Annotated in this window: 50 protein-coding genes and 4 tRNA genes (1 of these 54 only partly in view); 9 read left to right on the top strand and 45 right to left on the bottom strand. The window is 63.9% G+C overall.

Annotation, left to right across the window (positions count from 1 at the left end; genetic code table 11):
* The 7 genes from G559_RS0127775 to G559_RS0127745 form a co-directional block, all read right to left on the bottom strand.
* A protein-coding gene (locus tag G559_RS0127775; RefSeq protein ID WP_028631358.1) for a DUF1302 domain-containing protein crosses the window boundary here: on the bottom strand, window positions 1-710 show its beginning. 1,327 nt of this gene lie to the left of the window's left edge; 710 of the gene's 2,037 nt are visible here — the first part of the coding sequence; it begins with the start codon at window positions 708-710; the stop codon falls past the left edge of the window.
* Window positions 711-1,228: 518 nt separating this feature from the next.
* Window positions 1,229-3,886, bottom strand: coding sequence for an aminopeptidase N (gene pepN / locus G559_RS0127770; protein ID WP_028631357.1), 2,658 nt, complete (start codon window positions 3,884-3,886; stop codon window positions 1,229-1,231).
* 105 nt (window positions 3,887-3,991) lie between these two features.
* Window positions 3,992-4,822, bottom strand: a complete 831-nt coding sequence (locus tag G559_RS0127765; protein WP_028631356.1) for a DUF2797 domain-containing protein — start codon at window positions 4,820-4,822, stop codon at window positions 3,992-3,994.
* Entirely contained in the window at window positions 4,822-5,082 is a 261-nt protein-coding gene (locus G559_RS0127760) for a YeaC family protein (protein ID WP_028631355.1), read from the bottom strand. The genes G559_RS0127765 and G559_RS0127760 overlap by 1 nt, the downstream gene beginning before the upstream one ends.
* A gap of 36 nt (window positions 5,083-5,118) precedes the next feature.
* Window positions 5,119-5,985 (bottom strand): rhomboid family intramembrane serine protease, encoded by an 867-nt coding sequence (locus G559_RS0127755; RefSeq protein ID WP_028631354.1) that lies wholly within the window; start codon window positions 5,983-5,985, stop codon window positions 5,119-5,121.
* Entirely contained in the window at window positions 5,982-6,956 is a 975-nt protein-coding gene (locus G559_RS0127750) for a metallophosphoesterase (RefSeq protein WP_028631353.1), read from the bottom strand. Before G559_RS0127750 ends, G559_RS0127755 begins: the two co-directional genes overlap by 4 nt.
* Window positions 6,956-7,843 carry an NAD(+) kinase gene (locus G559_RS0127745; RefSeq protein ID WP_028631352.1) on the bottom strand — a complete coding sequence of 296 codons (888 nt, stop codon included), beginning with the start codon at window positions 7,841-7,843 and terminating at the stop codon, window positions 6,956-6,958. The genes G559_RS0127750 and G559_RS0127745 overlap by 1 nt, the downstream gene beginning before the upstream one ends.
* A 93-nt stretch (window positions 7,844-7,936) precedes the next feature.
* Here G559_RS0127745 and G559_RS0127740 point away from each other — a divergent pair, with 93 nt between their 5' ends.
* Entirely contained in the window at window positions 7,937-8,881 is a 945-nt protein-coding gene (locus G559_RS0127740; protein ID WP_028631351.1) for a DUF1853 family protein, read from the top strand.
* Window positions 8,882-9,169: 288 nt separating this feature from the next.
* On the opposite strand, the gene G559_RS0127735 is transcribed toward G559_RS0127740, so the two are convergent.
* From G559_RS0127735 to G559_RS0127720, 4 genes are all read right to left on the bottom strand, one after another.
* Entirely contained in the window at window positions 9,170-10,276 is a 1,107-nt protein-coding gene (locus tag G559_RS0127735; protein WP_028631350.1) for a cyclic nucleotide-binding domain-containing protein, read from the bottom strand.
* A 4-nt stretch (window positions 10,277-10,280) separates the two neighbouring features.
* On the bottom strand, window positions 10,281-11,246 hold the full coding sequence (locus tag G559_RS29465) for a 1-aminocyclopropane-1-carboxylate deaminase/D-cysteine desulfhydrase (protein ID WP_036997966.1): 966 nt from the start codon (window positions 11,244-11,246) through the stop codon (window positions 10,281-10,283).
* A 69-nt stretch (window positions 11,247-11,315) separates the two neighbouring features.
* Entirely contained in the window at window positions 11,316-12,686 is a 1,371-nt protein-coding gene (locus G559_RS0127725) for a chromosome partitioning protein ParA (protein ID WP_028631349.1), read from the bottom strand.
* A gap of 247 nt (window positions 12,687-12,933) precedes the next feature.
* On the bottom strand, window positions 12,934-14,970 hold the full coding sequence (locus G559_RS0127720) for an NADPH-dependent 2,4-dienoyl-CoA reductase (protein ID WP_028631348.1): 2,037 nt from the start codon (window positions 14,968-14,970) through the stop codon (window positions 12,934-12,936).
* Window positions 14,971-15,174: 204 nt separating this feature from the next.
* Here G559_RS0127720 and G559_RS0127715 point away from each other — a divergent pair, with 204 nt between their 5' ends.
* A complete protein-coding gene (locus G559_RS0127715; protein ID WP_028631347.1) occupies window positions 15,175-16,107 on the top strand; it encodes a carbon-nitrogen hydrolase family protein in 933 nt (310 codons plus the stop codon).
* Window positions 16,104-17,141, top strand: a complete 1,038-nt coding sequence (locus G559_RS0127710; protein ID WP_028631346.1) for an AraC family transcriptional regulator — start codon at window positions 16,104-16,106, stop codon at window positions 17,139-17,141. Before G559_RS0127715 ends, G559_RS0127710 begins: the two co-directional genes overlap by 4 nt.
* 223 nt (window positions 17,142-17,364) lie before the next feature.
* On the opposite strand, the gene G559_RS0127700 is transcribed toward G559_RS0127710, so the two are convergent.
* The 12 genes from G559_RS0127700 to gspE all read right to left on the bottom strand — a co-directional run bounded on the left by G559_RS0127700 (window position 17,365) and on the right by gspE (window position 25,332).
* A tRNA-Asp gene (locus G559_RS0127700) sits at window positions 17,365-17,441 on the bottom strand.
* A 102-nt stretch (window positions 17,442-17,543) separates the two neighbouring features.
* Window positions 17,544-17,620: transfer RNA gene (locus tag G559_RS0127695), tRNA-Asp, on the bottom strand.
* Window positions 17,621-17,657: 37 nt separating this feature from the next.
* Window positions 17,658-17,733, bottom strand: a tRNA-Val gene (locus tag G559_RS0127690).
* Between the two features lie 148 nt (window positions 17,734-17,881).
* Complete coding sequence (locus tag G559_RS0127685) at window positions 17,882-18,400, bottom strand: type II secretion system protein M (protein WP_081668177.1); 519 nt, start codon at window positions 18,398-18,400, stop codon at window positions 17,882-17,884.
* A gap of 2 nt (window positions 18,401-18,402) precedes the next feature.
* Window positions 18,403-19,545, bottom strand: coding sequence for a type II secretion system protein GspL (gene gspL / locus G559_RS0127680; protein WP_028631344.1), 1,143 nt, complete (start codon window positions 19,543-19,545; stop codon window positions 18,403-18,405).
* Window positions 19,542-20,513 carry a type II secretion system minor pseudopilin GspK gene (gene gspK, locus G559_RS0127675; protein WP_028631343.1) on the bottom strand — a complete coding sequence of 324 codons (972 nt, stop codon included), beginning with the start codon at window positions 20,511-20,513 and terminating at the stop codon, window positions 19,542-19,544. The genes gspL and gspK overlap by 4 nt, the downstream gene beginning before the upstream one ends.
* The gene (gene gspJ / locus G559_RS0127670; protein WP_028631342.1) at window positions 20,510-21,220 is read right to left on the bottom strand and encodes a type II secretion system minor pseudopilin GspJ; all 711 of its coding nucleotides are present in this window, start codon (window positions 21,218-21,220) and stop codon (window positions 20,510-20,512) included. The genes gspK and gspJ overlap by 4 nt, the downstream gene beginning before the upstream one ends.
* Complete coding sequence (gspI, locus tag G559_RS0127665) at window positions 21,217-21,606, bottom strand: type II secretion system minor pseudopilin GspI (RefSeq protein WP_028631341.1); 390 nt, start codon at window positions 21,604-21,606, stop codon at window positions 21,217-21,219. The genes gspJ and gspI overlap by 4 nt, the downstream gene beginning before the upstream one ends.
* Complete coding sequence (gene gspH / locus G559_RS0127660) at window positions 21,603-22,181, bottom strand: type II secretion system minor pseudopilin GspH (RefSeq protein WP_051246944.1); 579 nt, start codon at window positions 22,179-22,181, stop codon at window positions 21,603-21,605. Before gspH ends, gspI begins: the two co-directional genes overlap by 4 nt.
* Window positions 22,181-22,567, bottom strand: a complete 387-nt coding sequence (gene gspG, locus G559_RS0127655) for a type II secretion system major pseudopilin GspG (protein ID WP_245586558.1) — start codon at window positions 22,565-22,567, stop codon at window positions 22,181-22,183. Before gspG ends, gspH begins: the two co-directional genes overlap by 1 nt.
* A gap of 49 nt (window positions 22,568-22,616) precedes the next feature.
* The gene (gene xcpS, locus G559_RS0127650) at window positions 22,617-23,831 is read right to left on the bottom strand and encodes a GspF family T2SS innner membrane protein variant XcpS (RefSeq protein ID WP_028631338.1); all 1,215 of its coding nucleotides are present in this window, start codon (window positions 23,829-23,831) and stop codon (window positions 22,617-22,619) included.
* A 13-nt stretch (window positions 23,832-23,844) separates the two neighbouring features.
* Window positions 23,845-25,332 (bottom strand): type II secretion system ATPase GspE, encoded by a 1,488-nt coding sequence (gspE, locus tag G559_RS0127645; RefSeq protein WP_028631337.1) that lies wholly within the window; start codon window positions 25,330-25,332, stop codon window positions 23,845-23,847.
* 338 nt (window positions 25,333-25,670) lie between these two features.
* Between gspE and G559_RS0127640 the strand changes: the two genes are divergently transcribed.
* Window positions 25,671-26,240: a type II secretion system protein N gene (locus G559_RS0127640; RefSeq protein ID WP_245586556.1), complete on the top strand. Its 570-nt coding sequence runs from the start codon at window positions 25,671-25,673 to the stop codon at window positions 26,238-26,240.
* Between the two features lie 4 nt (window positions 26,241-26,244).
* Window positions 26,245-28,197 (top strand): type II secretion system secretin GspD, encoded by a 1,953-nt coding sequence (gspD, locus tag G559_RS0127635; RefSeq protein WP_028631335.1) that lies wholly within the window; start codon window positions 26,245-26,247, stop codon window positions 28,195-28,197.
* 275 nt (window positions 28,198-28,472) lie between these two features.
* On the opposite strand, the gene G559_RS0127630 is transcribed toward gspD, so the two are convergent.
* From G559_RS0127630 to leuC, 15 genes are all read right to left on the bottom strand, one after another.
* Window positions 28,473-29,684: an O-succinylhomoserine sulfhydrylase gene (locus tag G559_RS0127630; protein ID WP_028631334.1), complete on the bottom strand. Its 1,212-nt coding sequence runs from the start codon at window positions 29,682-29,684 to the stop codon at window positions 28,473-28,475.
* Window positions 29,685-29,718: 34 nt separating this feature from the next.
* The gene (purF, locus tag G559_RS0127625; protein WP_028631333.1) at window positions 29,719-31,224 is read right to left on the bottom strand and encodes an amidophosphoribosyltransferase; all 1,506 of its coding nucleotides are present in this window, start codon (window positions 31,222-31,224) and stop codon (window positions 29,719-29,721) included.
* A gap of 89 nt (window positions 31,225-31,313) precedes the next feature.
* A complete protein-coding gene (locus G559_RS0127620; protein WP_028631332.1) occupies window positions 31,314-31,826 on the bottom strand; it encodes a CvpA family protein in 513 nt (170 codons plus the stop codon).
* Between the two features lie 95 nt (window positions 31,827-31,921).
* Entirely contained in the window at window positions 31,922-32,596 is a 675-nt protein-coding gene (locus tag G559_RS29460) for an SPOR domain-containing protein (protein ID WP_036997960.1), read from the bottom strand.
* Between the two features lie 5 nt (window positions 32,597-32,601).
* Window positions 32,602-33,888 (bottom strand): bifunctional tetrahydrofolate synthase/dihydrofolate synthase, encoded by a 1,287-nt coding sequence (folC, locus tag G559_RS0127605; protein ID WP_028631330.1) that lies wholly within the window; start codon window positions 33,886-33,888, stop codon window positions 32,602-32,604.
* The gene (gene accD, locus G559_RS0127600) at window positions 33,885-34,757 is read right to left on the bottom strand and encodes an acetyl-CoA carboxylase, carboxyltransferase subunit beta (protein ID WP_028631329.1); all 873 of its coding nucleotides are present in this window, start codon (window positions 34,755-34,757) and stop codon (window positions 33,885-33,887) included. The genes folC and accD overlap by 4 nt, the downstream gene beginning before the upstream one ends.
* A 302-nt stretch (window positions 34,758-35,059) precedes the next feature.
* Window positions 35,060-35,677 carry a phosphoribosylanthranilate isomerase gene (locus tag G559_RS0127590; protein WP_028631327.1) on the bottom strand — a complete coding sequence of 206 codons (618 nt, stop codon included), beginning with the start codon at window positions 35,675-35,677 and terminating at the stop codon, window positions 35,060-35,062.
* A gap of 56 nt (window positions 35,678-35,733) precedes the next feature.
* Window positions 35,734-36,594 (bottom strand): tRNA pseudouridine(38-40) synthase TruA, encoded by an 861-nt coding sequence (gene truA, locus G559_RS0127585; RefSeq protein WP_028631326.1) that lies wholly within the window; start codon window positions 36,592-36,594, stop codon window positions 35,734-35,736.
* Between the two features lie 3 nt (window positions 36,595-36,597).
* Window positions 36,598-39,555 (bottom strand): FimV/HubP family polar landmark protein, encoded by a 2,958-nt coding sequence (locus G559_RS0127580; RefSeq protein ID WP_028631325.1) that lies wholly within the window; start codon window positions 39,553-39,555, stop codon window positions 36,598-36,600.
* A gap of 142 nt (window positions 39,556-39,697) precedes the next feature.
* Window positions 39,698-40,726, bottom strand: coding sequence for an aspartate-semialdehyde dehydrogenase (locus G559_RS0127575; protein ID WP_028631324.1), 1,029 nt, complete (start codon window positions 40,724-40,726; stop codon window positions 39,698-39,700).
* 110 nt (window positions 40,727-40,836) lie between these two features.
* Window positions 40,837-41,949, bottom strand: coding sequence for an aspartate-semialdehyde dehydrogenase (gene asd, locus G559_RS0127570; RefSeq protein WP_028631323.1), 1,113 nt, complete (start codon window positions 41,947-41,949; stop codon window positions 40,837-40,839).
* 57 nt (window positions 41,950-42,006) lie between these two features.
* Window positions 42,007-43,089 carry a 3-isopropylmalate dehydrogenase gene (leuB, locus tag G559_RS0127565; RefSeq protein ID WP_028631322.1) on the bottom strand — a complete coding sequence of 361 codons (1,083 nt, stop codon included), beginning with the start codon at window positions 43,087-43,089 and terminating at the stop codon, window positions 42,007-42,009.
* Window positions 43,090-43,131: 42 nt separating this feature from the next.
* Window positions 43,132-43,896 carry a class I SAM-dependent methyltransferase gene (locus G559_RS0127560; protein WP_028631321.1) on the bottom strand — a complete coding sequence of 255 codons (765 nt, stop codon included), beginning with the start codon at window positions 43,894-43,896 and terminating at the stop codon, window positions 43,132-43,134.
* Between the two features lie 20 nt (window positions 43,897-43,916).
* Entirely contained in the window at window positions 43,917-44,561 is a 645-nt protein-coding gene (leuD, locus tag G559_RS0127555) for a 3-isopropylmalate dehydratase small subunit (protein ID WP_028631320.1), read from the bottom strand.
* A 15-nt stretch (window positions 44,562-44,576) separates the two neighbouring features.
* Complete coding sequence (gene leuC, locus G559_RS0127550; protein WP_028631319.1) at window positions 44,577-46,001, bottom strand: 3-isopropylmalate dehydratase large subunit; 1,425 nt, start codon at window positions 45,999-46,001, stop codon at window positions 44,577-44,579.
* Between the two features lie 170 nt (window positions 46,002-46,171).
* On the opposite strand from leuC, the gene G559_RS0127545 reads away from it, so the two are divergent.
* On the top strand, window positions 46,172-47,059 hold the full coding sequence (locus G559_RS0127545) for a LysR family transcriptional regulator (RefSeq protein WP_028631318.1): 888 nt from the start codon (window positions 46,172-46,174) through the stop codon (window positions 47,057-47,059).
* A gap of 112 nt (window positions 47,060-47,171) precedes the next feature.
* On the top strand, window positions 47,172-50,852 hold the full coding sequence (locus G559_RS29455) for a sensor domain-containing protein (RefSeq protein WP_036997959.1): 3,681 nt from the start codon (window positions 47,172-47,174) through the stop codon (window positions 50,850-50,852).
* Window positions 50,853-50,907: 55 nt separating this feature from the next.
* Here the strand turns inward: G559_RS29455 and G559_RS0127535 are convergent, their stop codons facing one another.
* Window positions 50,908-51,354 carry an Hsp20 family protein gene (locus G559_RS0127535; RefSeq protein ID WP_028631317.1) on the bottom strand — a complete coding sequence of 149 codons (447 nt, stop codon included), beginning with the start codon at window positions 51,352-51,354 and terminating at the stop codon, window positions 50,908-50,910.
* Window positions 51,355-51,466: 112 nt separating this feature from the next.
* On the opposite strand from G559_RS0127535, the gene G559_RS0127530 reads away from it, so the two are divergent.
* Complete coding sequence (locus tag G559_RS0127530; RefSeq protein WP_028631316.1) at window positions 51,467-52,213, top strand: SDR family oxidoreductase; 747 nt, start codon at window positions 51,467-51,469, stop codon at window positions 52,211-52,213.
* A gap of 3 nt (window positions 52,214-52,216) precedes the next feature.
* On the opposite strand, the gene G559_RS0127525 is transcribed toward G559_RS0127530, so the two are convergent.
* The gene (locus G559_RS0127525; RefSeq protein WP_028631315.1) at window positions 52,217-53,191 is read right to left on the bottom strand and encodes a tRNA dihydrouridine synthase; all 975 of its coding nucleotides are present in this window, start codon (window positions 53,189-53,191) and stop codon (window positions 52,217-52,219) included.
* A gap of 127 nt (window positions 53,192-53,318) precedes the next feature.
* Between G559_RS0127525 and G559_RS29450 the strand changes: the two genes are divergently transcribed.
* On the top strand, window positions 53,319-53,711 hold the full coding sequence (locus tag G559_RS29450) for a hypothetical protein (RefSeq protein WP_051246943.1): 393 nt from the start codon (window positions 53,319-53,321) through the stop codon (window positions 53,709-53,711).
* A 3-nt stretch (window positions 53,712-53,714) separates the two neighbouring features.
* Here the strand turns inward: G559_RS29450 and G559_RS0127515 are convergent, their stop codons facing one another.
* The 5 genes from G559_RS0127515 to G559_RS0127495 all read right to left on the bottom strand — a co-directional run bounded on the left by G559_RS0127515 (window position 53,715) and on the right by G559_RS0127495 (window position 56,577).
* Window positions 53,715-54,164, bottom strand: coding sequence for an acyl-CoA thioesterase (locus tag G559_RS0127515; RefSeq protein WP_028631314.1), 450 nt, complete (start codon window positions 54,162-54,164; stop codon window positions 53,715-53,717).
* On the bottom strand, window positions 54,161-54,811 hold the full coding sequence (locus G559_RS0127510) for a bifunctional 4-hydroxy-2-oxoglutarate aldolase/2-dehydro-3-deoxy-phosphogluconate aldolase (protein ID WP_028631313.1): 651 nt from the start codon (window positions 54,809-54,811) through the stop codon (window positions 54,161-54,163). Before G559_RS0127510 ends, G559_RS0127515 begins: the two co-directional genes overlap by 4 nt.
* 114 nt (window positions 54,812-54,925) lie before the next feature.
* Window positions 54,926-55,768: an alpha/beta hydrolase gene (locus G559_RS0127505; protein WP_028631312.1), complete on the bottom strand. Its 843-nt coding sequence runs from the start codon at window positions 55,766-55,768 to the stop codon at window positions 54,926-54,928.
* Between the two features lie 11 nt (window positions 55,769-55,779).
* The gene (locus G559_RS0127500) at window positions 55,780-56,319 is read right to left on the bottom strand and encodes a TetR/AcrR family transcriptional regulator (RefSeq protein WP_028631311.1); all 540 of its coding nucleotides are present in this window, start codon (window positions 56,317-56,319) and stop codon (window positions 55,780-55,782) included.
* 182 nt (window positions 56,320-56,501) lie between these two features.
* Window positions 56,502-56,577: transfer RNA gene (locus tag G559_RS0127495), tRNA-Glu, on the bottom strand.

Here is a 56,577-nt window from a genome sequence, read left to right as displayed (position 1 = left end):
TAGAAGGTTTCCATCGACAGGTTCTCGGTCAGGCCGAGGTTGAAGCTCAGGGCTTCCACCGGCACCAGCACTTCCTTCAACTCGGAGCCCGGCAGGCGGAACTTGGCGGCGTCCACCGGGTTGGTGGTGTTTACGCCACCGCGGTAGAAGATGCCCTCACCCCAGTTGAACACCTGCTTGCCGATACGGCCGGTGACCGGCATGTCGGCCACGTCCCAGTTGCCGTAGAGGTAGGCGTCGAGGATCTGCGCGTCACGGCCGGCCTTGTGGCGGGTTTCGTAGGTGAAGCTGTCATCCTTCGGGAAGTTCTGGCTCGGCTGCACCGGGTTGTTGTTGTCGTAGTAGTCATTGCGCTTGTCCATGATCTGAGTGTCATAGAACGCAGTGCCACGAACGAACATGCCGTAATTCTTGTAGGTCGCTTCCAGGTCGGAAGTGATCTTGTAAACCTCGGAGACCAGGCCGGTATCGAAGTTGCGGTTACCGTCGTTGGTGTTGATGTCGTTGTTGGTCTTGTCCTGGCCCTGTACGCGCCAGAGTTGGCCGTAGGAGACCGTGGTATCCAGGGACCCGGAAATTTCGTCGTTGGCGAAGCTGAACTCCACCGCCTGGGCCTGGGCGGCTACCAGCAGCGGCAGGATACCGGCGAAGGCGAAACCTGCCTTGGCGGGTGCGAAACGCAACATGGGCTTGCGGGACTTGAGCTCCATCGAGTCTTACTCCGTGGACTGATCACTTTGTTATTGGCTGCCCGTCGGGCGGGCTTGTTTGTCCAGCCGCTTGGCGGCCTTTTTTGCTTCGGCAGGAAATCCCCAGCGCAGAGCACACCCCGTTCCCGATGCACCGAAACGGGGCCAAATCGTCAGCGGCGTTGCAACCATGGTGCCAAGTCCTAAATGAGCGTCAGAAAAGTTCCACAGGCCACGCGACAATTTTCAGTCAAACAAGTGACTGATCATCCAGTAATCAATTTCTTTTTTTCTGTCCGATCTTGTCGGACGATCTGGCTCGATTTGTCACTCAAGATCACACTTGCAGGGCATGTACGCTCATACCAAAAGCTGTCTGGTCAAGGCCTTTCTGGCCTTTTAAGACTGTTCGCGCATAACAACGGCCTGATGCATTTCTTTGGGTAACAAAAAAGTGTTACCAGCGCTAACCGGTAACACTTTTTGAAGGAGAGATTTCGGAGGGATGACAGCCCGCTTTCACGGGCTGCTGGAGGGCGTCAGGCGAGGCTCTTGCTGACCACTTCGAAGACGTCGCTGGACAGCTCGCCAGAGGCGAGGATGCGCTCCAGCTCGCCCTTCATCAGTTGCTGGCGACTGGCGTCGTACTTGCGCCAGCGCGTCAGCGGTGCCAGTTGGCGGGAGGCGATCTGGGGGTTGAACGCGTTCAGCGTGATCACGTGATCGGCGAGGAAACGGTAGCCAGCACCATCGGCCCGGTGGAAGTTCACCAGGTTCTGGTTGGCGAAGGCGCCGATCAGCGCGCGTACCTTGTTCGGGTTCTTCAAGGTGAAGGCCGGATGCTCCATCAATGCCTGGACGCGCTCGAGGCCGCCCGGCAGGCCGCAGCCGGCCTGCACGCTGAACCACTGGTCCATCACCAGCGGGTCATCCTTGAAGTAGTCGGCGAAACGCGACAGGGCGTCGGCCTTTTCTTGCTCGAAACCAGAATTGACCAGCACAGCCAGGGACGACAGGCGCTCGGTCATGTTGTCGCTATCGTTGAACTGCTCCAGACAGGCCTCAAGCACTTCGGCCTTGCCGCTCTGCATCAGGTACGACAGGGCGATGTTCTGCAGGGTGCGGCGGGCGATATGCGCCGCTTCGGCCACATAACCGGTTTCTCGGGAAAGCGCGCGGTTCGCCTGGAAACGGGCCAGCAGCGGCTGGAACAGGGCTTCGCCGATGGACTGACGAGCGAATTCGCGGGCGGCATGGATGGCATCCACATCCGCGACTTCACTGATTTCGGTGAGGTAGGCCTCGCTCGGCAACGAGAGCATCTCGGCAACCATGGCCTGATCGAGGGACTCGTCCTCCAGCAGGGTGCGGAAGGCGGTGATCAGGCGCGAGTCCAGCACCAGCTTCTCGCCACGCTGATGCTGTGCAATCAGCTCCTGCAGCACCTGTACCGACAGTTGCTGCCCCGCTTCCCAGCGGTTGAAGCCGTCGGAATCGTGCTGCATGAGGAACATCAATTGATCGCGGCTGTAAGGGAAGCTCAGCTTCACCGGTGCCGAAAAACCACGCAACAGCGAAGGGAGCGGACGTTCGGCGACATCGACGAAGGTGAAGCGCTGCTCCGCCTCGCTCAAAGCCAGTACGCGGCTGCCGCCTTGCGCGGTGTCTTCGCCTTGCAGACGCAGCGGCAACTCGCGGCCCTGGCCGTCCAGCAAACCCACTTCCACCGGAATGACGAAGGGTTGCTTGTCCTTCTGCCCCGGGGTCGCCGGGCAGCTCTGGCGGAAGGTCAGGCTGTAGGTCTTCGCTGCCGCATCATAGGCCTCTTCCACCTGCAGGCGCGGAGTTCCGGACTGGCTGTACCAGCGTTTGAACTGACCGAGGTCGACGCCGTTGGCGTCTTCCATGGCCTTGATAAAGTCATCGCAGGTCACCGCCTGGCCGTCATGGCGTTCGAAATAGAGATCGGTGCCTTTGCGGAAGCCCTCGGCGCCCAGCAGGGTGTGGATCATGCGCACCACTTCCGAGCCCTTCTCGTAGACGGTCAGGGTGTAGAAGTTGGAGATCTCGATGAAGGAGTCGGGACGCACGGGGTGGGCCATGGGGCCGGCATCCTCGGCGAACTGGTTGGTGCGCAGGAAGGCCACGTCCTCGATTCGCTTGACGGTGCGCGAGTTCATGTCAGCGGAGAACTCGGCATCCCGGAACACGGTGAAGCCTTCCTTCAAGGACAGCTGGAACCAGTCGCGGCAGGTCACGCGGTTGCCCGACCAGTTGTGGAAGTACTCGTGTGCCACCACCGCCTCGACCCGCTGGTGCGCGGCGTCGGTGGCGGTCTCGGCCTTGGCCAGCACACAGCTGGAGTTGAAGATGTTGAGCCCCTTGTTCTCCATGGCGCCCATGTTGAAGTCGTTCACCGCAACGATCATGAAGATGTCCAGGTCGTACTCGCGACCGTAGACCTCTTCGTCCCAGCGCATGGACTTCTTCAGGCTGTCCATGGCGTGCTGGACCTTGTCGATGTTCTCGGGCTCGACATAGATACGCAGTGCCACGTCACGCTGCGTCATGGTGGTGAAACTGTCTTCCACGCACCAGAGGTCACCGGCCACCAGGGCGAACAGATAGGCCGGCTTCTTGAAGGGGTCTTCCCAGGTCGCCCAGTGCCGACCGCCCTCCTCTGCCCCGCTGGCCACCGGGTTACCGTTGGACAGCAACACCGGGTAGCGATGCTGCTCGGCGCTGACGGTGGTGGTGAAGGTGCTCATCACATCCGGGCGGTCGAGGTAGTAGGTGATCTTGCGGAAGCCTTCGGCCTCGCACTGGGTGCAGAACATCTTGCCGGACTTGTACAGCCCTTCCAGCGCGGTGTTGGTTTCCGGATGGATGCGCACCGTACTGTCGAGGGTGAAGGCCTTCGAAACCGGCTGAAGAGTCAGGTGGCTGTCATCCAGCTGGTAGTCGGCGGCGCCCAGTTCGCGGTCATCCATGGACAACGACAAAAGCTCCAGTTGCTGGCCGTCCAGCACCAGGGGCGGCAGGCCCTCGCCGCGCGCCGGATTGCGGCGCATCACCAGCTGGGCGTGGACCAGGGTGTGGTCCTCGTACAGCTCGAAGGTCAGGTTGGTCTCGTCAATCAGGTATTCCGGGGCCTGATAGTCCTTGAGGTAGATGACTTTCGGTTGCTCGGTGCGCATGGTCGTCTCTTCGCTTGCGGGGCGGCCCCGAAACCCTGGGCCGCGCATGATGAATGGGTCAAGGTCGGAGTATGGACTATTCCCCTACCGACCTTCTGCCAGAACCTATGCCGCGCTGATGGCCAACTGGTAGGCCGTGTACTTGCGCAGGTTGATCACGCCGGTATCGAGGATCAGGTACTGGCCCTTGATCCCCCGCAGCGTACCCTCCACCACCGGCGTCTTGTCCAGATCGAAGCTGACGACCTTGGTCGGATAGGCATCCACCGGGTAGCTGATCTCGACGGTCTGGATATCGCTGACCGGCTGGATCGCCTGCAGGCCAAAGCGGTCCTGGAGCGCGCGGATACCCTCGGCGCAATGCTCGAACAGCTCGTCGCGAACGCTGGGCAGATCCAGCGACGGCGCCTCGCCCTTGAGCATGGCACGCCAGTTGGTGCGATCGGCTACCCGGCTGCGCAGCAGGTCTTCGACGAAGCCGGACTGCTGGCGGGTGGCCACACGCATGATCGGCAGCGCTTGGCTGGCGCCCTGGTCGATCCAGCGGGTCGGCACCTGGCTGGCACGGGTGATGCCTACTTTGATACCCGAGGAGTTGGCCAGGTAGACCACGTGGTCGGTCATGCAGAAACGCTCCCCCCACTCCGGCTCGCGGCACGTGCCCTGATCGAAGTGGCACTTCTCCGGGCTGACGATACAACTGTCGCACTGGGCCAGCTTGGTGAAACAGGGGTAGCAATAGCCCTGGCTGAAGCTCTTCTTCGTCTTGCGCCCGCAATGGGTGCAGTGGATGGCCCCGAGGAACTCCAGGCGAAGCTGCTTGCCGATCAGTGGGTTCGCCGCGATATCCGCTTCGCCGAGGCGAAAGCCGTATTGCACGGGCGTTTCAAGGCGCACCGACATCTTGCTGAGTGCACCGCGTCCTAGTTCCAGCATCAGTGGACCGAATTCGACTTGAACAGAATGTTAGGGATGGGATCGGACTTGGAACTGCACTCCTGCGGCCCCATGTAACCGGTGCGCTCTTCTTCTGGAAGGTTCTTCAGCTCCCAGGCGATCACCGCCTGCAGCGACAGCTCCTTCTGCTCCTGGGTCAGCTTGCGGCCATCCGGCCACTTGCCGATTTCCACGGCCAGCTTGAGGCTTTCGTAGACATCCTGGGTGATGTTGCTGATCAGATGGGCAAAAGACGACATGGGCCGCTCGCAGGAAAATGGGACAGGCCGCGCATTCTAACGACCCAGGCGCGCCAAGGCACCTCCAAGGAGGCCAGTGGCGCAACCGACCAGCAATCCGCCCACATGGGCACCGTTGGCGATGGCGCCGAAACCCAGGGCGGTGATCAGCCCGGACAGGCACACCAGCAGCCAGATCAGCATCATCGCCATCACCCCGGGCGGCAGACGGTAAGCCGGGCACGGTGCGAGGCGCTGGAACACCCAGCAGTGGCCGAGCAGCCCGTAGAGCACGCCGGAAAGCCCGCCGAACAACGTGGGGCCACTGGTGAAGTACTGGGCATAATCCGACACCAGGCTGAAGCCGAGGGTCAGTACCAGCAGCACCGCCCCTCCCTGCCGCGCCTCGATGCGCCGCCCGAGTTCCCAGAACCACATTCCGTTCATCGCAAGGTGGAGGATGCCGAAGTGGATCAGCATAGGCGTCACCAACCGCCACCACTGCCCGGCTGCCAGTCCCTCTTCCAGGGACGAGAAGTAGATGTAGTCACCCTGGACCTGGAAGTCCTGGAAGCTCAGCCAGCGGATGGTGGAAAAGTTCTCTCCCAGACCGGTGAGCGCTGCCACCGCCAGGGTCAACAGCAACACCAGGCTGGTGATGGGACTGGCCTTTAGCTGCGCGAGGATGCCAGGGCGCGGCGCTTCGGTCGGCGCCTCATGGGGCAACTGGAAATGCGGGTCGCCATCAGGAAAACGCTGGTAGAGTCCGCGCACCTTCTCCGCCAATTGCGGCCCCGGCACCCAAAGCACCTGCTCGCCGGATTCCTCGCTGACCCGATAGGGCACTTCCAGGCGCTGCAACAGGGCCACGAAACCGGAAAGATCCACGGTCAGGGGTAAACGCAATACTTCAACCGCACTCATCGGGGCTCCTCGGGGCGCTCCACTTCGACCCATACGAACTTGTCCGGGTCCAGCCGGGTTTCCTGGTCAAGCCGGTAGGCCACCAGCTTGCCGTACATCACTGCGCTGTAGTCCAGGCAGGCCAGGTTGCCGCGAATCGGCGCCGGACGGCCGCGCCGCCAGTAGTGGCCGACGAACAGTATGGGCTCTTGCGGGCCGTAACTGAGCAGGCGCGACTTGTGTGCCTGGGACAGCGGCTGGCTGGCCACCTGCTCGGGCAACGCGTCGGGCTGGAAAACCACATCACCGTATGTCTGCGGATCCTCGGCCCAGAACTTGGTGCGGAACGCCGAGCGGGTGAAACCGTCGCTGCCGGTCAGGGTCATGCCGCCGGGCAGTGGCAGGTCGGTGCCACGCAGCAGCCTGTCGAACACTCGCGTGGCGAAGCTGGACGGATCGACCGCAGCCTTGATGAAAGCCTCGTTGATCCGCCCGTCCGGGTGCATGTCGCGCAATGCAGCGATCATGTGGCCATCCCAGCAGGCGTGGACCATGCGGAAATGGCCGCCATCGAGGAAAAGCGGCAGCTCGTAGAACCAGCCGAGGAAGTCCCTCCAGTCGGCCGGATGGCCTTCGAATTGCTCCAGGGTTTCCTTGATCAGCCGGGCATGGCGCGGGGTGTGCTCACGGACAAAATGGTGCCCGCTACCGGGTGGCGCCGGAGTGCTCCAGCCAAGGGCGTTGTACTCATGGTTACCCATGATGCACAGGGCCTGCCCGGCTTCCACCATGGCGTGAACCAGGTGCAGCGCTTCGCGGATGCGCGGACCACGGTCGATGATATCGCCCAGGAACAGCGCCATGCGCTGCGGGTGCTGCCAGGTGCCATTGTGCTTGCGATAGCCGAGGCGATCGAGCAGGCGCTCCAGGGTATGGGCGCAGCCGTGGACGTCGCCGATCAGGTCGTAGCCACGGCCGGGATCGAGGCTCATCAGTCGCCTCCGCCGAGTCGGCTGCCCCAGCCCAGCTTGGTCCGACAGACCTCGTAGTAGTTGTGGTCCAGGGGGTGGATCAGGCGCAGTTTCTGCGGCTTCTTGGCCACCGTGATCGTATCGCCGGGGGCGCAGGTAAAGTGGTTCTGGCCATCGCAGGACACCAGCGGATAGATCTGCAGGTTGGGCGAGACCACAATCTTCAGCTCGCTGGTGCTGTCCACCACAATGGGCCGGCTGGACAACGTGTGCGGATACATGGGCACGATGACGATCGCATCGAGCTTGGGATGCATGATCGGACCACCGGCGGACAGCGCGTAGGCCGTGGAGCCAGTCGGCGTGGCGATGATCAGTCCGTCGGCCTTCTGGCTGCAGACGAACTGGCCATCGATATGCAGCTCGAACTCGATCATCCGCGTCGATTTGCCAGGGTGCAGCACGACGTCATTCAGCGCATCCCCCTGACCGATGGCCTCACCATGGCGGCGCACCTCCGCCTCCAGCAGGAAGCGCGTCTCGACGCTGTAGCGACCATCCAGCACCTCGGCCACCTTCACTTCCAGCTCGTCAGGACGGATATCGGTGAGAAAGCCCAGGCTGCCGCGGTTGATTCCCAGCACCGGCACGTTGTGCCGCGCCAGGGCCCGGGCGGCGCCGAGCATACTGCCGTCGCCGCCGACCACGATCACCAGGTCACAGACTTCGCCGAGGATCTTGCGCGACGAGGTCTGCAGGCCATGGCCCGGCAGCACTTCGGAGATGGTGTCTTCGAGAATCACATGGAGGTGACGGTCCAGCAGGAATTTTTTCAGCCGGCGAATGGTGTCGAGCACATGGGAACTGCCCAGGCGACCGATTATGCCGATATTGCGGAATTGCTCCATGGTGCTCCAGGGCGGCATTGGCGGGTGAGGAATGGCGAAAGTATGGGGGATAGAGACGGACAGCGGCAAACCACTGTCGGCTATGCTCGCAGCATGCAAGCCTTCGAATCGCTGACCGAGCTCCCCCGCCAGCTTCGCCACCCCGGCGTGCGCGACCTGGCCTGGGTCCTGCTCTCGCCTCCGCTGCTCAGCCGGCCGCCCTGGCGCCAACGCCATCCGCTCAGCGCCAGCGGATGGGCCAGCCGGCCCGAGCGCCTGGCCGACTGGTTGCATCGACTGGATCAGCACCCCTTGCCACTGGAGCACTGGTTGGCGCAAGCCTCCAACCGTCGCCTCGGCCTCTACTACGAGCGCCTCTGGCAATTCGCTCTGGGCCAGGCGCCGGATGTGGAACTGCTGGCGGCCAACCTGCCGATCCGCATCGCCGGCCAGACCCTGGGCGAGCTCGACTTGCTCTTGCGCGATGCGGAGGGCGTTCACCACCTGGAGCTGGCAATCAAGCTCTATCTGGGCCCACGCCATGGCGATGGCGGCAAATCCTCCGAGTGGATCGGCCCGGGCAGCCACGACCGCCTCGACCGCAAACTGGAACACCTCAGCCTGCACCAGCTCCCCCTCTCGTCCAGCCCCGAAAGCCGTCATGCCCTGGCCCAGCTGGATGCCCAGCCGGCCAGCGCCGAACTCTGGCTCGGCGGCTACTTGTTCTATCCCTGGCCGGGCAACTGCACCGCACCGCTCGGCGCCAACCCTGCTCACCTGCGTGGTCGCTGGTTGCGCCACAACGAGCTGGAGGACTTCCTGGGACAGACCAGGGACGGCAACTGGCAGCCGCTAGCAAGGCAATCCTGGCTCGCCCCGGCAGCCTGTGATCCCAGCGACCTCTGGACAGAGGAAAGCTTCCGGCAATGGCGCCAGCAGTTGCAGCCGGACAGCCCGGCGCGCCTACTGGTGCGCCTGGCGCCGGACGCGGATGGACGCTGGAGGGAAGTGGAGCGTGCATTCGTGGTCAGCGACCGCTGGCCGCTTGAGCCGCTGTAGACCGCAGGGCGGCCATGCACGCTGAAGCGCCGGCCCCCACGACCCCTTGACCAGGCGATCCCGCAGAGCCCGAAAAACAAAATGCCCGAAGGCCGAGCGCGCGGTGGCGCTGGGGTTTGGGTGGCGAATACTCTCCGCGAACTTCCGCTCGAACTTCAGGGAAGTACGGATATAGAGGCCGACAATAACTTTCGTGAACTTCGGGTTGACGCTGGATACATGCGTCGGGGAACTTCGATACCCCCGGACTTGGGGTCATGACCCGACCCTTCCAGGCCGACGAAGGGATCAGCGACTGCGCTCTATTCGGCCGCCGGACCGGGCCAGGTAGCCAGCACCGGTTTCGCTGATCAACGCATCCCGCTGCAACGCCGGCAAGGCATCCAGGCCGTCGCGCAAGGCGTAAGCGCGAAAGCCCAACTGCGAGAGTGTGAACACCGCACTGGCGCTGCGCTTGCCACTGTCGCAATAGCAGAGGTAGGTGCCTTCGCCGTCCAGCAGCCGTGCCTTCAGACGCAACAGGTGCAGGGGCATGTTCAGCGCCTGGGGCGCATGGGCGCGCTCATACTCGTCCTGCAGGCGTACATCCAGCCATTGGCCGCCATTGCCCAGCAGGCGCACCGCCTCCCCCAGACTGACTTCATCCACCACCGGCGCTTTCAGCAGTTCGAGGAAATCCACCCGGTCCAGCCGCTGCAGCACGCTGTCTTCCAGCAAGGTGACACTGGCGTTGCGCGGGCAATCCCCCAACAGGGCTTCCTCGCCGAAGCAGGCCCCCACCTCCAGTTCGGCCAGCAGTTGCTGCTCGCTGCCGGCGCCACGTATGACCTCGGCCCGGCCGGACTCCAGGAAGTAGCAGCAATCGCCCTCCTCCCCTTCACCCATCACCTGGCTGCCCGCAGGCAGCTCCACTCGCCGCAGGCGTTCCAGCATGCTGCGCACATTGGCCGGCGGCACCTTGGCCAGCAATGGACTGGCCAGCAGTGCTCCAAGCCATTCGCTGTCGCCCTCCAGACTGTTCTCCAGCAGCAGGTCCTGGTGGGCCGAACTCCAGGTCAACTGACGCGCCAGGGTGGCGCTGTCGATGACCAGCAATGAGCAGTCTCGCAACGCCAAGGCTTCATGCAGGCGCGGCAGGCTCGGGGAAACCGGGTGGCAACTGGCTTCGCTTCCCGCCTCCAGGCGCGTCTCGATGCCTTCGACATCACGCAGGAGCAGCTCGCCGGATAACAGGTACCAGGTGAGGCGCGCCTGGTCGCCCCGCCGGAAAAGCAGTTGCCCCGCCAGCAGCGGCTGAGGCACCAACTGCGAGCGCAGCTCTCGCCACTGCGGATCGGCCAACGCGTTGAGCGGAACCAGGCTGCGCAGTTGCTGGGGATTCAGGGGTTCGCTCATGGAGTCATCCTTGTGCATCCACTGCCCGGGCAGTGTAGTTGGCCAGCCGCAACAGTTCGGTTTGCAGGGCCCGCCGTCCCTGCAGGCCACCGGTATGGAGCAACACGAGTCGACTACCGCGCGGTATGCGACCGCCTTGTGCCTCCGCATGGATGGCCATTAGGGCCTTGGCGGTGTAAAGGGGCTCCAGGGTAAGGCCTCCGTCCCTTTCGCTGTCCAGCATGAAGCGCGCGAGGTCAGCATCCAGTCGAGCGAAACCAGCGCGGCTGGCATCGATCAGCCGGTATCCCTGGTCTGCGCAACCGGCCTCACCGAGGATAGCGCTCACCTGCTCAGCGACGCCGTGGTCCGAGGGCACCGCGAGGGCTCCAATCACCGGGTGCCTACCCGCCTCGCCGAGCACCAGCCCGGCGAGGGTGGTGCCCGTACCGGCGGCTGTCCAGAGGCTGTGGTAGTCATCCCAACCAATGGCCGCTAACTGTCCGCGGATCATCTCCACCAACCCGGCACAGCCTTGTGCGCCCGTCAGACCACCACCGCCCTCGGCCACCGGCTGGTAGCGTGGGTAGCGCTGCAGCCAGGTTGCCCAGAAACCCGGCTGGTGGCGCGCGCGGTAGCCGCCATAGCCCAGCCAGCGCAGGGTCATGCCGAAATGCTGGAGATCTCGAATCGTCGGCGTGTCCTGGCACTCGCCGCGCAGCAGGCCCACCGTTGGGAAATTGAAACGGGCACCGGCGGCGGCCAGGGCATGAAGATGGTTGGAATGGGCGCCACCCAGGCTGACCACGCCCTCGGCGCCCGCTTGCGCGGCCTGCGCCAAATGGGGAGCCAGCTTGAACCACTTGTTGCCGGAGACCAGCGGGTCCAGGGCATCCAGACGCAGTACGGCCAACTCAAGCCCGGCAGCGGCCAGCCATGGCAGGCGCAACGGTTCAAGGGTAGCGCGGGGGTTCCAGTCAGGCAGGGTCAGAGGCAAGGTCGGGTCCGTTGGCGTCCGTTCGGGGGCGCAAGGATAAGTCAGGCGCGTACGCGAGTCCGCTCAGCCAGCAGTGCGCAGTCGCCCTCCCGCCCGATGCCGGGGGCAGCAGTTGGATTCACCGACAACGAAGCGACTGGGCGCCTCGACCCGATCGATGGGCATGCTGCAACGATCACCATTGGGCAAGCTGGCTTCGCAGGTGGGTTGCTGATAGTGGGCCAGCCACTGGCGGTACTGGTTCTCGGACACGAAGCACTTCGCCGCAGCGTAAGCCAGGGGGTTGCCCTGATAGCGGGAGATATCGGCCAGCGGAATGGTCAGGTGACCGGCTCCCGGGTGATAAACCACAAACACCACGCCCAATTGGGCCAGGCGCTCAAGTATCAGCTGTCCCGACTCGCCTTCCAGCGCCTCGCACTCCTGGCGCAGGCGATTGACCTCGGCCTGTAACTGGGCGTCCAACTGGTCGCGATAGGCCAACTCGACATCCCGGATGGCGAGCTGCTCGCGGTACTCGGCCACGGCCAAGGTGACCCGTGCCTGGAGCTCGCTCTCGAACTGGGCACGAAGGATATCCGCCTCGGTGCGCCCGTGGCGCTCAAGGGCGCGCAATTGCAGGTTCATTTCCTCGCGGCTGGCCTGGAAGCGCTCCAACTCGCCATCGAGCTGAGCCTGCAAGCCGGCATTGGCTTCTTCCTGCTGACGCAGCGCGTGTTGCAGGGTGCGAATCTGCTCCTGCAGCGCCGAGTTGCTCTGATCAGCGGCCTGGCGTACCTGTGCGATGGCTTCTTCGTTCTGCTGGCTGAGGGAGCTCAGGCGCAGGCGCTGCTGGCGGACCAACTGGGCCGTCTTCAGGCGGTGCTCCTTTTCCATCTTTTCCGCGAGCTGCTCGGCCATCTCCTTGGTGATCTCCGGCGGGGCGTACCAGCGATCTTCCGACGCCACCTGCAACCGCTCGGCATCCAGCACCTTGGGCAGCTCCTCCTCCACCAGCAAACCGAGACTGTTGCCCTTGATGGCATCGCGCAGCAGCGCCAGGTCGTTGCGATCGGCGTTGAGGCTTGGGTCCCAGAGGTGCATTTGCTGCCAGGAGACCGGGCACTGGCTGCGGCAGGCCAGGCGAATGGGGCCGGCCCCCAGGTCAGGACCCCGTCCGGAGCGCTCGGCCAATTGCCGCAGCGGCAGGTTCCAGCCGGTATCGGCACGCCCGTCTTCGTCGAAGTCGAGGTAGAAGAAAACCACCGCACGCACCTGCAGGCGCGGATTGATCATCACGTAGGCCAGATGCATCTGGCAGTCGGCGAACTCAGGCAGGCCGACCACACCGTCGAGAATGGCCTCGAACTCCGAGTAGAGCATCTGCTTGCAGATGCCGCGGTCGTTGAAGAACACGACGGCTTCCGCCTGTTGTGGCTTCTTCAGCATGCTCATCGCTCTACCTCTGGTTCTGCGCGGTGAATCACAGCGGGCATTGATGGGGCCTGGCGGCGTACGGTTTCCGTCCGCACACACTGATCCGGACTTTAGAAAAGTCTAGGGGATATTAGCCGACGAGCAATGTGACTGGGTTGGCAGTGCCCCGCCGTCGCGGCCAGTCGGACCAACGGCAAGGCAAAAGTGTGACGTGGTTGGAGCGGGCGGGAGCACCGCCCGGTGCAGAACCGGGCGGTGGAGAGGGTCAGAGTTCGGCCGCCAGGCGCGAGCCCTGGTTGATCGCGCGCTTGGCATCCAGTTCAGCGGCCACGTCGGCGCCACCGATCAAGTGCACGCTCTGGCCGGCAGCCACCAGGCCGTCATGCAGCTCGCGCAGCGGGTCCTGGCCAGCACAGACGATCACGGTATCCACCGGCAGCACCTGGGGCTCGCCCTCGGCAACACGGATGTGCAGGCCGGCGTCGTCGACCTTGAGGTACTCCACCGAGTTGAGCATCTGCACCTGCTTGTTCTTCAGACCGGTGCGATGGATCCAGCCAGTGGTTTTGCCCAGACCGTCACCCACCTTGGACTTCTTGCGCTGCAGCAGGAACACCTGGCGGGCCGCCGGATGCGGCTGGGCCTTGATCCCGGCGATGCCGCCACGGGCCTCCAGCGCGCCGTCAATGCCCCACTCCTTCCAGAAGGCTTCGCGGCTGAGGCTGGTGGCCTCTCCCTGATGCGTGACGAATTCGGACACGTCGAAACCGATACCGCCGGCACCGATCACCGCCACCTTCTGGCCCACCGGCTTGCGCTCGAGGATGGCGTCCAGATAGCTGATCACCTTCGAGTGGTCGATACCGGGGATTGCCGGCGTGCGCGGGCTGATGCCAGTGGCCAGGATGATCTCGTCATAGCCACCCCTGGCCAGGTCGTCGGCCGAGACGCGGGTGTTCAGACGCAGGTCGACTCCGGTGGTTTCCAGCTTGCGCTTGAAGTAGCGCAAGGTTTCGAAGAACTCCTCCTTGCCCGGTACGCGCTTGGCGACGTTGAACTGGCCGCCGATTTCGGCTGCAGAATCGAACAGGGTCACGCTGTGGCCACGCTCGGCGGCAACGGTGGCGGCGGAGAGGCCGGCCGGACCGGCGCCCACCACGGCGATCTTCTTGGCCTGGGCAACCGGGATGTAGTTCAGCTCGGTCTCGTGGCAGGCACGCGGGTTGACCAGGCAACTGGTCAGCTTGCCGCCAAAGGTATGGTCCAGGCAGGCCTGGTTGCAGCCGATGCAGGTGTTGATCTCGTCGGCGCGACCCTCGGCGGCCTTGTTGACGAAGTCCGGGTCGGCGAGGAACGGACGCGCCATGGACACCATGTCGGCATCGCCCTCGGCCAGGACCTGCTCGGCCACTTCCGGCGTATTGATGCGGTTGGTGGTGATCAGCGGAATCTTCACCTCGCCACGCAACTTGGCGGTGACCTTGGTGAAGGCCGCACGCGGCACCTTGGTGGCGATAGTGGGAATGCGCGCCTCGTGCCAGCCGATGCCAGTGTTGATGATGGTGGCGCCAGCAGCCTCGATGGCCTTGGCCAGGGTAACGATCTCGTCCCAGGTGCTGCCACCCTCCACCAGGTCGAGCATCGACAGACGGAAGATGATGATGAAGTTCGGACCTACGGCCTCGCGAACGCGGCGAACGATCTCCACCGCCAGGCGCATGCGGTTCTCGTAGCTGCCACCCCAGCGGTCGGTGCGCTGGTTGGTGTGGGCGGCGAGGAACTGGTTGATGAAGTACCCCTCGGATCCCATGATCTCGACGCCGTCGTACTCGGCCTGCTGGGCCAGCGTCGAGCACGTGACGAAGTCCTGGATCTGCTTCTCGATGCCCTCTTCATCCAGCTCGTTGGGCTTGAAGGGGTTGATCGGGGCCTGGATGGCCGACGGCGCGACCTGCTTGGGGTTATAGGCGTAACGGCCGGCATGGAGAATCTGCATGCAGATCTTGCCACCTGCCTCATGCACGGCACGGGTGACGATCCTGTGCTTCTCAGCCTCTTCCACGGTCGTCAGCTTGGCAGCGCCGGCATAAACGCCACCTTCGGCGTTCGGACCGATACCGCCGGTGACCATCAGGCCCACGCCACCACGGGCGCGCTCGGCGAAGTAGGCGGCCATGCACTCGAAGCCGTTGGGTTTCTCTTCCAGCCCGGTGTGCATGGAGCCCATCAGGGTGCGGTTGCGCAGGGTGGTGAAGCCCAGATCAAGGGGGGCGAGCAGATGCGGGTAACGGGCGGCGGTCATGATTCCTCCACAGCAGGCGGTGCTAATCACGGAATGCCCCTGACCTCAGAGGGTCGGGATCGGTTGTGGGGCAGACGATAAAGAGCCGCCACCGCCCACTCAATGATCAGAACTGACAAGTTACTGATCCAAACTGACAGCCACCCTTGGCAATCGGCAGCCTGTCCCCTACCCTGATCGGCATTCCTCCGCCCCGGACATTCCATGCGCAAACTGTTGACGCCCTTGATCGCCGCCATCCTGGTGAGCTGCCTGACCGCCTACGCGGTATGGACCGGTGAGCGGCCTCGCGCCCACTACCTGTCCGATCTACGCGCCAGCCTGGCCAGCGACGTGGGCACCGCCAGCGCACGGGGCAATCTGCTCGCGATTCGACCGGCGCTCTACCCAAGCGATTACCGCGACCCGGACCTGCTGCGCATGAAGCTGGTCGCAGCCCTCGACCAGGCCCGTGCCCAGGGCCTGCTCAACGACAAGACCGTTGTCGCACTGCCCGACCATATCGGCACCTGGTTGCTGCTGCGGGACGAGAAGCACAACCTCTACCAGGCCCGCACCTTTGCCGAGGGTGGCCGATTGCTGACGCTCAGCCACCCAACCCTGCTCGGCCGCCTGTTCCTCCAGGGCCAGGACCTGGAAGAAGCCCTGTTGCGGGCCAAGGCCCGGCGCATGGCGCGGGATTACCAGAAGCTGTTCAGCCGCCTCGCCAGTGAGTACCGGGTGACCATCCTGGCCGGCTCCATACTCCTGCCCTCGCCCTATCTCAAAGAAGGCAAGCTGCGCAGCGGCCATGGCGCCCTCTACAACCTGGCACTGGCCTTCTCCCCGGACGGCCTGCTGCTGGACGAGCCGTTCAGCCAGCCCTGGCCGCAAAGCGCCCGGGGTGAATCGCGCCAAAGCCTGCAAACCAGCAGCGGCCTGGTAACCATCACTCGAAGCTGGAGCCAGGGTTATCCGCACAGCCGGGTGACCCTGAGCGACGGTCAGACCACCGCCAGCGAAGTCCTGTTCCTGCGCGGCCGCCTCTGGCCCCTGCACAACTCACCCGCCGGCAGCGAGCTGACGCCTAGCAACACGCGACAAGCCAGCGAGGCGCCGGGCAGCCACCTGCTGAATGCCTGGCTGGGGGAGAAATGAAAGCGCAGCGGGTCAAGCTGGGCGACCTCTCCGTGAGTTTCGTCCACGGCATGGCGGCAGCACTGGAACAGAGCGGCCAATCCCCTGCGGAACTGCTGGAGCGCTTCGGCCTGGATGCCGCCCGATTCGCCGAACCTCACGGCCGCCTGTCAATCCCGCGCTACATGCGCCTCGGTCACGCCGCCATCCAGCTCAGCGGCAATCCCGCACTGGGACTGAACATGGGCCGCCTGAGCCGCCTCGCCCACTTGGGACTTGCCGGCGTCTGTGCCGGCCAGGCACCGAACCTGCGGGAGGCCGCTCGCGCCCTGACCCGCTTCGAACTGCTCTACGCCAGCAACTACCGTGGCCAGTCGAGCTTCCACGAGGACAGCAAGGGCGCCTGGCTGCGCTTTTATTCCATCAGCCCCTACAACGCCTACAACCGCTTCGTGGTGGATTCGGTACTGGCGGGCTGGCAGAGCTACCTGAGCCAACTGGTTGGCGCCGACATTCGCATAGAGAAGGTGGAAATCGAGTTCCCCGCGCCGGACTACGCCGAGCGCTACGCCGAACATTTCGGCTGCCCGGTGGAGTTCGAGGCCGGCGCCAACCAGTTGCGCCTCTCCCAGGACACGCTGGCACAACGCGGCCGAGAACACTGCCCGAGTACCTGGCGACAATTGCTGGATATCTGTGAAGGGGAGCTGCAGCAGCTGACGCGCACCCGCAGCCTGCGCGAGCGCATCACCCAATTGCTGGGGCCGCTGCTGCACGGGCGCGAGCCGGACCTGGAAGAAGTGGCAGCGCGCCTGCAGATGCCCAGCTGGACCCTTCGCCGCAAGCTGGCCGAAGAAGGCACCCAGTTTCGCGCCATCCTCAATGAAACCCGCCGCGACCTGGCCATGGCCTACATCCGCGACACCGAACTGGCTTTCGGCGAAATCGCGTACCTGCTCGGCTTCGCCTCGGCAGAAGCCTTCCAACGCGCCTTCAAGCGCTGGAGCGGCAGCACGCCGGGCGAGTTCCGCCGCGCCCAGCGCCAAGCGGGCTGATCACATTTCGGTGGCGTCTTCGGCTGGCTCTACCGGGTCTTGCTCGGTGGCGTGGAAATCGAGAATTTCTTCCTGGTAATCGTCCATCTTTAGTTCCTCCTGACGTCAACAGGCGTATTGGAAACAAAGAACATGCCAAGAATGTAACGATTCCAGGTGACCGAAAAATTAATTCGGGCAAAGAAAAAGCCCTCAGGTATTGCTACCTGAGGGCTTCTCTATATGGCGCAGCGGACGGGACTCGAACCCGCGACCCCCGGCGTGACAGGCCGGTATTCTAACCGACTGAACTACCGCTGCGTGTCGGTTGGACTTGCGTCCGGTGAAACTTTTGCATCGTCTGGCGACCTGGCCCTGTGGACCTTGCCGCCTCATGCCCGAGCATCTCGAACATGGGGAATATGGCGCAGCGGACGGGACTCGAACCCGCGACCCCCGGCGTGACAGGCCGGTATTCTAACCGACTGAACTACCGCTGCGCGTCGGCCGGACTTTCGTCCGAAATCTCACAAGGAATGGTGGGTGATGACGGGATCGAACCGCCGACCCTCTGCTTGTAAGGCAGATGCTCTCCCGGCTGAGCTAATCACCCATCGCCTTGCGAGGCGCGCAATTTACGCAGAGGCCTCCGCTAAGTCAACACCCTGTATGGAATTTTTCTTCAGCCGGACCTTTCGGCCACTTCCGCCACCCCTCCGGCGAGCACCCGCTCAGTGCGCACGCACCAGGTTGGGGCTGGATCAGCTTCCAACCTTCAGGGATACCCGCGCCGTCACCCGACCGTCCTCGTTGCGATCCATTCCAGCCTCGTCGATTCGCACCCCCTGCCCTTCCAGCACGCCGAACCAACGCAACAGGCTGGGAAAAGCCGCCGGCTGCAGGTTTACCTGCACCGTGCCCGGCGCATCGCTATCGATACGTTCAACGGCCAGCCCCTGCTGGGCAGCCGTGGCGGTGACCAGCCCTTGCAGCCGCTCCGGTTCCACCTGGCTCTGCGGCTGACTCTGCACCGATCGCGCTTTGGGTTCATGCAGCTGCAGATAGGCATGCAAGCTGCGCTGAGTCTCGAAATACTCGCGGGCGCTGGCCAGACGGCGCTCTGCCGGCAACCAGAGCAGCAGGTAGAGCAGGACCAGGCCGAGGAACATGCCGAGCCCCAGCAAGGCCATGCGGTCCCTCGCCGGCATGGCGCGCCAACGTACGCCCAGGGAGGAAGTCTGCCATTGCGCCTGGAGCGGTACCTTGATCGTGTCGAGCATCTTCATCCCCCTATCACCAGGCGCGCGCTGACGCCGCTCTGGTCGCGACTGGCCGACCCCATCTGTACGGATAGCCCGCTACCGATCAGCCGCTCGCGCAAGCGCTCCAGGGCATCAAAGCCCGGTGCCTGAACCTGCAGCGCGAGATCACCCCGCGTTTCGCTGAAGTCCAACTGCTGCACCCGCACCTGCGCGCCCTCGGCGATCAGTGCCTGGGCCGCTTGACCGAGCAAGGCCAGCAAGCGCCCCTGCCCCGAAGAGGAGGCTTCCGCCAGGTGCTGGTCGAACTGCGCCCGCAGGTTCACCAGCTTGTTGTCCTGGGGAAACAACTCGCGGTAGAGCGCTTCATTGGCCGCTGCGTAGGTATCGCCCTGACGTTGCAGCTGCCAGGTCTGAATCAGGTTGAAGCTCCACTGCAGCAACAACCACAGGCCCACCAACCCCAGCAGCGGTTTCCAGCGCGACCAGCGCTGACGCTCTTCCTTCAAGGTGAACTCACCCTGGGCCAGGTCGCTGCCCTTCTGCGCCGCCAACCAACCGTAGGCGTCGCTTGTTTCATGCCATTCATCCACGCCGTCCAGCGTATTGCGCTCCGCAGGCGCACGAGCACTGCGCGGTGCCGGGCAGGCGTCCCGCAGGTAAGTCCAATCCTGCTCATCGAAACCGAGCCGGGCGCTACCTTCACCACCCAGCAACCAACGCTGCTCCAGCCAGAGCAACTGGGTTCCCTGCTCGGGCAACAGGTCAGCGTCGATCTGGATGGCCGCAGGCCTGGGGCCGAGCTTTCCGGCCAGTTCCAGCCAGCCTGCCAGCCAGCTGCGGCGCACTGCGAATACCCGGTGCCGGCCATCGGCCAACGCACCACCGAGGGCGAGGTGGAAGCTCTCCACGTCTTCGGCGAGCAGTTCTTCCACCGCGAACGGCAAGGCCTGACGCAACCAGCGGCCCTTCTGGGTGGGCAGGCGGACCGCGCAGCAGGTCACCGCCTCCACCGGCAAGATCAGCCGCCAGGGCGGCAACACCTCTTCCAACGCCCTGGCGAATGGCAGGCGACGGCCCGTGCCTCCTTGCCAGAGCAGCACCTCCAGTTCGGCGTCCAGCTGATTGCAAGCGGCCACCGGGAGGAAGATGCAAGCCTGTGTCATGAATGCGGCTCCTTGACGGGCGCCGGCGGCAAGCCGCCCTGCCCGAGATCACGAGAGAGAACGCGTACCCTGCCGTCGCTACCGCGCTGCAGGGTACTGACTAGAACCTGGCGGCGACCGGCGAGACGCACCTCGCTGATCACCTGGAAATACTGGCTGCCGACTGCCAACCCCTGGGCCTCGAGCCCCATACCCGCCAAGGCGGGCTGGCCGAGAAAAGCATCCAGGCTGCGAAAGCCGGTGGCACCCCGTGCTGCCATCAGCAGCCCCCCCGCATCGGCGTCCAGATTGTCGGCCAGGGTGGACAGCACCATGGCACTGGCGGTGTTGACGTTGAGCGCGGCATCCTCCGGCAGCACGGTGATGAAGGGCAGCAACTTGCGGTAGTCCAGCTCCGTCATGCCTAACACTAGGCGCAACTCGGACACATCGCTCATGGCGTGGTTGGCCGCACGGTATGGCGGCTGCAGCAGCAGGTACTGGTTATCTTCCGCGCCGTTGGGACCATAGGGCTCCTGGTCAGGGTCGAGCCAGTCCACCAGGCGCTCGGTGTACGGCGCCTCGATTCCCAGACGCAGCAGCAGTCGACGGAACTGACGGATACCCGGTTCGCTCAATTGGCCATCTCGTACCAGGCTGTTGAGATTGAAACGGCCACTGGGGTCCTCGATGCGCACACTGAGCGACCCACCATCGTCCAGCTGGAAGGTACTCAAGGGACGCGCCCAGGCTTCACCCAGATGATCCACCGGCGTACGCGGATCGCCCTGGCGCAGGTCACGCACGAGGATCGCCTCGGCAAGTGCCTCGCCGCCCAGCGCGTACTGGGCCACCTGGCGACTGTGAAGTTCATTGCCGCTGGAACGGATGGACAGTTGCGTCCGGGCGATGAGTCCAGCGCAGACCACAGTGGCCACCGCCACGACCAGCAGTACGGTCAGCAACGCAACGCCCGCCTGCCGCTTCATTGCGCCTGCTCCTCGCCGTCGGCCTGTTGATTACCCTGCGGGGCCTGTTGCTCCCCGTCTGGCTGGTTTTCTTCCGCCAGGGGTTGTTGCCGGGGCGGCGTTTCCACCAGGCGCAAGACCCGACGCAGCTGGCCATAGCGACGGTGCTGCAGGGTCAACTCCAAGGCGCGCGGCAGGCGATCCAGGCGCTCGTCTTCCGACAGGCCAGCTGGCGGCCAGCTTTCCTGCCAGTCGCCGCTGTCGTCCATGTAGCGCAGCTTCATGGCCGTGACGCCATCCAGGGCGTTCTGCACCTGCGGCAGGCTGTCCTGGGCCTGGTCCAGCACCGTCCAGTAGCGCCGCTCCAGGCGCTCGCCGGAAAGCTGCCAGCTCACCCGCTGCAGGCGGGAGCGCTGCCCGCCCGTCGGGTTGCGCCAGCCGGCGCGGGTCATTTCTAGGCTGTCGTTGTCGCCCTGGCGCTCGCCCAACAGCGCGGCTCGAGGCTCGCCGTAGGCATCGCGTATCGGTCGCGAGATCACCTGGCGAAGGTCGCGCTCGAAGGCCGAAATAGCGCGGACCAGCTCCCGCAGTTGCTGCTCCTGCACGCGCGTCGCCTCGTCACTGTCGATGACCGCCCCGAGCATGCGCCAGGTGCCCATGGCCAGCAGTGCAAAAATGGCGATAGCAATCAACAGCTCAAGCAGGGTGAAACCCGCCGCACGCTTCATGGTGCGCTCCCCAGGAACCCCACCAGACGCACCGTCGCACGCTCTTCCAGCTTGCCACCGGCTCCACGGGTCGGGCGCGGCGCCACCCAGAGCGTGACCCGCCGCAACGCCGGGTCGCTGGTGCCCTCGACCTGGCTTTGCCACTGCCAGCGTCGCCCACCATAGTCCAGCTCTCCCTGGTCACGGCCGTTGCCGGGAGGTGCCTGGCGTAACTGAAGCTCAGTCAGGCGGTTGTCGGCGATCCACATCGCCAGGGTCTTGTCTTCCAGGCGGGAGGCGATCTGCAGACTGCGCGCACTGGCGGTGAGCACGCTGGCGGCGACCACGGCGAAGATAGCCAGGGCCACCAGCACTTCGATCAGAGTGAAGGCCCGACTGGCTCTCATCCTGCGCGCCCCTTGCCACTCAGGCTTTCCACGCGCGGCAGACGGAAGCCATCGCTGGAGAGCTGCAGGCGCAGTCCATCCTTGCGCCGCTCGCCCATTTCCAGGCGAAACGGACTGAGTTCGCCACTGGAAAGAATGATCAGTTGCGGCACGGGCCGCGTCTCCTCAGCCTTCTTTTCTTCCTTGCCCGGCGTGGGCAGCGTGAGAGGTTCACCCTCCAGCTCGATGCTCAGCTCAGCCCACTCGGGCAATTGTCGGGCCCCATCGGACAACGCCTGCCAACGGTTGCTGGATTCGTCGTAGAAAAACACCTGGTAGCCGTCGCGTTCCACGCGCACGCCATATTCCCGGTTGTCCAGCACGGCCTCATCGGCAAGCACGCCGATAAGCCCGGCAAGGCGTTCGGCTTCGTTCCTGAGCTCCCGAGTGGGGCCGGCGACGCCGGAGCTGATCAGCGCCAGGCCGGCGAGACAGGCGATGACGACCATCACCACCAGCACTTCGATCAAGGTGAACCCCGCGGACACCAAGGCACCGGGCTTCCGGCCAGCGCCGCCCTGCCGTCCGCCGCTCATCAGTTGTCCCAGTTGGCGATGTCGGCGTCGTTTTCGCTGCCGCCTTCCTTGCCATCGGCGCCCAGGGAATAGAGGTCGTAGGTGCCTTTGCTACCCGGAGACAAGTACTGGTACGGGTTGCCCCATGGGTCCACGGGCAGTTTTTTCAGGTAGCCATCCTTGTTCCAGTTCTTCGCTGGCGGATTGCCGGAGGGTCGACTCACGAGCGCCTCCAGGCCCTGCTGGGTGTTTGGGTAGGTGAAGTTGTCCAGCTTGTACATGTCCAGGGCAGCGCCGATGGCCTTGATATCGCCCTTGGCTACCGTGACCTTGGCCTGGTCGGGACGGTTCATCACCTGCGGCACCACCAGCGCGGCCAGGATACCGAGGATGACCACCACCACCATGATTTCGATGAGCGTAAAGCCCGACTGACTACGGCGCAGATTCACGCGATTACCCCACGAGTTGGTTGAGAGAAAGAATAGGCAGCAGGATGGCGAGCACGATCATCAGCACCACCGCCCCCATGACCACCAGCATGAACGGCTCGAATAGGCCGACCAGCAGGGCGATCTGCGCAGCCAGGTCGTTCTCCTGGTTGCGCGCGGTGCGGGCGAGCATCTGATCGAGTTCACCGGAACGTTCGCCGCTTGCAATCATGTGCAACATCATCGGCGGGAACTGCCCGCTGCCCTCCAGGGCGCGGGTCAGGCTGCCGCCTTCACGGACCTTCTGCGCCGCCGATACCACGTGCGCACGGATGACCCGGTTGGCTATGACCTCGGCGCCGATGCCGAGGGCTTCCACCAGCGGTACGCCGCTACGGGTGAGGATCGCCAGGGTGGAGGCGAAGCGCGCGGTGTCAGTGGCGCGCACCAACCGCCCTACCAGCGGTATACGCAGTACCACGCCGTGCCAGCGCTGGCGGATGTCCGGATCACGCAAGGCCCAGCGCGCACCGAAGAGCGCAGCGATCAGCACCAGCAGCATCAGCCAGCCCCAGTCCTTGACCAGGTCACTCAGGGCAATCAGGCCACGCGTGAGCAATGGCAGGGTTTGCCCGGAATCGATGAACACCTTGACGACGTCCGGCACGACGAAGCCCAACAGGAAGGCGACGATCGCCAGCGACGCGCACATCAGGATCACTGGATACAGCAGCGCCAGCTGGACCTTCTGCCGTGACTGCTGACGCTGTTCGGTGTAGTCAGCCAACTGCTCGAGCACCGGCCCCAGATGGCCAGCATGCTCGCCGGCAGCCACCGTGGCGCGATAGAGCTCGGGGAAGGCCGCGGGGAATTCCCGCAGGCTGCTGGCCAGGCTGTGCCCTTCCAGCACGCGCGCGCGCACCGCCAGCAGCATCGACTGGATGCGCGAACTGCTGGATTGCGCGGCCGCCGCCCGCAGGGCCTCCTCGATGGGCAGGGCCGCCTGCACCAGGGTCGCCAGCTGGCGCGTCAACAGCGCCAGGTCGCGGGCAGACAAGCCCCGCACAAGGCTGAAGCGACCGCGCTCGGCCTGCTCACGAACACGCGTGGCGCGTACTTCCAGCGGAGCCAGCTGGCGTTCACGCAGCAGCTGGCGCACCTGACGGGCGCTGTCCGCCTCAAGCACGCCCTTCTGCTGGCGGCCCTTGGTGTCGAGAGCGAGGTATTCGAATGCGGCCATGTTCAGGTTCTACTCATTCTTCCTGGGTAACTCGCAGCACTTCTTCCACCGTGGTGACGCCCAGCAGCACCTTGCGCCGGCCATCCTCGCGAATGCCCGGACCGGACAGGCGCGCATGGCGGATCATTTCCTGCTCCGACGCGACGCTGTGAATCAGACTCCGCATGTGGTCGTCGAACACCACCAGCTCGTAGATGCCGGTCCGGCCGCGATAACCCTGCTGGTGGCACTCCGCGCAACCACGGGCGCGATACAGGATGGGAGCGCTGTCGGCGGCGACGCCCAGCAACTCGCACTCCGCCGCATCCGCCTGGTAGGCCTCCTTGCAGTGCGGGCAGAGCACCCGAACCAGGCGCTGGGCCAACACACCCTGCAGGGATGAAGACAGCAGGAAGGGTTCGACCCCCATGTCCACCAGGCGGGTGATGGCACCAATGGCGCTATTGGTGTGCAGGGTGGAAAGCACAAGGTGGCCGGTCAGGGATGCCTGCACGGCGATTTCGGCGGTTTCATGGTCGCGAATCTCACCCACCATCACCACGTCCGGGTCCTGGCGCAGGATGGCGCGCAAGCCACGGGCGAACGTCATGTCCACCTTGGGATTGACCTGAGTCTGGCCGATGCCCTCGATGTGGTACTCGATCGGGTCTTCGACTGTGAGGATGTTGCGCGTGCGGTCGTTGAGGGTGACCAGGCTGGCGTAAAGCGTGGTGGTCTTGCCCGAGCCGGTGGGGCCGGTGACCAGCAGGATGCCGTGGGGCCTGCGGACGGTACCTTCCAGCAGGTGCCGATCACGCTCGCTCATGCCCAAGTGCTGCAGGGTCAGGCGCCCCGCCTGCTTGTCCAGCAGACGCAGCACCACACGCTCGCCATTGGCCGACGGCAACGTGGAAACGCGAATGTCCACTTCGCGCCCGGCGACCCGCAGGGATATGCGGCCATCCTGGGGGATGCGTTTTTCGGCGATATCCAGACGCGCCATGACCTTGATCCGCGACACCAGCAAGGCCGCCAACTCGCGCTTGGGCTCCAGCACTTCGCGGAGAATACCGTCGACGCGGAAACGCACTACCAGGCGCTTCTCGAAGGTTTCCAGGTGGATATCCGAGGCGTTCTCCTTGATCGCCTCACCGAGGATGGCGTTGATCAGGCGGATGATCGGCGCGTCGTCCTCCTGCTCCAGCAGATCCTCGGTTTCCGGGATTTGCTCGGCCAGGGCCGCCAGGTCCAGGCTGCCGCCCAGGTCCTCGGCCAACTGCATGGCTGCGGAAGAATCATGCTGGTAGGCCTGCGCCAGAGCCTGCTCGAAGGCCTCGCCGCTAAGTGACTTGAGCGGCAAGCTACGGCCGGCGAAGCGACGCGCCTCGGCCAGGGCCACCAGTTCGACGCCGGGACGGTGAGCCAGGCACGGCTCCAGACCATCCAGCAACAGGACGCCGTGGCGCTTGGCGAAACCGAAAGGGAGACGCCGCAGGGGGGCTTCAACGAGTGGTGGATTCATCCGTGGGCGCCTATTTCAGGTGGGTCCAGAAGGAAGTATTGCAGCGCAATCTGACGATTGTGCAGAGCCGCTGTCTGATTCTTATGATGTGTGTGAACAAAACCACCTAAAGCCGTAAAAATTCACAGATATCTTTAGCACAGCGTCCGCGTCTCAACATCATCCAGACGGCCGACCCGGGCACTCGAAGGCGCTGCTATGATCAAGGCAGTTCTGCCAACATAAAAACAGAAGAACTACACCGCATTAGGAGTTCGACCCACTTGCAAGCCTCGGATTCCGCACATTGGCTGCAACGCCACGCGCCAAGCATTGTCGGCGCGCTTCTGGTTCTGGTCATGGGTGCCAGTTTCGCTTGGCAGACCCGGGAATGGTTGCGCCTGGTCGACACTCCTGCCGAAGCACCCGAGCAGCAGGGAACGCCTCTTGCGACCAGCCAGCCCCTGCAGAACCTAGAACCGCTGTTCGGCCCCGCGCCGAAACTCCAGCCTAGCGGCCCGCCGCCCACCACCAACCTGCGCCTCACCCTGCTGGGCAGCTTTGTCCACGCAGGGCCGGACAAGTCTATTGCGATCATCCAGTACGAAGGCGGCAAGCCCCGCCGCTACATTGCGGGCGACGAGATCACCAGCGGCGTCAAGGTGCATGCCGTGTATCGCAATAGAGTCGAAATCGAACGCAACGGCCGACTGGAAAGTCTCAGCTTCCCGCAGCCGCGCTCACGCTTCACGCCCGTTGGCGACACAGCCGACGAGCCGTCGGCTGCCGTGATCGACGAACTCAGCGGCCTGCAGGAAGACAACGCCGCCGAGTTGCGCGAGCGCATGGAAAAGTTGCGCCAACAGATGGAAGACCCGGAGGACACCGTGCCCGAGCCTTCCGCCGAACAGCCCCAGGAAAGCGAATGACACGATGACCCCGACCTTCTCGCGCCTCACGCTCGCCCTGATCGCCACCGGCCTGCTGGCCGCGCCTCTGCCCTTGCTCGCCGCCCAGCCCCTTGCCGCACCGGGCAGCACTCAGCAGCAGGATGGCTGGACCATCAACCTGAAGGACGCGGATATTCGCGAGTTCATCGATCAGATCGCCGACATCACCGGCGAGACCTTCATCGTCGACCCGCGGGTGAAGGGCCAGGTCAGCGTGGTATCAAAAGCACCGCTGGGGCTCAACGAGGTCTATCAGCTGTTCCTCTCGGTGATGGCCACCCACGGCTTCACCGTCGTCACCCAGGGCGACCAGGCGCGCATCATCCCCAACGCCGAAGCCAAGGCCGAAGCCGGCAGCAGCCGGGCGGGTGCGGAACGCCTGGAAACGCGCGTGATCCAGGTGCAGCACACGGCAGTGACGGAGCTCATCCCACTGATTCGACCGCTGGTCCCCCAGTACGGCCACCTCGCCGCCGTGACCTCGGCCAATGCCCTGATCATCAGCGACCGCGCCGCCAACATTGCCCGTATCGAAGACCTGATGCGCCAACTCGACCAGAAGGGCGACCGCGACTATACCGTCCTTAACCTCAAGCACGCCTGGGTCATGGACGCCGCCGAGGTGCTCAATGCATCCCTCAACCGCGGCCAATCCAAGGGCAGCTCGGGCACTCAGGTGATCGCCGATGCCCGCACCAATCGCCTGATCCTCCTCGGCCCACCGTCCGCCCGTGCGAAGCTGGCGGCCCTGGCGCAATCCCTCGACACCCCGACTTCACGTTCGGCCAACACCCGGGTAATTCGCCTGCGTCACAACGATGCCAAGAGCCTGGCGGAAACCCTTGGCGAGATTTCCGAAGGTTTGAAGAACGGCGAAGGCGGTGGCGAAGGGACGTCGGCAGCCGGCGGCAAGACGCAAAGCATACTGATCCGCGCCGACGAGAGCCTGAACGCGCTGGTGATGCTGGCCGAGCCGGATGTGGTCACCGCCATGGAAGATATCGTCCGCCAACTCGACGTGCCTCGCGCCCAGGTGATGGTAGAAGCGGCCATCGTGGAAATCTCAGGCGACATCACCGAAGCCCTCGGCGTGCAATGGGCGGTGGATGCACGCGGCAGCACCGGCGGCCTGGGCGGCGTGAATTTCGGCAATACCGGGCTCTCGGTGGGCACCGTGCTTAACGCCATCCAGGACGAGGAGATCCCAGAAGTCCTCCCGGACGGCGCCATCATCGGCATTGGCACCGACAATTTCGCCGCGCTGATCACCGCGCTATCGGCCAACAGCAAGAGCAATCTGCTGTCCACCCCCAGCCTGCTGACCCTGGACAACCAGAAGGCCGAAATCCTGGTGGGCCAGAACGTACCCTTCCAGACCGGCACGTTCACCACCGATGCCTCGGGCGCCAACAACCCCTTCACCACCATCGAACGCCAGGATATCGGCGTAACCCTGAAGGTGACCCCGCACATCAACGAAGGTGCCACCCTGCGCCTGGAGATCGAGCAGGAGATCTCTTCCATCGCCCCAACAGCGACGCTGACTGCCCAGGCAGTGGACCTGATTACCAACAAGCGCTCGATCAAGAGCACCATCCTGGCCGAGGACGGCCAGGTGATCGTGCTCGGCGGCCTGATCCAGGATGACATCACCCAAACCGACTCCAAGGTCCCGCTGCTGGGCGACATACCCATTCTCGGCCGGCTGTTCCGCTCCACCCGCGACACCCATGTGAAGCGCAACCTGATGGTCTTCCTGCGGCCCACGGTAGTGCGCGACCGCGCCGGCATCGCCGCGCTGTCCGGGAAGAAATACAACGACATCCGCATCGTCGGCGACCACGACAAGGAAGGCCGCCCGGCCATCCTGCCGCGCAAGCCGGTGGATCTGTTCGACGGCCAACAGGTGCCTGCTATCGACGTGCGCAAGCCTTGAGTTTCAGGAGGGCCGTCACACGGCCTTCCCCCTCTAAGCTCGCCCCCTGCGCTGTCATTTCGGCAGGGATGGCACTCCCACCGCCAGGGATTCTTGCCCCAACGAAAAGGGCGGCCCTCCTTCCGGTGCAGCCGCCCTGCCCTCCCCGACTGGCGCTCAGTCGAGGTCGTTCATCTTGCAAGGTCCGACAGTAGCCAAGCCCGATCCTTCGCAATGCCCCTTACCCAAGGCGACCTTGCCGTTGCTCGCGACGGTCGCCTACAGGGGCCAGTCGATCACAGCGCGGCGAGCCCGCGCTCCAGATCAGCCTTGAGGTCGGTCACATCTTCCAGGCCAATGGCGAGGCGCACCAGGCTGTCGCTGATGCCGGCGTTGGCACGCTCCTGCGGCGACAGACGACCGTGGGAGGTCGTGGCCGGATGGGCGATGGTGGTTTTGGTGTCACCCAGGTTGGTGGTGATGGAGATCATCCGGGTGGCGTCGATGAAGCGCCAGGCGGCCTCTTTTCCACCCTTGACCTCGAAGCTGACCACGGCACCGAAGCCTTTTTGCTGGCGTTTGGCCAGCTCATGCTGCGGATGGCTTTCCAGGCCCGCGTAGTAGACATGCTCGACACCAGGCTGTTGTTCCAGCCACTTGGCAATGTCGAGGGCGCTGGCGCAATGGGCCTGCATGCGCACGCGCAGGGTCTCCAGGCCTTTGATCATCACCCAGGCGTTGAACGGGCTGAGGGTCGGACCGGCAGTGCGCAGGAACCCCACAACTTCCTTCATGTGCTCCGCACGACCGGCAACCACGCCCCCCATGGTGCGGCCCTGGCCGTCGATGTACTTGGTGGCCGAATGCATGACGATGTCGGCGCCCAGCTTCAGCGGCTGTTGCAGCGCCGGAGTGCAGAAGCAGTTGTCGACCACCAGCAACGCACCCTTGGCGTGGGCAATCTCGGCGAGCGCGGAGATGTCCACCAGTTCGGCCAGGGGGTTGGACGGGGATTCGACGAACAGCAGTTTGGTGTTCGGCTTGATCGCCGCTTCCCAGCCAGCCAGGTCGGACAGCGCCGGATAGTCGACCTCGATGCCGAAACGCTTCAGGTATTTCTCGAACAGGCTGATGGTCGAGCCAAACACGCTACGGGAAACCAGCACGTGGTCACCACTGCTGCACAGGCTCATCGCGATGGCGAGGATCGCCGACATGCCGGAGGCGGTAGCCACGGCCTGCTCGGCGCCTTCGAGGGCGGCGATGCGCTCCTCGAAGGTCCGCACGGTCGGGTTGGTGTAGCGCGAATAGACGTTGCCCGGCACTTCGCCGGCGAAGCGCGCGGCGGCGTCGGCGGCGGTGCGGAACACGTAGCTGGAAGTCAGGAACATGGCCTCGCCGTGCTCACCTTCCGGCGTGCGGCGCTGGCCAGCACGCACGGCCAGGGTTTCGAAGGCTGCGCCTTCCAGGTCACTGTCCAGCCTTCCGGCTTCCCATTCTTGCGTCATGTCACTCAACCTCGAGTTCGCCGCTATCCGTGGCTCAGTTGTTGTACAGATCGATGATCGCGCTGACCGCGTGGGCCTTCGCCTTGGACGCGTCGTTGCGCGCCTGCTCGATCTTGTTCAGGTAATGCTCGTCGACATCACCCGTGATGTACTTGCCGTCGAACACCGCGCAGTCGAAGTGGTCGATCTTCACCTTGCCACCACCAACAGCGTCGATCAGGTCCGGCAGGTCCTGGTAGACCAGCCAATCGGCGCCGATCAGCTCAGCCACTTCCTCGGTGGACCGATTGTGGGCGATCAGCTCGTGCGCGCTGGGCATGTCGATGCCGTAGACGTTCGGGTAGCGCACCGCCGGGGCCGCCGAGCAGAAATAGACATTCTTGGCGCCGGCTTCGCGGGCCATCTGGATAATCTGCTTGCAGGTGGTGCCGCGCACGATGGAGTCGTCCACCAGCATCACGTTCTTGCCGCGAAATTCCAGTTCGATGGCATTGAGTTTCTGGCGCACGGATTTCTTGCGCGCAGCCTGGCCCGGCATGATGAAGGTACGGCCGATGTAGCGGTTCTTCACGAAGCCTTCACGGAACTTCACGCCCAGGTGGTTGGCGAGTTCCAGGGCCGCGGTGCGGCTGGTGTCCGGGATTGGGATCACCACATCGATGTCGTGGTCGGGGCGCTCGCGCTGGATCTTCTCGGCCAGCTTCTCCCCCATGCGCAGTCGTGCCTTGTAGACGGAGATACCGTCCATGATCGAGTCCGGGCGCGCCAGGTAAACGTGCTCGAAAATGCAGGGAGCGTATTGCGGGTCGGCAGCGCACTGACGGGTGAACAGCTTGCCTTCTTCGGTGATGTACACCGCTTCGCCCGGCGCCAGGTCACGAATCAGGGTGAAACCCAATACGTCCAGGGCAACGCTCTCGGAGGCGATCATGTACTCGACACCTTCGTCGGTATGACGCTGGCCGAACACGATCGGGCGGATGGCATGGGGATCACGGAAGCCGACGATGCCGTAGCCGGTGATCATGGCCACCACGGCGTAACCACCCTTGCAGCGCGCGTGCACGCCGGAAACCGCGGCGAAAACGTCTTCCTCGGTGGGCTGCAGCTTGCCGCGGTGGGCCAGTTCGTGGGCGAACACGTTGAGCAGCACTTCCGAGTCGGAATTGGTGTTCACGTGACGCAGATCGGACTCGTAGATTTCCTTGGCCAGTTGCTCGACGTTGGTCAGGTTGCCGTTGTGCGCCAGGGTAATGCCGTAAGGCGAGTTGACGTAGAACGGCTGTGCCTCGGCGGAGCTGGAAGAGCCAGCGGTGGGATAGCGCACGTGGCCGATCCCCATGCTGCCAACCAGGCGCTGCATATGGCGCTGCTGGAAGACGTCACGGACGAGGCCGTTGTCCTTGCGCAAGAAGAGCCGGCCGTCATGGCTGGTCACAATACCGGCAGCGTCCTGGCCGCGATGCTGAAGCACGGTAAGCGCGTCATACAGCGCCTGATTGACGTTCGACTTACCGACGATACCGACGATGCCACACATGTGACGCAACCCCTGCTAGTAGTTCAGGCTAATCAATAGCCCGTCCAGGCCGTTTGGGCGCGGGCGGGCATGCTTCCGGGTGCGACGAATCAGCTGGGTGAGCTGATTCCGCTCGCGAGCCACTGACTGGTGAAGCCCAGAATGAGGTTCTTCGACCAATCGGCAACCATTAGAAAATGCGGCAACAGCGTGGATTGCTGCCACCAGGGATCCTGCTGCACCGGTGCCAGGCTGAGCAGGCCGACCAGTAGCACCACCAGCAACGCGCCACGAGCGGCGCCGAAGGCCATGCCCAGAACACGATCGGTGCCGTCCATACCGGTAACCCTGACCAACTCGCCGATCAGGAAATTGATCAAGGCGCCCACCAGCAAGGTGGCGACGAAGAGAATGGCGCATGCGGCGATGATGCGCGCCGATGGCATTTCGATGAATTCTGTGAGGTGCAGCGACAGGGCGCCGCCGAACGTCCAGGCGACTACGCCTGCGACAATCCATGTGAGCAGTGAGAGAGCCTCCTTGACGAAGCCCCGACTCAAACTGACCAGACTGGAAACGGCGATGATGGCGATGATCGTCCAATCGACCCAGGTAAATGCCACAGTGCAGCCCACAAACTGAAAAGGCGCTGCATTTTAGCAGAGCCCTTCAGCTCCGGTAACCCGCGGATCAGAAAGGGCTTAATTATCCTGCTCTATCAGCCTTTTTCAGGCTGGAAACGGACGATGAATCCATTCAATTTCTGCTGACGGGCGAGCTGGTCACGCAAGCGATTGGCCTCGGCACGCTCGATCACCGGCCCGACGAAGACCCGATTCATGCCTTCGACGCTGCGGATATAGGCGTTGTAGCCCTGAGTACGCAGGTTCTTCTGCAAATTCTCGGCACTGCTTCGACTCGACAAGCTGGCGAGTTGGATCGACCAACTTACCGGCAGGCCATTGACGTCGAGACGCTTCTCTTCGCTCTTGACCTGGGCCACAGCCGGCGCCGGGCTTGGTGCTGGCGTCTTTGCCTGCACTTGTGGCTGCGCGGGCGCGGGCGCGGGCGCGGGCGCGGCAGGGACAGCAGGTGGGGCGGGCGCTACCGGGGCAACGTCCTGAGCCGCTGACACATCCGAGGCGAGCGCATCGCCAGTTGGCTCCAGCGGCGGGACCGGCTCCTGGGGCAGAGCCTGGGGCTCAGGCACCTGAACCTGTTCCAACTCCACCGGCGGCATGTCCGGCGCCTTGGGCATGGGCGGCGCCTCGACCACGACCTGACGCAGCTCATCCTCGCGACTGAACAACATGGGCAGGAAGATCACCGCCAGCGCCACCAGCACCAATGCGCCGACGATACGTTGCTTGAGTCCCTTGTCCAATACAGCCATTTCCCCTAGTCCCCCGTTGCGTGGCTTTCCAGCCAGCTCAGAGCCTCAGCCACGCTGTAAAACGATCCAAACACCAGAATCTCGTCGTCCGGTGTCGCCTGCTCACACTGCGATTCAAGTGCTGCGGCGATATTTTCGTGGACACTGACGCTTGCGTGAAGGTTCGTCAATGCCGCCTGCAGTTCGGATGCTGGACGACTGCGCGGTGTCGGCAACGGCGCCACCGCCCAATGGCTCAAGCGCGCCGCCAGAGGGCCGATGACGCCAGGGAGATCCTTGTCAGCAAGGAGCCCGAACACCGCCAGTCGACGACCGGCGACGGGGCGCGCAGCCAAACGTGCAGAGAGGTACTCGGCCGCATGAGGGTTGTGGCCGACATCGAGCAACAGGGAAACCCGCTTGCCGCCCCAGTCGACATAGCGGCGATCCAAGCGTCCAGTGACCTTGGTACCCAACAGCGCAGCTTCCAGGACTTCCGGCTGCCAAGGCATACCCAGCAGTGCATAGGCCTGGAGCGCCAGGGCAGCGTTCTCCATGGGCAGATCGAGCAAAGGAAGGTCGTGCAGTTCCAGCACCTGACCAGACGCGCACGCGCCCCGCCAATGCCAGCCCCCATCGCCAATTGCCAGATCGAAGTCACGCCCCCGCAGGAACAGCGGCGCTGGCAGCGCATTTGCCTGCTCCAGCAGCGGCTGCGGTGGGTTCAGGTCGCCGCAGAGGGCTGGTTTGCCGGCACGGAAGATACCCGCCTTCTCGAAGGCCACGCTCTCCCGGGTGTCACCGAGCCAATCGGCGTGGTCCAGGCCAATGCTGGTTACCAGCGCCAGGTCAGCATCCACCAGATTGACGGCATCCAGGCGGCCGCCCAGGCCAACCTCCAGCACTAGGGCGTCCAGACCCGCACGCTGGAACAGCCAGAAGGCTGCCAGGGTACCCATCTCGAAATAGGTGAGGGAAATATCGCCACGCGCCGCGTCGACAGCGGCAAAGGCATCGCAGAGCGCCTGGTCAGAAGCCTCCTGACCGTTCAGCAGCACTCGCTCGTTGTAGCGCAGCAGGTGCGGCGAACTGTATACGCCGACCCCCAGCCCCTGGGCGCGCAGCAGCGCGGCCAGGAATGCACAGGTGGAACCCTTGCCGTTGGTGCCAGTGACCGTAATCACCTTGGGCGCCAACTGGCTCAGACCGAGCCGATTGGCAACTTCACGGCTGCGCTCCAACCCCATGTCAATTGCCGTGGGGTGAAGCTGCTCAAGGTACGAAAGCCAGTCGGCAAGGGTTCTCTGGGTCATGCGATAGCCGGGGAAGGTAGGCGCTGCATCTGCGCCAGCAGCCGACCAAGGCGCTCTCGCAGTTCCGCGCGGGGAATGATCATGTCAATGGCGCCGTGCTCCAGCAGGAACTCGCTGCGCTGGAAGCCTTCCGGCAGTTTCTCGCGCACGGTTTGCTCGATCACACGCGGACCGGCGAAGCCGATCAGGGCGCGCGGCTCACCGACGATCACATCGCCGAGCATTGCCAGGCTGGCGGAAACACCGCCGTAGACCGGGTCGGTCAGCACGGAAATGAAGGGAATGCCCTCTTCGCGCAGACGGGCCAGGGCCGCAGAGGTTTTGGCCATTTGCATCAGGGAGATCAGGGCTTCCTGCATACGGGCGCCGCCGGAGGCGGAGAAGCAGACCAGCGGGCAGCGCTGCTCCAAGGCAACGTTTGCGGCGCGTACGAAGCGCTCGCCGACGATGGCACCCATGGAGCCGCCCATGAAAGAGAACTCGAAGGCGCAGGCCACGATCGGCATCTTGTGCAGGGTGCCGCGCATGGAGATGAGCGCATCCTTCTCACCGGTGTCCTTCTGTGCGGCTACCAGGCGGTCCTTGTACTTCTTGCTGTCACGGAACTTGAGGCGGTCCACCGGCTCCAGATCGGCGCCGATTTCTTCACGGCCTTCCGGATCAAGGAAGATATCCAGGCGCGCGCGCGCACCAATACGCATGTGGTGGTTGCATTTCGGGCAGACGTCCAGCGTCTTTTCCAGTTCGGGCTTGTAAAGCACCGCGTCGCACGACGGGCACTTGTGCCAGAGGCCTTCCGGGACCGAGCTCTTCTTCACCTCGGAACGCATGATCGAAGGGATCAGTTTGTCTACCAGCCAGTTGCTCATGCTCTAGTTCTCCACAGCTTTCAGGCCCGAACACGCGCTAGCGGTTCATAGCCCCGCGCATGCCCTTGAGCGAATTCATGGTTGCGACCCCGGCGCGCATGATGTGCCCGGGTATCACCCTGGCGATGGCCTTGCCACCGCTCTCGTAAAAAACAGGCCCGATCGACGCAGCCTTGCCACGCGACCCGACAGGCTTCTCCTGCCTGGGCAACTCGCTTATGGACGGCAGCGAAACGCCGTCCGTCACATATGCAGGAGACGCGCCAGCGGACGAGTACGCGAAAGTATCCACAATGTGCATTTCAGGCTCGTGCCTGCTGGATGAAGGCTTGAATCTTCGCAGCGTCCTTGATGCCCTTGCCGGCCTCAACGCCACCACTCACATCAACGGCATAGGGGCGCACCTGACGAACCGCCTCACCGACGTTCTCAGGGGTCAAGCCACCCGCCAGGATCAAAGGCTTTGCCGCATCCTGGGGCACCAGGCTCCAGTCGAAGGCTTCACCGGTGCCACCGGGAGTCCCTTGCACAAACGTGTCGAGAAGGATGCCGGACGCCTCGGGATAGCAGGAGATAGCCGCGGTGATGTCGTCACCCGGCTTGACTCGTAGAGCCTTGATGTAGGGTCGGCCGTAACCGGCACAGGCCTCGGGACTTTCATCGCCATGGAACTGCAGCAGATCCAGCGGGACCTCGGCCAGTACCTGCGTCAGCTCCGCCCGCGGCATGTCGACGAAGAGCCCGACAGTGGTCACGAAAGGCGGCAGCGCAGCGACGATGGCTCTGGCCTGGGCCGGAGTCACCGCTCGCGGGCTCTTCGCGTAGAACACAAAACCTATGGCATCGGCCCCGGCAGCGACGGCAGCCAGGGCGTCATCGATTCGAGTAATACCGCAGATTTTGATGCGAACGGCTGACAAGATGCAGGCACCTGAAGACTAAAGACCGAGGATGTTAGCAAAGGCCAGACGCAGCGTCAGCACACCGTTTCCGGCAGACCGGAAAGAAAGTGCGGGCCCAGGTAACGCTGAGGCAGCTCGAACTCTTCCGGGTATTCGACCTGCACCAGATAGAGCCCATAGGGATGCGCGGTTACACCTCCCTCGCGGCGAATGCGGCCTTCCAGCACCTGCCTGGCCCACTCGACAGGCCGTTCCCCGGCACCAATGGTCATCAGCACTCCGGAGATGTTGCGCACCATGTGGTGAAGGAATGCGCTGGCACGGATATCGAGCACGATCAGGCGGCCATGCTCGATCAGTTCCAGGTGATGCACGGTCTTGATGGGCGACTTCGCCTGACACTGCCTGGCACGGAAGGCACTGAAATCATGAGTCCCGACCAGGCAACGAGCCGCCTCGCGCATCCGCTCGAAATCCAGCGGCCGATGGTTCCAGGTCACTTCCTCGGCCATGTGAGCCGGACGAATCGGGTCGTTGTAGATCACATAGCGATAACGCCGAGCCATCGCACTGAAGCGGGCATCGAAAGCCCTGGGCATTTCCTTGGCCCAGGTGACGCTGATATCGCCAGGCAAATTCATGTTCGCGCCCATGACCCAGGCATGCATCGAACGCACCACCGGCGTATCGAAGTGCACTACCTGGCCGCTGGCATGCACCATGGCATCGGTTCGGCCGGCACATGACAGCGTCACGGGCGCTCCGCCTGCGACCCGGCTCAGTGCCGTTTCGAGGGACTCCTGGATCGAAGGCACGCCAGCGCGCTGGCGTTGGAAGCCACGGTAGCGGGAGCCTTTGTACTCAACACCGAGGGCGATTCTGTAAATGCCAGCGGCAGCCGAAGAGGCTGCCGCTGCGGGTACTGCTTGAGTCATCTATCAGCTGAGACGTGCGATCAGTTCGCGCGCTTCCTGTTGCTGGGTGTCATTCCCCTCGGACATTACCTCGTCGAGGATGTCGCGAGCACCTTCGGTGTCACCCATGTCGATATAGGCGCGAGCCAGGTCCAGTTTGGTCGCAGTTTCGTCGGTACCGGAGAGGAAGTCGAAATCGTCTTCCTCTTCCAGACCCAGGTTCGATACGTCGTCTTCCAGCACAGCAACCGGCTCGGGCTCTGGCGCCTGCTGCAGGCTGTCGGAGAGCTGATCCAGCTCGGCGGTCACTTCGTCCAGCTGAGCAGCGAAGCTGTCGTTATCCGCCAGCGGTTCGGCAGTCGGCTCCTCAGGCAGGGAGAGGTCGAAGTCAGCCGGCAGGTCAAGCAGGCCAGCGCTCGCTTCTTCCACCGCCGACACAGGCTCTTCAGCGGCCAGGGGCGAATCGAGGTCGCCGTCCAGGCTAAGCAGGAACTCATCCTCATCGGCGCTCTTCGGCTCAGCTGCGGGCTCCAGATCGAGGCTGAAATCAGCCAGGTCGTCGCTGAGCTCCAGGCTCTCCTCGCCGGTCAGAAGCTCGTCACTGCCGCCGATATCCAGATCGAAATCCAGGTCGCTCTCGACCTTGGCCGGCGTAGCAGGAGCGTCGAACTCCAGATCGTCCAGACTCAACTCATTGGTCGGAGCGGCGGCCGGCTGAATGCTGGCCGGCTTCTCGTCCGCCAGGTCGAAATCCAGATCGGAGCCCAGATCATCCAGGCTCAGGTCGAATGCGTCATCCAGATCGCCACCAACGTTTGCCGGAGCAGTCGCTGGGTCGTCATCCAGGGTCAGGTCATCAAGGCTGAAGCTGTCGAGATCATCGGCAGCAGCCAGACCCGCGGCTGCGGTCGCGGCAACCGCGGCGACTGCCATAGCCGGGTACTTGCCTTTCAGTTGCTCGATCTCGCCGGCCGCCCCGCCAATTTCGCGGAGTTCACCTTCCTGGCGCGCGAAGCCTTCACGATCACCCAGCTCGGCATAGACCTCCATCAGTTTCAGACGGAGATCGCTGCGGTGAGGTTCGTCGTTGATGGCGTTCTGCAGCAGTTCAGCAGCCTGGTTGAAGCGGCCGTAGGCGATATAGATGTCGGCTTCGCTGATCACATCGCCGGTCTGCGCGGTGACACGCTCTTGCGCCTTGGCCGGAGCCGCTTCCGGCACATCAGCAACAGCGGAGTCCAGCTCAGGGCTGTCGAAGGCAGCGAAGCTGTCATCCTTCAGATCGAGATCGCTGCCAAAGCTGTTTTCATCGTCCTGTGCGGCGAGACCGTTCTGCAACTCGGCCTCTTTCAGCGCGTTGCGGCGCGACAGCACCATCAGCAGCACCAGCAGGGCTACGAGGGCGCTACCGCCAGCCAGCAGGAGAAGCATTGGGTTTGCCAGCACGTCATCAATGATGCTGGACTGCGGCGGCTCGACCACCGGCGCGGCCGGAGCGGTCTGTACCGGCTTGGCCGGAGCGGCGGGTTTGGCTGGCTCTGCCGGCTTGGCGGGCTGCGTGGCGACCGGCGCCGCGGGCTGGGCGGGAGCAGCCGGCTGGGCCTGGACCGGGGCGGCAGGTTGAGCAGCGGCCGGAGCAGGCGCAGCAGCGCCAGGGGCCGCGGGAGTAGCAGGTGCTGCGGCAGCCGGGACAGGTGCAGGTGCAGCCGGTTGGGCAGGCGCAGCTGCAGCCGGAGCCGGCTGGGCAGGCGCAGTTGCGGGTTTGGCCGGCTGAACGGGAGCAGCGGCTACCGGAGCGGCTGGCGCCTGCTTGCCTTGGCCGGCCATATCAGCCTGCAGCTTGGCAAGCTGGTCGTCTTTGAGCTGGATCAGGCGCTGCAGCTTATCCATCTGGCTCTGCAGATCGGTCATGCGCCCTTTGAGTTCTTCGTTCTCGCGACGGGTCGAGTCCAGGCTTTCCTGAGTCACGGCCAGCTTGTCGCTGAGCGCCTTGCTTTCACCGTTGGCGCCCTTGTCGCTGCCGCTGGAAGCCTTGCCGCTGGCGGCCGACACCAGTCGCAGATTGTCCTGGGTATCGACCTTCTCGGGCGCGGCACCGGCGTTACTGCGCTTGGTGGCGTCAAGCTGGCGCTTGCCCTCCCCTGCCAGGCTACGGCCCTCACGCCAGGCGGTGTTCTGCGCCTGGACCTGGGCGATGGCCTCGGCCTGGGTGCGACTGGCGATCTGCTGCTCATCGGGCAAACGCAGCACCTGGCCACTCTTCAGCCGATTGATGTTGCCATCGACGAAGGCATCCGGGTTCAGGTCCTGGATGGCCAGCATGGCCTGATGCACCGAGCCACTGGCGCGGCTGCGCTCGGCAATTTCCCAGAGCGTGTCACTAGACGTGGTGCGGTACTGGTCAGTTGGTGCCTTGGGCGCCGGGGCCGGAGTCGGGGTCGGTGCACTTGGGCGCGGCGCAGCGGCAGCCGCCGGAGCGGTACGGACCGGCGCAGGTGTCGGGGCGACCACAGGGCGCGGCGCCGGAGCCGGCGCGGCTACGGGAATCTTCGGCGCAGCAGCGGCGGCGGCCTGGGGCGAATAAAGCGGCGGATCGAGGAGCAGCGTGTATTCACGCAGCAGACGGCCATTGGGCCAGAGCACCTCGACCAGGAAATTCAGATAGGGTTCGCGGACCGGCTTGCTGGAAGTCACCCGGATAACGCTGCGGCCGTTAGGCTTGATCACCGGTGTGAACTTGAGGTCCTGCAGGAAATACTGGCGATCGACGCCTGCCTTGGAGAACTCCTCGGCTGCCGCCAAATTCGGCTTGACTTCGGCCGAGGCCAGGTCACGCACCTCAAGCAGCTCGATCTCCGCATCCAGGGGCTGGTTCAAGGAAGAACGCAGGGTGACTTCCCCGAGCCCGAGAGCGTTGGCGACGCCCGAAGTCAGCGCGGATGCAGCCGCGATTGCCAGCACAAGTTTGCGAACCCGAACCATAGAGTGATTCCCTTGTTTTATCTTTTTTCCCGCCGAGCGAGAGGAGGGTCTTAAGTCGCTGCCTGCGCACGCCGGAACGGCGGCTCCCCATCAACGATAAGGCCAAGCCAGTATTGTCAAGCTAGAATATTTCTACAAATTTTCAGGTAAGTATCTTTGACAGATAGTGTTTTATCAACAACTCGGCCGACTGCACAGCATTGAGCGCAGCGCCTTTTCTTGCATTATCAGAAGCAATCCACAAATTGAGTTCGCAAGGGTCATCCACCCCGCCGCGAACCCGTCCTACGTATACCGAATCCTGCCCTACTGCGTCGCCGACAGCGGTCGGATAGTCGCCCTCTTCTTCCACCAATTCGACACCCGGCGCCTGACCCAGACGTTCACGCACAGCAGTCAGATCCAGTTGCTGTTCGGCCACCACTGAGACAGCCAGGCTGTCACCGAAGAAGACCGGGGCCAATGCGCATGTAGCGGCGACACGCAGGCCAGGCTCGCCGAGCAACTGCTTGATCTCACTCACCAGGCGCCGCTCCAGGGCGATGTGCCCCTGGGCATCCGGCGCACCGGCTTGGGCCAGGATATTGAAGGCGATCTGGCGATCGAAGAAGCGCGGCTCCAGCGGACGCGCATTCAGCAACTCCGCAGTCTGGCGAGCCAGTTCGGTGACACCTTCGCGACCGCGACTGGAAACGGCAAGACTTGCCATCACGCTGAGACGCTGCGGCTTTAGCAAGTCCTTGAGCGGCGCCAGCACGCACGCAAGGGCAACCGCTGAGGCGCTGGGACTGGTCAGCTGGTAAGGCGCAGACAGCCCGGCGAGCAGTTCCGGATTGGCTTCCGGTACCAAGCTTGGGGCTTCCAGGGGGTCAAGGGCGCCGGACAGATCGATCAGCGAGCAGCCAACGGCGCGCGCACGTGGAACAAAACTGCGGGTCACCACCTCGCCAGCAGCAAAGAACGCCAGACGGACCTGGGAAAAATCAAAATCGGCGACGTCGCGCACTCGCAGATTGCGTCCCTTGAATGGCACAGAAGCACCGGCGGATTCGCCACTGGCAAGCAGATGAAGGTTGCCGACTGGGAATTCCCGCTCCTCAAGGAGCTGGACGAGGGTTTCACCAACGGTGCCGGTGGCGCCGATGATGGCGATGTCGAGGGACTGGCTCATGGGGAACTACTTATGGCGATGCGGGGAGCGGCACTGTAACTGCCACCCCGCATGCAAGCAATCGAGGGGCTGGGGTTACCGACGAGCCTCATCGGCACCCCAAGAGACCATCAACGCTCCAGCAGGATACGCAGCATCCGGCGCAGCGGCTCGGCGGCACCCCAGAGCAGCTGGTCACCGACGGTGAAGGCACCGAGGTACTGCGAACCCATATTGAGCTTGCGCAGACGGCCGACCGGAACGCTGAGGGTGCCGGTCACGGCAGTCGGGGTCAGCTCGCGCATGCTGACTTCACGCTGGTTCGGCACCAGCTTCACCCAAGGGTTGTGCTGGCTGATCATGCCTTCGATGTCCGCGATCGGCACATCTTTGTTCAGCTTGATGGTCAGCGCCTGGCTGTGGCAACGCATGGCGCCGATGCGCACGCAGATGCCATCGACCGGGATCGGGCTCTTGAAGCGACCGAGAATCTTGTTGGTCTCGGCCTGGCCTTTCCATTCTTCGCGGCTCTGGCCATTAGGCAGTTCCTTGTCGATCCAGGGGATCAGGCTACCAGCCAGGGGTACACCGAAGTTCTCGGCGGGGAAATCTTCGCCGCGCATGGCCTCAGCCACCTTGCGGTCGATATCGAGGATGGCGCTGGACGGATTGGCCAGGTCATCGGCAACGGCACCGTTGATCGCGCCCATCTGCTTGATTAGTTCGCGCATGTTCTGCGCGCCGGCACCGGAGGCCGCCTGGTAGGTCATGGCACTCATCCACTCGACCAGACCGGCTTCGAACAGGCCGCCAAGCGCCATCAGCATCAGGCTGACGGTGCAGTTGCCACCGATGTAGTTCTTGGTGCCGGCATCCAGCTGCTGGTCGATAACCTTGCGATTCACCGGATCGAGAACGATCACCGCGTCATCCTGCATGCGCAGGCTGGACGCGGCATCGATCCAGTAGCCTTGCCAACCGGCTTCGCGCAGCTTGGGGAACACCTCATTGGTGTAGTCGCCACCTTGGCAGGTCAGGATCACATCGAGGCTCTTCAGCTCGTCGATGCTATAGGCGTCCTTCAGCGGGGCAATATCCTTGCCGACCGCGGGACCCTGGCCACCGACGTTGGAAGTGGTGAAGAACACCGGCTCGATCAGGTCGAAATCCCGCTCTTCCAGCATTCGCTGCATGAGCACGGAACCCACCATGCCGCGCCAACCGATCAGACCTACACGCTTCATGACAACTACACCTTTCTTGAAAAAGTGGTCCGCTGGACTGCCAGCGGGCCGGACAGATTACAGATTCCGCAGTGCTGCTACCACTGCATCGCCCATCTCACGAGTACCGACCTTGGTCGCACCGGCGGAGAAGATATCGCCGGTCCGCAGCCCCTGATCCAGCACCAGGCTGACGGCCTTCTCGATGGCGTCGGCGGCAGCTGTCTGGTTGAAGCTGTAGCGGAGCATCATCGATACGGAGAGTATGGTCGCCAGCGGGTTGGCGATGCCCTGGCCGGCGATGTCCGGCGCCGAGCCATGGCAGGGTTCGTACATGCCTTTGTTGTTCGAATCCAACGAGGCAGAAGGCAGCATGCCGATGGAACCGGTGAGCATGGAAGCCTCATCCGACAGGATGTCGCCGAACATGTTGTCGGTAACCATCACGTCGAATTGCTTGGGGGCCCGTACCAGCTGCATGGCGGCATTGTCGACGTACATGTGACTGAGTTCGACGTCCGGATAATCCTTGGCCACTTCTTCCACGACTTCGCGCCACAGCTGGCTGGACGCCAGGACGTTGGCCTTGTCCACCGAGCACAGCTTCTTGTTGCGCACGCGCGCCATATCAAAGCCGACACGGGCGATGCGGCGAATCTCGCTTTCGCTGTACGGCAGGGTGTCGTAGGCCTGACGCTCGCCATTTTCCAGCACGCGCTGCTCGCGTGGCTGGCCGAAATAGATGCCGCCGGTCAGCTCACGAACAATGAGGATATCCAGACCCGCGACCACTTCCGGCTTGAGGCTGGAGGCTTCGGCCAGTTGCGGATAGAGGATGGCCGGACGCAAGTTGGCGAACAGCCCCAGCTGCGAACGGATCTTCAGCAGACCACGCTCCGGACGGATGTCACGCTCGATCTTGTCCCACTTCGGGCCGCCCACGGCGCCCAGCAGCACGGCATCGGCCTTGCGCGCACGCTCCAGGGTCTCGTCGGCCAGTGGCACCCCGTGCTTGTCGATGGCGGCACCACCGATGACGTCCTCAGTCAGTTCGAAACCGAGCTGGAACTTGTCATTGGCCAGCTCCAGCACCTTGACGGCCTCGGCCATGATCTCCGGGCCAATGCCGTCACCGGGGAGAATCAGAATCTGCTTGCTCATGCTTTCCTCTCGTTGGGCGCTCTCCGCGCCATGCAATTCGTTCTAGCGTTCGGCCCAGAGCACCAGGACATCCGTACTGAAGGAGCCGTCAGCGGCAATCTCGAAATAATCGCGAACCTCGTTTCCGACGGCCTGCTGCAGCGCCAGGATCGCGTCGCGGAACACCACCGGCGTCCGCATACGCTCGATCCACGAGGCGAACTCCAGATGCAACCGCTGGCGCGCATGACTGCGGGGCCGCAACCCCGCCTCGGCCACCTGGCACAGCCACTCGGCAGGCGAGTAATTGCGCACATGGCTGGTATCACGCAGCACTTCCACCGCTTGCAGGTGGGTATCCAGCAGCGCTTTCCCTGGTGACGCGACATCGATGAAGGCCGCCACGCCACCCGGCTTCAGGACTCGACGCACTTCGCGCAGGGCCAGGCCAAGGTCACTCCAGTGGTGCGCCGAATAGCGACTGAAGACGAAGTCGAAGCTGCCATCGGCAAAGGGCAGCGACTCGGCCGCGCCCTGTTGAGTCACTACATTGCCGTGCCCACGCTGGGCGGCGGCGCTCGCAACAACATCGAGCATCTGCTCGGACAGGTCGTAAGCCACCACTTCACCCACCAGCGGCGCAACCTGGAAGGCCACGTGTCCGGCGCCACAACCGAGATCGAGGACGCGGGCATCGCCGCGCCCCGCTACCTCGGCCTGCAGTTGGGCAAATTCCGTGCCCTGGGCATGCACGGCACTGCTCAGATAGGCGCTGGCCTGTTCGCCGAACTGGCGCTGGACCACCTGCTCATGGGCTTTGTCGCTCACGTCATCCTCCAGTGTACGGTTCAGGCGTCGCGGAACAACCACGGATTGCCCTGGCGGTGCTTGCCTTCGAAGACCTTGATCGCTTCAGCGTCCTGCAGGGTCAGGCCGATATCGTCCAGGCCATTGAGCAGGCAATGCTTGCGGAACGCGTCCACTTCGAAGCTGTACTGCTTGCCGTCCGGACGGGTCACGGTCTGCGCGGCCAGGTCGACCGTCAGCTGATAGCCCTCGGTGGACTCGCACTGCTGGAAGAGTTCGTCGACTTCCTCATCTTTCAGGATGATCGGCAGAAGGCCGTTCTTGAAGCTGTTGTTGAAGAAGATGTCGGCGTAGCTCGGCGCGATGATGGCGCGGAAGCCGTACTCGTCCAGCGCCCAGGGCGCGTGCTCACGGGAGGAGCCACAGCCGAAGTTCTCGCGGGCCAGGAGCACGCTGGCGCCCTGGTAGCGTGGGAAGTTCAGCACGAAATCCTTGTTCACCGGACGTGTGGAGTTGTCCTGGTTCGGCTGGCCGACATCCAGGTAGCGCCACTCGTCGAACAGATTGGGGCCAAAGCCCGAACGCTTGATCGACTTGAGGAATTGCTTGGGAATGATCTGGTCGGTGTCGACGTTGGCGCGATCCAGCGGAGCGACGAGACCGGTGTGTTGGGTAAAGGCTTTCATCTCGACTCTCCTTCCTTACTTGAGCAGCTCGCGAACATCGACGAAACGACCGGTCACCGCAGCGGCGGCGGCCATGGCCGGGCTGACCAGGTGGGTACGACCACCAGCGCCCTGACGGCCTTCGAAGTTGCGGTTGGAGGTGGACGCGCAGTGCTCGCCGCTCTCCAGGCGATCCGGGTTCATGGCCAGGCACATGGAGCAGCCCGGCTCACGCCATTCGAAGCCCGCTTCAATGAAGATCTTGTCCAGGCCTTCCTGTTCAGCCTGCTGCTTGACCAGGCCCGAGCCCGGCACGACCAGCGCCTGCTTGACGGTGGCAGCGACCTTGCGACCCTTGGCCACTTCGGCGGCGGCACGCAGGTCTTCGATGCGCGAATTGGTGCAGGAACCAATGAACACGCGATCCAGCTGGATATCGGTAATGGCCTGGTTGGCGGCAAGCCCCATGTACTTCAGGGCGCGCTCGATGGAGCCACGCTTGACCGGATCAGCTTCTGCGGCCGGGTCCGGCACACGCTGATCGACCGGCAACACCATCTCGGGCGACGTGCCCCAGCTCACCTGCGGCTTGATGTCTTCGGCGCGCAGTTCGACAACGGTGTCGAAATGCGCGTCGGCATCGGACACCAGATCACGCCAGGCGACTACGGCCTTGTCCCAGTCGGCGCCCTTGGGAGCGAAGGGGCGGCCTTCGACGTAGGCGATAGTCTTTTCGTCCACAGCCACCAGACCGACGCGGGCACCCGCTTCGATGGACATGTTGCAAATGGTCATGCGGCCTTCGACGGAGAGATCGCGAATGGCGCTGCCGGCGAACTCCAGGGCATGACCGTTGCCGCCGGCAGTGCCGATCTTGCCGATCACGGCGAGCACGATGTCCTTGGCGGTGACGCCAGAAGGCAGTTTGCCCTCCACGCGCACTTGCATGTTCTTCATCTTCTTCGCCACCAGGCACTGGGTCGCCAGCACATGCTCGACCTCGGAGGTGCCGATGCCGTGGGCCAGTGCGCCGAAAGCGCCGTGGGTGGAGGTATGGGAGTCGCCGCAGACCACGGTCATGCCCGGGAGGGTGGCGCCCTGCTCCGGACCGACCACATGGACGATACCCTGGCGTATATCGTTCATCTTGAACTCGAGGATGCCGAAGTCATCACAGTTCTCGTCCAGGGTCTTGACCTGGATGCGCGAAACCTCGTCGGCGATGGCTTCGAGGCCGCCCTGGCGCTCGGCGCGAGTAGTCGGCACGTTATGGTCCGGGGTGGCGATGTTGGCATCGATGCGCCACGGCTTGCGACCCGCCAGACGCAGCCCTTCGAAGGCCTGCGGCGAGGTCACTTCGTGAAGGATGTGACGGTCGATGTAGATCAGCGACGAACCATCGTCGCGGCGCTTCACCTCGTGAGCATCCCAGAGCTTGTCGTAGAGCGTCTTGCCGGCCATCGTCAGGTCCTCATCAGCTTGCTTCTGTGCGCAGGGGTCGTAAGCCCCTTTTGCTTGTGGGGACGATCGTAGGGGCTTGCATCGAATAACTCAAATTCATATTTTTTATTTAAAGCATTCCATCGAGGAATGCGGATACTACCGGCGCCAGCAACCCACGGAGTCCAGATATGGATTTGGCCAGCCTCAATGCTTTCATCGCCATCGCCGAAACCGGCAGCTTCTCCGAAGCAGGAGAGCGGCTGCACCTGACGCAACCCGCGGTCAGCAAGCGCATTGCCTCGCTGGAGCAGCAACTCAGCGTGCGCCTGTTCGACCGCCTCGGCCGCGAAGTCAGCCTGACCGAAGCCGGCCGTGCCCTGCTCCCCCGCGCTTACCAGATCCTCAACGTGCTGGACGATACCCGCCGCGCCCTGAGCAACCTCTCCGGCGACATCAGCGGCCGCCTGACTCTGGCCACCAGCCATCACATCGGCCTGCATCGCCTGCCACCGCTGCTGCGCGCCTTTACCCGCGCTTATCCGCAGGTCGCCCTGGACATCCAGTTCCTCGACTCGGAAGTGGCCTATGAGGAAATCCTCCACGGTCGCGTGGAGCTGGCGGTGATCACCCTGGCACCGGAAACCGCGCTGCCGGTCCAGGCGGTGCCGGTGTGGAACGACCCGCTGGACTTCGTTGCCGCGCCGGAACACCCCCTGGCCCGTGACAAGACCATCTTCCTTCCCGATGTGGCGCGGCACCCGGCGGTGTTCCCCGGCGGCAACACCTTCACCCACCACATCGTCCGCCGCATGTTCGAAGCGGAGGGCCTGATGCCGAACATCGCGATGAGCACCAACTACATGGAGACCATCAAGATGATGGTCTCCATCGGCATTGCCTGGAGCGTGCTGCCGCGTACCATGCTTGACGACTCCGTGGTGCGTCTGCCCCTGCAGGACATCCAGCTGTCACGCCAGCTGGGCTACATCCTGCACACCGAGCGCACCCTCTCCAACGCCGCCAAAGCCTTCATGGCGCTGCTCGACGCACAGCGCGACAACCTTGCGTACCTGTAAGGGCAAAGGCTAAGTTGAGCCGCACACCATAAGAACAGGGTCGGGAAGGCACGAGGAACCACTCGCCGTTCACCGACCCGAACATCTGCCCTATCGTCGGTAAGGGGCGCGCATGCGCAAAGCCAGTGACCCGAGTCCCCCGTTCCCCCATATCCCTGCCCTCGACCCCGCGGCCTTCGAGCAATCCTGGCAAGACGCCTCCAGCCTGTTGGCCGCGCTGAACGGCGCCCGACTGGGCGCCTGGTCCTGGGATATCGATTCCGGCCGGGTCAGTTGGTCCCGTGGTGCCCAGGCCTTGTTCGGCCTCGATCCGCATCGGCCGCTCAGCGAACCGGTGGATTACGTCCAGTTGATCCCCGAAGACGATCGCGGCGAGGTGCTGCGCCTGTTCCAGGAAGTGCTCGAAGGCCGACAGGCCGAACGCGCCATGCGCCACCGTATCCGCTGGCCCGATGGCAGCCTGCACTGGCTCGAGATCAGCGGCAGCCTGCAACCCCTGACTGACGGCAAGCGGCGGATGATCGGCGTGATCCGCGACGTCACCCAGCAGCAGAAACGCGCCCAGGACCTGATCAACTCCAAGCAGCGCTACTCCAGCCTGTTTCACCTGAGTCCGGACGTCGTGCTACTGGTCCGACTGACCGACAGCCTGATCGTCGAGGCCAACCAGCATTTCGAGGCTGTGCTGGGCTGGCCGGCCGCCGAAACCATCGGTCGCACCACCCTGGAACTGGGTTTCTGGGAGGACTTGAGCCAACGCGAGTGGCTGCACCGCAATGCCCGCGCCAGCAACGCGCCGATTTCCCAGGAAGTCAGGCTGCGCGCCCGCCACGGCGGCATCCTCGACGGTGTGCTCTCCAGCCAGTACATCGAACTGGAGGGCCAGCCCTACCTGATCAGCACCTTCCTCGACACCACCGAGCGCAAACGTGCCGAAAACGCCCTGCGCATCAGCGAGGAAAAGTTCGCCAAGGCCTTCCGCAGTACGCCCGAAGCCGTGGTGATCACCGATCGCACCAGCGGCCGCTTCCTGGAGATCAATACCGGCTTCGAACGCCAATTCGGTTGGAGCCAGGGCGAAACCATCGGTCACAGCTCTCTGGAACTGGGCATCTGGGAAGACCCGGCGCAACGCCAGGAGATGCTCGACACCCTGCAACGCCACGGTCGCCTCGACGAACTCGAGGTAAACCTGAAGCGCCGCGATGGCAGCCGCGCCATCTGCCTGCTCTACGGCGAGGAGATCGAGCTGGACGGCCGCACCTGCCTGGTGCTGACGGTTCGCGACGTCACCCGCCAACGCGCCCAGGAACAGGCCCTGAAGGACAGCCAGGAGCGCTTAAACCTGGCCCTGGAATCGGCCGACCTCGGCACCTGGGACTGGCACATCGCCCATGGCACGCTCTACGGATCTGCCCGCGCCTCGGCCTTGCACGGTCTGGCCAAGGAACCCTTCGAAGGCGAGTTTCGCGACTTCTTCATCTGCGTACCGGATGAAGACCAGCAAAGCATGCGGCGCGCTTACCAGGAGCTGCTGGAGGGTCGCAGCAACGAGTACCAGGTGACCTACCGCACACGCTTCAGCAACGGTGAAGTGCACTACCTGGAAAGCACCGCCAAGCTTTATCGCGACGACCTGGGCCGCCCCCTGCGCATGACCGGCATCCTCATGGATATCAGCGAGCGGGTTCGCCGCGAACAGCGTCTGGCGGCGTCGGAGGAGAAGTTCGTCACCCTGTTCCAGGCCAGCCCCGACCCTATCTGCGTCTCGCGCATCCGCGACGGCGTGTTCATCGAGATCAACCCGAGCTTCAGCGATGTGTTCGGCTGGCAACCCGAGCAGATCGTCGGCCTCAGTGCTCCAGCGATCCAGTTCTGGGCCGATCCCGAACAGCGCTCGAGACGGTTCAGTGAACTGCTGCGCGACCAGGGCCTGGACAACGTCGAAGCCCGCTTTCTGACCCGCGACGGCCGCCTGCTGACCTGCGTGGTGTCGAGCCGCTTCATTCGCGTCGAACGCCAGCTCTGCATCACCACCACCTTCCGCGACATCACCGCGCGCCAGCAAGCCGAGGCGGCGCTCAAGGCCAGTCAGGAAAAGTTCGCCAAGGCGTTCCACTCCAGCCCCGACGCGATCACCATCACCGAACGCGACACCGGCCGTTACATCGAGGTCAATGAAGGCTTCAGTCGGCTGACCGGCTACCGCGCCGACGAAGTGCTGGGGCGCACGGCCGGCGAGATGAACATCTGGGCGCGACCCACCGAACGCGATCATATGCTCGACCTGCTCAAGCGCAATGGCCGCGTGCACCATCTGGAGATGCTCGGCCAACACCGCGACGGCAGCCAGAAGGTAGTGGAAGTCTCGGTGGAGCAGATCGAGCTTGACGGCACGCCCTGCCTGCTCCTTACCGCGCGGGACATCAGCGCGCTCAAGGACGCCCAAGCGCAAATCCAGCACCTGGCTTATCACGACCCGCTGACAAACCTGCCCAACCGCGCATTGCTGACCGATCGCCTGACCCAGCAGATCGCCCTTCTGCAGCGCCACAACATGCGCGGCGCCCTGCTCTTCCTCGACCTCGACCACTTCAAACACATCAACGACTCGCTCGGTCACCCCCTCGGCGATGCGGTTTTGAAGATGGTAACCGCCCGCCTGGAAGCCAGCGTGAGACTGGAAGACACCGTGGCGCGCCTTGGCGGTGACGAATTCGTGGTGCTGCTGACCGGTCTCGAAGGCAAGCGTTCTGAAGTGACACGCCAGGTACGGGAGATCGCCGACAAGCTCCGCAAACTGCTGGCTGAACCCATGCTGCTCGACGGGCACCGCCTGCAGGTTACCCCCAGCATCGGCATCGCCCTGATTCCGGATCACGGCGCCAGCCCCGCGGACCTGCTGAAGCGCGCCGACATCGCCCTCTATCGCGCCAAGGATTCCGGGCGCAACGCCATCCAGATCTTCCGCAGCACCATGCAGGCAGCGGCCAGTGAGCGCCTGCGCCTGGAGAACGACCTGCGCCTGGCATTGGCCCGCGGCGAGTTCGAACTGCATTTCCAGCCCCAGGTGGATGCGCGCAACAATCGGGTGGTGGGGGCCGAAGCCCTGCTCCGCTGGCAACACCCGACCCTGGGCCCACAATCCCCCGGCCAGTTCATCCAGGTACTGGAGGAAAGCGGCCTGATCCTGGAAGTGGGCGCCTGGGTGCTGGACGAAGCCTGCAACGCCTGCGAACAGCTGGTGGCCGAACGGCTGGTCGATCCCCGCGACTTCAGCCTGTGCGTGAACATCAGCCCCCGGCAGTTTCGCCAAAGCGATTTCGTCGAGCGGGTCGAGCGCAGCCTGCAACGCAGCCAGCTACCCGCCCAGTTGCTGAAACTGGAGGTCACCGAGGGCATCGTCATCCAGAACATCGAGGACACCATCGGCAAGATGCGCCGCCTGAAGAAGCTGGGCACGAGTTTCGCCATGGATGACTTCGGTACAGGCTATTCGTCCCTGACCTATCTCAAGCGCTTGCCGGTGGATGCGCTGAAGATCGACCAATCCTTCGTCCGCGATGCCACCCAGGACCCGAACGACGCGGAGATCATTCGCGCCATCGTCGCCATGGCCCGCAGCCTGGGCCTGGAGATAATTGCCGAGGGCGTGGAGCGCAGCGAACAACTGGCCTTCCTCGAGCAGCAGGGCTGCCACCTTTACCAAGGCTACCTGTATAGCAAGCCCGTACCGCTTTCGGAGTTCCGCGCACTGCTGGCCCACAGCGCACAGCGGCCGGCGCCGCTCTGAAGCAAGAAAAAGGGCGCCCGCGGGCGCCCTCTTCTTTTCCCGTGTAGTCGGGAGATCAGTTTTCCAGCACTGCGCGATGGCCGTTGATCGGGATACGCTTGGCCTTGGCTTCTTCGGGCACCACACGCACCAGGTCGATGTTCAGCAGGCCGCTCTGTAAGGCGGCAGCCTTGACCTCGATGTGGTCGGCCAGGCGGAAGGACAGCTTGAAGGCACGCTGGGCGATGCCGTGGTGCAGATAGGTCACCGATTCGTCGCTCTTCTCGCGTTTGCCGCCACTGACGGTCAGCACACCGCGCTCCACCTGGAGCTCCAGGTCTTCTTCCTGGAAGCCGGCTACCGCGATGACGATGCGGTACTGGTCATCGCCATGCTTCTCGACGTTGTAGGGCGGATAGGTGCTGCCACTCTCATTGCGCAGGGCAGATTCGAACAGGTCGTTGAAACGGTCGAAGCCCACGGAATGACGGAACAGCGGGGCCAGGGAAAAAGCAGTGCTCATGTTGATCTCCTGAGTAATCAGCAAGTGTTTCGACTGCGAGACCCGACTTCGGCATCCCGCAGTACCCTAGATAGGGACGCCCAAAAGCATTTCAAGCCCCAGAGGAAACGCCATGCAGAAAGTCATGCTCATCACCGGTGCCAGCCGCGGCATCGGCGCCGCCACTGCCCGGCTCGCTACCCAACGCGGCTACGCCCTGGGAATCAATTATCGGCAGCAGCGGGAAGCCGCTGAAGCGCTGGTGCATGAAATCGAGGCCGCTGGCGGCCGCGCCCTTGCCCTGTGCGCGGATGTAGGCGATGAGGCACAGGTACTGGCGATGTTTGAACTCATGGACCGAGAGTTCGGGCGGCTGGATGTGCTGGTGAACAACGCCGGGATGCTGGAGCGCCAGATGCGCCTGGAAGACATGGACGCGGCACGTTTCGAACGAGTGCTACGGGCCAACGTGATCGGCAGCTTTCTCTGCGCGCGGGAGGCCATCAAGCGCATGTCCACTCGCCATGGCGGCCAGGGCGGCGCCATCGTCAACCTGTCCTCCATCGCCGGGCGTATCGGCGCACCCAATGAGTACATCGACTATGCGGCGGCCAAAGGCGCCATCGACAGCATGACCCTGGGCCTGGCCAAGGAGCTGGCAGCCGAAGGGATTCGCGTCAACGCAGTCCGCCCCGGCGTGATCCGCACGGAAATCCACGCCAGCGGCGGCGAACCTGATCGGGTCGAGCGCGTTCGCCAGGCAGTCCCCATGGGGCGCGGCGGCGAAGCGGAAGAAGTGGCCAGCGCGATTCTCTGGCTGGCCAGCGACGAGGCTTCCTATACCAGTGGCGCCCTGCTGGACGTAGCCGGCGGGCGCTAAGCGTCAGCCTGCCTCGGCCCACTCCCGGCGGAGATCGGGCACCCCGAGCCATGCGTCGATCCGCTCGCAATCGTTCTCGCGGCGCACCTCAGCGAACAGCGCCACCGCCTCGGGGTAACTGCGGGTGAGCATGCCCAGCCATTGCTTCAGGCGTCCCGGCGCATAGCGCGGTGCCAGCTTGCGGCGAGCCTGACGCCAGAATTCCTGCAGCATGGGCTGGAGTTCTTCCCAGGTCATTTCCCGCACCGCCTCGCCCGCCCGCGCGGCGGCGATCTGCCGAGCCAGGTCGGGACGCGACACCAGGCCGCGACCCAACATGATGTCCTCCACCCCACTCACCTCGCGGCAGCGGCGCCAGTCATCCAGGGTCCAGACCTCGCCATTGGCGAACACCGGAACCCTGACCGCTTCCTGCACCCTGGCCACCCACTCCCAGTGTGCTGGCGGCTTGTAGCCTTCGGCCTTGGTACGGGCATGCACCACGATCTGCTCAGCCCCGCCCTCGGCAAGAGCGCGGGCACAATCCAGCGCGCCGTCCGGGCTGTCGAAGCCGAGGCGCATCTTCGCCGTCACCGGAATCTCCGTCGGTACGGAGCGGCGTACCTCGCGGACGATCGCATGAAGCAGTTCCGGCTCCTTGAGCAGCACGGCGCCGCCACGCGACTTGTTAACCGTCTTGGCCGGGCAACCAAAGTTGAGGTCGATGACCGGCGCCCCCAGTGCACAGGCGAACGCGGCGTTATCGCCCAGGCAAACCGGATCGGAGCCCAGCAACTGCACACGCATGGGCGTGCCGGCGCGGGTACGCGCGCCTTGGGCCAGCTCGGGGGCCAACTTCTCGAAGGTGCTGGGCGCCAGCAGGCGATCGCACACCCGGATGAATTCGGTCACGCACCAGTCGATGCCACCGACACGGGTCAGCACATCGCGAAGGATTTCGTCGACCAGCCCCTCCATGGGGGCCAGGGCGATTTGCATGGATGGCAGGCTCACAGGATAAAAGGCGCGTAGTTTACGCAGCAGGACGGACGGCGAATATCCCACGGAGCATCCGACTGGACTGGTGGTCGAAACTCCACCTATTCAGCGCAGGAGAACTGCCCGGATGAACTCGCTCGTCCCCGTCCTTGCCGCACTTACGTTGGCCGCCACTGCGGTATTCGCCGCGAGCGAGGCGATCATGTCGCCCGCTCGGCAGCCGACGCCGGACGCCATCGGCGAGCTGCTGATCAGCCGTGACGAGGACGCCCCGAATGCCTGCGACATCGACCTTTACGTGCAGAACGAGCTGGTGGCGCAGATAGCGCCCGGCCAGTCAGTGAGCATTCCGGTGCCGGCCGGCGAAATCACCCTGCGGGTGGCGCAGAAAGGTTCAGGTTACTGCGCCGGGCAGTACGCAGGCAGCGCGCAGTCGACCATCATCCTGCCCGGCGAAATCCGCCATTTGCGCATCGTGCAGAGCCAGCACGAGGTGTTTCTGGCACCAGCGGCCGACTGAGGCTCAGAGCTCAAGCGGGAATGGCGGCTGCAGCGCCCGCCCATAACCTTCGACGAATTCCGTCGGCATGCGCTTGGGCCTGCCGCTGGAGAGCTCGATACAGACGAAGGTGGTCTTGGCCCTCAACAAGGTGGTGCCATCATCCGGCCGTACCAGTTGGAAGAGGCGATCCATCTTCAGGCGCTGGTCCGACTCTACGATCCAGGTGGCCATCTGCAGTTCCTGATCCTCGTAAGCCGCGGCCAGGTAGTCGATTTCGTGACGCAACACCGCCATGGCCCGGTCCAGCCGACGATACTCGGCGAGGTCCAGACCCAGGCTCTGCGAGTGACGCCAGGCGCAGCGCTCCAGCCAGCTGACGTAGACGGCGTTATTGGCATGACCGAGGCCGTCGATGTCATCGGCACCGACCTTGATATCAATGACGAAGGGGTTGGGCATGTCCCAGCTCATGAGTTGAGCTCCACGCTGCTGGCCAGTTCACGGGCTTCGCTGGCCAGTTGAGTGATCTGATCCCATGCGCGGGCGCGGATCAGGCTGGACGGCGCGATCCAGGTGCCGCCGACGCAGGCCACGTTTGGCAGGCGCAGAAAGCTGAGCAGGTTGTCCGGAGTCACCCCGCCGGTGGGGCAGAAACGGATGCCAGTGAAAGGGCCTTTGAGGCTTTTCAGCATTTTCACGCTGCCGCTGCCATCGGCTGGGAAGAGCTTCAGCGAGCGGTAGCCATACTCCAGCGCCAACAGCACTTCTGAGGGTGTCATCACGCCGGGCAGGTACGGCAGACCGGAGTCCTCGGCGGCTGCTGCGAGGCGTTCGGTACAGCCGGGGCTGACGGCAAAATGCGCCCCGGCATCACGCGCCTCGATGAATTGTTCGGTATGGATCAGGGTGCCGGCGCCCACGAGCAGGTCCGGGAATTCCTTGCGGATCGCCGCCAGTGCATCCAGCGCACGCGGCGTGCGCAAGGTTACCTCCAGCACCTCGACGCCACCCGCACTCAGCGCCCCCGCGAGATCCAGGGCCAGCCCGGTATCCTCGATCACCAGCACAGGCAGAACCGGGCGCGCCCGCTGCAATACCACATCCATCGTCAGGCTCATGTCAGCTCTCCACATCGCAAAGTTCCCAGGCCGGTGCCAAAGGCGATCACGCCGGGCCGGTGAACGTTGGAAGTAGAGCACTGACGACAGGTCACCTGCCAGCCCTGTCTTGACTCAGCGCACAGCCTCTGCCGCAGTCCGAGGCTCACGAACCTGCGCCAGCAGCCCAAGGACAGCGCTGACCAGGCGAGCATCTGCCAGCAGGCGCTGGTGACCACCTTGCTCCAGCCGCAGCAACTGGCTGTCGAACCAGGCGTCGTGGATGACCTGGGCGTCACTGGCCGGCACCAGCGGGTCATCCTCGGCATGCACAACCAGGCCCGGGATATCCAGCTGGTAGCGCTGTACATCCAGGTGCGCCGCGGGAATCCCCGCATGGTTTTCCACCTGACTGACGAAATGCGCCCGGGCCTTCGGCGGCAGCCCCATGAATCGGGCGAAACTGCGTAGCGGTCCAAGAATGCGGCTGGGGGCGGAAATGCTTACCAAGGCCCTGGCGCGCAACCCCATCTGGCTGGCCAGCAAGGCGCTTGCACCGCCCATGGAATGACCGATCACCGCGTGCAGCGGAGGCAGCTCGCCAGCAGCCTCCAGCAAAGCGCGCGCGAAGAGCACCACATTGGCTTCGTGCCCCGGGGAGTGGCCATGGGCCGGACCATCCAGCGCCACCACACCGTAGCCTTCAGCGACCAGGGCCTCAATCAGGCTGGCGAACTGGGTAGGGCGCCCTTCCCAGCCGTGCATCAGCAGTACGGTCGGACCGCTCCCCCAACGCAGGGCGGACAGACCAAAGCGCAGGGTGATTCGCTCGGAGCTTCCGAGCAACGGCATCTCCCACTCCCGCGGCGGCAGGTTGCGCGGCGTCATGAACTGGCGACGCATACGGCGGGCGACCATTTGTGGCGCCACACGACCCAGCGTGGCGTGGACTCCCCTGATCAGGCTCAGATTGTTCATGATTCGGCTCCTCAGATAACTGCCGACTTGGCGGCACGCAGTATTCGGTCAGACAGATCGCCAGCCCCCAACGCGCGCGCCAGGGCCAGGCCACCCACCATCAAGGCAAGGTCCGCAAGGGCTTTGTCGGCTTCTTCGGGGCGGTCGCACATTTCGGCACTCAGCACCTCCAGATGCTCCGCTAGCAACGTCCGGTAGGCCTCTGGCAATTGCGGCAGCGCACCCAGTGAACTGGGCAACGGACAGCCGGAGTGAGTGGCATCACGGTGCTTGCGGGACAGGTAGAAACTGGCAGCCAACGCGCGGCGCTCCTCCCCTGGCAACGATGAGTCGAGCAAAGCCATCAAATCCCGCCGCCTGCGCAGCAGTTGCTCGAAGACTTCCAGCATCAGCGCATCTTTGCTGGCGAAGTGGGCGTAGAAGCCCCCCACCGTGAGCCCGGCGGCACTCATCACATCAGCCACACCGGGCTCCTGCGGGCCGCGCTGCAACATGGCCGAAGCGGCTGCCTGCAGGATGCGTTCTCGGGTCTGGGCTTTCTTCTCGCTCATGTCAGCCTCCACTTGAATTACACGCATAATATTATGTGCGTAATTCAAATTGGCAAGACACTTGCCTCACCGTTCGTCGGCCTGAAGGAATCGTGGGAGCTTTTTTGAAAGCCGGAAAAACAAAAGGGCCATCCCAAACTGGAATGACCCTCGAAAAGCCCGCAGAGCGGGAAACTTGAAAGTGGCGTCCCCTAGGGGACTCGAACCCCTGTTACCGCCGTGAAAGGGCGGTGTCCTAGGCCACTAGACGAAGGGGAC

Origin of the sequence: Metapseudomonas resinovorans DSM 21078 (genome assembly GCF_000423545.1) — a bacterium.
Taxonomy (GTDB): Bacteria; Pseudomonadota; Gammaproteobacteria; order Pseudomonadales; family Pseudomonadaceae; genus Metapseudomonas; species Metapseudomonas resinovorans.
The sequence above is the reverse complement of the archived record's forward strand: the minus strand, read 5'-3'. Positions and strand labels throughout refer to the sequence as shown.

What these genes read in the sequence shown, in the direction of transcription:
- pepN (WP_028631357.1), bottom strand. Translation starts at nt 3,886, where the DNA reads ATGCGCACCGAGCAACCGAAAGTCATCTACCTCAAGGACTATCAGGCC.
- G559_RS0127765 (WP_028631356.1), bottom strand. Translation starts at nt 4,822, where the DNA reads ATGCTGGAACTAGGACGCGGTGCACTCAGCAAGATGTCGGTGCGCCTT.
- G559_RS0127760 (WP_028631355.1), bottom strand. Translation starts at nt 5,082, where the DNA reads ATGTCGTCTTTTGCCCATCTGATCAGCAACATCACCCAGGATGTCTAC.
- G559_RS0127755 (WP_028631354.1), bottom strand. Translation starts at nt 5,985, where the DNA reads ATGAGTGCGGTTGAAGTATTGCGTTTACCCCTGACCGTGGATCTTTCC.
- G559_RS0127750 (WP_028631353.1), bottom strand. Translation starts at nt 6,956, where the DNA reads ATGAGCCTCGATCCCGGCCGTGGCTACGACCTGATCGGCGACGTCCAC.
- G559_RS0127745 (WP_028631352.1), bottom strand. Translation starts at nt 7,843, where the DNA reads ATGGAGCAATTCCGCAATATCGGCATAATCGGTCGCCTGGGCAGTTCC.
- G559_RS0127740 (WP_028631351.1), top strand. Translation starts at nt 7,937, where the DNA reads ATGCAAGCCTTCGAATCGCTGACCGAGCTCCCCCGCCAGCTTCGCCAC.
- G559_RS0127735 (WP_028631350.1), bottom strand. Translation starts at nt 10,276, where the DNA reads ATGAGCGAACCCCTGAATCCCCAGCAACTGCGCAGCCTGGTTCCGCTC.
- G559_RS0127725 (WP_028631349.1), bottom strand. Translation starts at nt 12,686, where the DNA reads ATGAGCATGCTGAAGAAGCCACAACAGGCGGAAGCCGTCGTGTTCTTC.
- G559_RS0127720 (WP_028631348.1), bottom strand. Translation starts at nt 14,970, where the DNA reads ATGACCGCCGCCCGTTACCCGCATCTGCTCGCCCCCCTTGATCTGGGC.
- G559_RS0127715 (WP_028631347.1), top strand. Translation starts at nt 15,175, where the DNA reads ATGCGCAAACTGTTGACGCCCTTGATCGCCGCCATCCTGGTGAGCTGC.
- G559_RS0127710 (WP_028631346.1), top strand. Translation starts at nt 16,104, where the DNA reads ATGAAAGCGCAGCGGGTCAAGCTGGGCGACCTCTCCGTGAGTTTCGTC.
- G559_RS0127685 (WP_081668177.1), bottom strand. Translation starts at nt 18,400, where the DNA reads ATGCTCGACACGATCAAGGTACCGCTCCAGGCGCAATGGCAGACTTCC.
- gspL (WP_028631344.1), bottom strand. Translation starts at nt 19,545, where the DNA reads ATGACACAGGCTTGCATCTTCCTCCCGGTGGCCGCTTGCAATCAGCTG.
- gspK (WP_028631343.1), bottom strand. Translation starts at nt 20,513, where the DNA reads ATGAAGCGGCAGGCGGGCGTTGCGTTGCTGACCGTACTGCTGGTCGTG.
- gspJ (WP_028631342.1), bottom strand. Translation starts at nt 21,220, where the DNA reads ATGAAGCGTGCGGCGGGTTTCACCCTGCTTGAGCTGTTGATTGCTATC.
- gspI (WP_028631341.1), bottom strand. Translation starts at nt 21,606, where the DNA reads ATGAGAGCCAGTCGGGCCTTCACTCTGATCGAAGTGCTGGTGGCCCTG.
- gspH (WP_051246944.1), bottom strand. Translation starts at nt 22,181, where the DNA reads ATGAGCGGCGGACGGCAGGGCGGCGCTGGCCGGAAGCCCGGTGCCTTG.
- gspG (WP_245586558.1), bottom strand. Translation starts at nt 22,567, where the DNA reads ATGGTGGTGGTGGTCATCCTCGGTATCCTGGCCGCGCTGGTGGTGCCG.
- xcpS (WP_028631338.1), bottom strand. Translation starts at nt 23,831, where the DNA reads ATGGCCGCATTCGAATACCTCGCTCTCGACACCAAGGGCCGCCAGCAG.
- gspE (WP_028631337.1), bottom strand. Translation starts at nt 25,332, where the DNA reads ATGAATCCACCACTCGTTGAAGCCCCCCTGCGGCGTCTCCCTTTCGGT.
- G559_RS0127640 (WP_245586556.1), top strand. Translation starts at nt 25,671, where the DNA reads ATGGGTGCCAGTTTCGCTTGGCAGACCCGGGAATGGTTGCGCCTGGTC.
- gspD (WP_028631335.1), top strand. Translation starts at nt 26,245, where the DNA reads ATGACCCCGACCTTCTCGCGCCTCACGCTCGCCCTGATCGCCACCGGC.
- G559_RS0127630 (WP_028631334.1), bottom strand. Translation starts at nt 29,684, where the DNA reads ATGACGCAAGAATGGGAAGCCGGAAGGCTGGACAGTGACCTGGAAGGC.
- purF (WP_028631333.1), bottom strand. Translation starts at nt 31,224, where the DNA reads ATGTGTGGCATCGTCGGTATCGTCGGTAAGTCGAACGTCAATCAGGCG.
- G559_RS29460 (WP_036997960.1), bottom strand. Translation starts at nt 32,596, where the DNA reads ATGGCTGTATTGGACAAGGGACTCAAGCAACGTATCGTCGGCGCATTG.
- folC (WP_028631330.1), bottom strand. Translation starts at nt 33,888, where the DNA reads ATGACCCAGAGAACCCTTGCCGACTGGCTTTCGTACCTTGAGCAGCTT.
- accD (WP_028631329.1), bottom strand. Translation starts at nt 34,757, where the DNA reads ATGAGCAACTGGCTGGTAGACAAACTGATCCCTTCGATCATGCGTTCC.
- truA (WP_028631326.1), bottom strand. Translation starts at nt 36,594, where the DNA reads ATGACTCAAGCAGTACCCGCAGCGGCAGCCTCTTCGGCTGCCGCTGGC.
- G559_RS0127580 (WP_028631325.1), bottom strand. Translation starts at nt 39,555, where the DNA reads ATGGTTCGGGTTCGCAAACTTGTGCTGGCAATCGCGGCTGCATCCGCG.
- G559_RS0127575 (WP_028631324.1), bottom strand. Translation starts at nt 40,726, where the DNA reads ATGAGCCAGTCCCTCGACATCGCCATCATCGGCGCCACCGGCACCGTT.
- asd (WP_028631323.1), bottom strand. Translation starts at nt 41,949, where the DNA reads ATGAAGCGTGTAGGTCTGATCGGTTGGCGCGGCATGGTGGGTTCCGTG.
- leuB (WP_028631322.1), bottom strand. Translation starts at nt 43,089, where the DNA reads ATGAGCAAGCAGATTCTGATTCTCCCCGGTGACGGCATTGGCCCGGAG.
- leuD (WP_028631320.1), bottom strand. Translation starts at nt 44,561, where the DNA reads ATGAAAGCCTTTACCCAACACACCGGTCTCGTCGCTCCGCTGGATCGC.
- leuC (WP_028631319.1), bottom strand. Translation starts at nt 46,001, where the DNA reads ATGGCCGGCAAGACGCTCTACGACAAGCTCTGGGATGCTCACGAGGTG.
- G559_RS0127545 (WP_028631318.1), top strand. Translation starts at nt 46,172, where the DNA reads ATGGATTTGGCCAGCCTCAATGCTTTCATCGCCATCGCCGAAACCGGC.
- G559_RS29455 (WP_036997959.1), top strand. Translation starts at nt 47,172, where the DNA reads ATGCGCAAAGCCAGTGACCCGAGTCCCCCGTTCCCCCATATCCCTGCC.
- G559_RS0127535 (WP_028631317.1), bottom strand. Translation starts at nt 51,354, where the DNA reads ATGAGCACTGCTTTTTCCCTGGCCCCGCTGTTCCGTCATTCCGTGGGC.
- G559_RS0127530 (WP_028631316.1), top strand. Translation starts at nt 51,467, where the DNA reads ATGCAGAAAGTCATGCTCATCACCGGTGCCAGCCGCGGCATCGGCGCC.
- G559_RS0127525 (WP_028631315.1), bottom strand. Translation starts at nt 53,191, where the DNA reads ATGCAAATCGCCCTGGCCCCCATGGAGGGGCTGGTCGACGAAATCCTT.
- G559_RS29450 (WP_051246943.1), top strand. Translation starts at nt 53,319, where the DNA reads ATGAACTCGCTCGTCCCCGTCCTTGCCGCACTTACGTTGGCCGCCACT.
- G559_RS0127515 (WP_028631314.1), bottom strand. Translation starts at nt 54,164, where the DNA reads ATGAGCTGGGACATGCCCAACCCCTTCGTCATTGATATCAAGGTCGGT.
- G559_RS0127510 (WP_028631313.1), bottom strand. Translation starts at nt 54,811, where the DNA reads ATGAGCCTGACGATGGATGTGGTATTGCAGCGGGCGCGCCCGGTTCTG.
- G559_RS0127505 (WP_028631312.1), bottom strand. Translation starts at nt 55,768, where the DNA reads ATGAACAATCTGAGCCTGATCAGGGGAGTCCACGCCACGCTGGGTCGT.
- G559_RS0127500 (WP_028631311.1), bottom strand. Translation starts at nt 56,319, where the DNA reads ATGAGCGAGAAGAAAGCCCAGACCCGAGAACGCATCCTGCAGGCAGCC.